51 protein-coding genes (1 of these 51 running past the window's edge) are annotated in these 57,671 nt (G+C 44.7%); 34 read left to right on the forward strand and 17 right to left on the reverse strand.

The features are described 5' to 3' along the window. Window positions 1-147 precede the first annotated feature (147 nt). The 3 genes from D4T97_RS02575 (at window position 148) to D4T97_RS02585 (ending at window position 4,102) form a co-directional block, all read left to right on the forward strand. A complete protein-coding gene (locus D4T97_RS02575; RefSeq protein ID WP_126047338.1) occupies window positions 148-1,545 on the forward strand; it encodes a sigma-54 interaction domain-containing protein in 1,398 nt (465 codons plus the stop codon). A 166-nt stretch (window positions 1,546-1,711) separates the two neighbouring features. Beyond that, window positions 1,712-2,677 (forward strand): agmatinase, encoded by a 966-nt coding sequence (gene speB, locus D4T97_RS02580; protein WP_126048036.1) that lies wholly within the window; start codon window positions 1,712-1,714, stop codon window positions 2,675-2,677. A 27-nt stretch (window positions 2,678-2,704) separates the two neighbouring features. Then, the gene (locus D4T97_RS02585; protein WP_126047340.1) at window positions 2,705-4,102 is read left to right on the forward strand and encodes a sodium:solute symporter; all 1,398 of its coding nucleotides are present in this window, start codon (window positions 2,705-2,707) and stop codon (window positions 4,100-4,102) included. 41 nt (window positions 4,103-4,143) lie between these two features. Here D4T97_RS02585 and D4T97_RS02590 read toward each other — a convergent pair whose 3' ends face one another. Then, on the reverse strand, window positions 4,144-5,424 hold the full coding sequence (locus D4T97_RS02590) for an N-acetylmuramoyl-L-alanine amidase (RefSeq protein ID WP_164525443.1): 1,281 nt from the start codon (window positions 5,422-5,424) through the stop codon (window positions 4,144-4,146). A 331-nt stretch (window positions 5,425-5,755) separates the two neighbouring features. Here D4T97_RS02590 and D4T97_RS02595 point away from each other — a divergent pair, with 331 nt between their 5' ends. After that, window positions 5,756-6,949 carry a hypothetical protein gene (locus tag D4T97_RS02595; RefSeq protein WP_126047344.1) on the forward strand — a complete coding sequence of 398 codons (1,194 nt, stop codon included), beginning with the start codon at window positions 5,756-5,758 and terminating at the stop codon, window positions 6,947-6,949. Window positions 6,950-7,094: 145 nt separating this feature from the next. Here the strand turns inward: D4T97_RS02595 and D4T97_RS02600 are convergent, their stop codons facing one another. The 10 genes from D4T97_RS02600 to D4T97_RS02645 all read right to left on the reverse strand — a co-directional run bounded on the left by D4T97_RS02600 (window position 7,095) and on the right by D4T97_RS02645 (window position 16,571). Next, entirely contained in the window at window positions 7,095-7,748 is a 654-nt protein-coding gene (locus D4T97_RS02600) for a 3-oxoacid CoA-transferase subunit B (protein WP_126047346.1), read from the reverse strand. Next, the gene (locus D4T97_RS02605) at window positions 7,745-8,437 is read right to left on the reverse strand and encodes a CoA transferase subunit A (RefSeq protein ID WP_126047347.1); all 693 of its coding nucleotides are present in this window, start codon (window positions 8,435-8,437) and stop codon (window positions 7,745-7,747) included. Before D4T97_RS02605 ends, D4T97_RS02600 begins: the two co-directional genes overlap by 4 nt. After that, window positions 8,434-9,279 carry an alpha/beta fold hydrolase gene (locus tag D4T97_RS02610; RefSeq protein ID WP_126047349.1) on the reverse strand — a complete coding sequence of 282 codons (846 nt, stop codon included), beginning with the start codon at window positions 9,277-9,279 and terminating at the stop codon, window positions 8,434-8,436. The genes D4T97_RS02605 and D4T97_RS02610 overlap by 4 nt, the downstream gene beginning before the upstream one ends. Window positions 9,280-9,304: 25 nt before the next feature. Further along, the gene (locus D4T97_RS02615) at window positions 9,305-9,772 is read right to left on the reverse strand and encodes a DUF3237 domain-containing protein (protein WP_126047350.1); all 468 of its coding nucleotides are present in this window, start codon (window positions 9,770-9,772) and stop codon (window positions 9,305-9,307) included. After that, on the reverse strand, window positions 9,769-10,911 hold the full coding sequence (locus D4T97_RS02620; RefSeq protein WP_126047352.1) for a muconate/chloromuconate family cycloisomerase: 1,143 nt from the start codon (window positions 10,909-10,911) through the stop codon (window positions 9,769-9,771). Before D4T97_RS02620 ends, D4T97_RS02615 begins: the two co-directional genes overlap by 4 nt. A 191-nt stretch (window positions 10,912-11,102) precedes the next feature. Next, window positions 11,103-11,885 carry a dioxygenase family protein gene (locus D4T97_RS02625; protein ID WP_126047354.1) on the reverse strand — a complete coding sequence of 261 codons (783 nt, stop codon included), beginning with the start codon at window positions 11,883-11,885 and terminating at the stop codon, window positions 11,103-11,105. A gap of 23 nt (window positions 11,886-11,908) precedes the next feature. Next, window positions 11,909-12,457: an FAD synthetase family protein gene (locus D4T97_RS02630; protein ID WP_126047356.1), complete on the reverse strand. Its 549-nt coding sequence runs from the start codon at window positions 12,455-12,457 to the stop codon at window positions 11,909-11,911. A 28-nt stretch (window positions 12,458-12,485) separates the two neighbouring features. Beyond that, complete coding sequence (locus tag D4T97_RS02635) at window positions 12,486-14,030, reverse strand: 4-hydroxyphenylacetate 3-hydroxylase N-terminal domain-containing protein (RefSeq protein WP_126047358.1); 1,545 nt, start codon at window positions 14,028-14,030, stop codon at window positions 12,486-12,488. Between the two features lie 218 nt (window positions 14,031-14,248). Further along, a complete protein-coding gene (locus tag D4T97_RS02640) occupies window positions 14,249-16,063 on the reverse strand; it encodes a XylR N-terminal domain-containing protein (RefSeq protein WP_126047360.1) in 1,815 nt (604 codons plus the stop codon). Window positions 16,064-16,106: 43 nt separating this feature from the next. Further along, window positions 16,107-16,571, reverse strand: coding sequence for a flavin reductase family protein (locus D4T97_RS02645; protein WP_126047362.1), 465 nt, complete (start codon window positions 16,569-16,571; stop codon window positions 16,107-16,109). Between the two features lie 280 nt (window positions 16,572-16,851). Here D4T97_RS02645 and D4T97_RS02650 point away from each other — a divergent pair, with 280 nt between their 5' ends. Continuing rightward, window positions 16,852-18,336, forward strand: coding sequence for a GGDEF domain-containing protein (locus tag D4T97_RS02650; RefSeq protein ID WP_126047364.1), 1,485 nt, complete (start codon window positions 16,852-16,854; stop codon window positions 18,334-18,336). A 581-nt stretch (window positions 18,337-18,917) separates the two neighbouring features. On the opposite strand, the gene lepB is transcribed toward D4T97_RS02650, so the two are convergent. Continuing rightward, window positions 18,918-19,484, reverse strand: a complete 567-nt coding sequence (lepB, locus tag D4T97_RS02655; RefSeq protein WP_126047366.1) for a signal peptidase I — start codon at window positions 19,482-19,484, stop codon at window positions 18,918-18,920. Window positions 19,485-19,625: 141 nt separating this feature from the next. Here lepB and mscL point away from each other — a divergent pair, with 141 nt between their 5' ends. Then, window positions 19,626-20,024 carry a large conductance mechanosensitive channel protein MscL gene (gene mscL, locus D4T97_RS02660; protein ID WP_126047368.1) on the forward strand — a complete coding sequence of 133 codons (399 nt, stop codon included), beginning with the start codon at window positions 19,626-19,628 and terminating at the stop codon, window positions 20,022-20,024. A gap of 67 nt (window positions 20,025-20,091) precedes the next feature. On the opposite strand, the gene D4T97_RS02665 is transcribed toward mscL, so the two are convergent. Then, window positions 20,092-20,625 (reverse strand): YceI family protein, encoded by a 534-nt coding sequence (locus tag D4T97_RS02665; protein WP_126047370.1) that lies wholly within the window; start codon window positions 20,623-20,625, stop codon window positions 20,092-20,094. A 150-nt stretch (window positions 20,626-20,775) separates the two neighbouring features. On the opposite strand from D4T97_RS02665, the gene D4T97_RS02670 reads away from it, so the two are divergent. From D4T97_RS02670 to D4T97_RS02680, 3 genes are all read left to right on the forward strand, one after another. After that, window positions 20,776-22,068: a pyrimidine-nucleoside phosphorylase gene (locus D4T97_RS02670; RefSeq protein ID WP_126047372.1), complete on the forward strand. Its 1,293-nt coding sequence runs from the start codon at window positions 20,776-20,778 to the stop codon at window positions 22,066-22,068. A 30-nt stretch (window positions 22,069-22,098) separates the two neighbouring features. Beyond that, window positions 22,099-22,701, forward strand: coding sequence for a nitroreductase family protein (locus D4T97_RS02675; RefSeq protein WP_126047374.1), 603 nt, complete (start codon window positions 22,099-22,101; stop codon window positions 22,699-22,701). Window positions 22,702-22,960: 259 nt separating this feature from the next. Beyond that, window positions 22,961-23,518, forward strand: coding sequence for a DUF7010 family protein (locus D4T97_RS02680; protein ID WP_126047376.1), 558 nt, complete (start codon window positions 22,961-22,963; stop codon window positions 23,516-23,518). Window positions 23,519-23,624: 106 nt separating this feature from the next. On the opposite strand, the gene D4T97_RS02685 is transcribed toward D4T97_RS02680, so the two are convergent. Continuing rightward, window positions 23,625-24,254: an SGNH/GDSL hydrolase family protein gene (locus tag D4T97_RS02685; protein ID WP_126047378.1), complete on the reverse strand. Its 630-nt coding sequence runs from the start codon at window positions 24,252-24,254 to the stop codon at window positions 23,625-23,627. A gap of 78 nt (window positions 24,255-24,332) precedes the next feature. Here D4T97_RS02685 and D4T97_RS02690 point away from each other — a divergent pair, with 78 nt between their 5' ends. Next, the gene (locus D4T97_RS02690; RefSeq protein ID WP_164525444.1) at window positions 24,333-24,881 is read left to right on the forward strand and encodes a histidine phosphatase family protein; all 549 of its coding nucleotides are present in this window, start codon (window positions 24,333-24,335) and stop codon (window positions 24,879-24,881) included. Window positions 24,882-25,258: 377 nt separating this feature from the next. Here the strand turns inward: D4T97_RS02690 and D4T97_RS02695 are convergent, their stop codons facing one another. From D4T97_RS02695 to sspO, 3 genes are all read right to left on the reverse strand, one after another. Further along, complete coding sequence (locus tag D4T97_RS02695; protein ID WP_126047382.1) at window positions 25,259-27,397, reverse strand: MMPL family transporter; 2,139 nt, start codon at window positions 27,395-27,397, stop codon at window positions 25,259-25,261. Between the two features lie 199 nt (window positions 27,398-27,596). Next, window positions 27,597-29,276 carry a SulP family inorganic anion transporter gene (locus D4T97_RS02700; protein WP_126047384.1) on the reverse strand — a complete coding sequence of 560 codons (1,680 nt, stop codon included), beginning with the start codon at window positions 29,274-29,276 and terminating at the stop codon, window positions 27,597-27,599. A 211-nt stretch (window positions 29,277-29,487) separates the two neighbouring features. After that, the gene (gene sspO / locus D4T97_RS02705) at window positions 29,488-29,625 is read right to left on the reverse strand and encodes a small acid-soluble spore protein O (protein ID WP_126047386.1); all 138 of its coding nucleotides are present in this window, start codon (window positions 29,623-29,625) and stop codon (window positions 29,488-29,490) included. A 272-nt stretch (window positions 29,626-29,897) separates the two neighbouring features. On the opposite strand from sspO, the gene D4T97_RS02710 reads away from it, so the two are divergent. The 24 genes from D4T97_RS02710 to D4T97_RS02825 all read left to right on the forward strand — a co-directional run. Beyond that, window positions 29,898-31,379 (forward strand): aldehyde dehydrogenase family protein, encoded by a 1,482-nt coding sequence (locus D4T97_RS02710; RefSeq protein ID WP_126047388.1) that lies wholly within the window; start codon window positions 29,898-29,900, stop codon window positions 31,377-31,379. An 815-nt stretch (window positions 31,380-32,194) separates the two neighbouring features. After that, the gene (locus D4T97_RS02715; protein ID WP_126047390.1) at window positions 32,195-33,385 is read left to right on the forward strand and encodes a branched-chain amino acid ABC transporter substrate-binding protein; all 1,191 of its coding nucleotides are present in this window, start codon (window positions 32,195-32,197) and stop codon (window positions 33,383-33,385) included. A gap of 79 nt (window positions 33,386-33,464) precedes the next feature. Next, window positions 33,465-34,367 carry a branched-chain amino acid ABC transporter permease gene (locus D4T97_RS02720; protein ID WP_126047392.1) on the forward strand — a complete coding sequence of 301 codons (903 nt, stop codon included), beginning with the start codon at window positions 33,465-33,467 and terminating at the stop codon, window positions 34,365-34,367. Between the two features lie 3 nt (window positions 34,368-34,370). Then, window positions 34,371-35,363 (forward strand): branched-chain amino acid ABC transporter permease, encoded by a 993-nt coding sequence (locus tag D4T97_RS02725; protein WP_126047394.1) that lies wholly within the window; start codon window positions 34,371-34,373, stop codon window positions 35,361-35,363. Window positions 35,364-35,382: 19 nt separating this feature from the next. Further along, a complete protein-coding gene (locus D4T97_RS02730) occupies window positions 35,383-36,156 on the forward strand; it encodes an ABC transporter ATP-binding protein (protein ID WP_126047396.1) in 774 nt (257 codons plus the stop codon). Further along, the gene (locus D4T97_RS02735; RefSeq protein ID WP_206435522.1) at window positions 36,153-36,869 is read left to right on the forward strand and encodes an ABC transporter ATP-binding protein; all 717 of its coding nucleotides are present in this window, start codon (window positions 36,153-36,155) and stop codon (window positions 36,867-36,869) included. Before D4T97_RS02730 ends, D4T97_RS02735 begins: the two co-directional genes overlap by 4 nt. 622 nt (window positions 36,870-37,491) lie before the next feature. Then, window positions 37,492-38,169 (forward strand): FadR/GntR family transcriptional regulator, encoded by a 678-nt coding sequence (locus D4T97_RS02740; RefSeq protein WP_126047398.1) that lies wholly within the window; start codon window positions 37,492-37,494, stop codon window positions 38,167-38,169. 12 nt (window positions 38,170-38,181) lie between these two features. Then, a complete protein-coding gene (locus D4T97_RS02745; protein ID WP_126047400.1) occupies window positions 38,182-39,159 on the forward strand; it encodes an ornithine cyclodeaminase family protein in 978 nt (325 codons plus the stop codon). A 320-nt stretch (window positions 39,160-39,479) separates the two neighbouring features. Further along, the gene (locus D4T97_RS02750; RefSeq protein ID WP_126047402.1) at window positions 39,480-40,202 is read left to right on the forward strand and encodes a cyclase family protein; all 723 of its coding nucleotides are present in this window, start codon (window positions 39,480-39,482) and stop codon (window positions 40,200-40,202) included. Between the two features lie 280 nt (window positions 40,203-40,482). Next, window positions 40,483-41,451, forward strand: coding sequence for a hydroxyacid dehydrogenase (locus tag D4T97_RS02755; protein ID WP_126047404.1), 969 nt, complete (start codon window positions 40,483-40,485; stop codon window positions 41,449-41,451). 140 nt (window positions 41,452-41,591) lie between these two features. Further along, window positions 41,592-42,293 (forward strand): FadR/GntR family transcriptional regulator, encoded by a 702-nt coding sequence (locus tag D4T97_RS02760; RefSeq protein ID WP_126047406.1) that lies wholly within the window; start codon window positions 41,592-41,594, stop codon window positions 42,291-42,293. Between the two features lie 6 nt (window positions 42,294-42,299). Next, complete coding sequence (locus tag D4T97_RS02765; RefSeq protein WP_126047408.1) at window positions 42,300-43,721, forward strand: NAD-dependent succinate-semialdehyde dehydrogenase; 1,422 nt, start codon at window positions 42,300-42,302, stop codon at window positions 43,719-43,721. Between the two features lie 6 nt (window positions 43,722-43,727). After that, window positions 43,728-45,380: a M20/M25/M40 family metallo-hydrolase gene (locus D4T97_RS02770; RefSeq protein WP_206435523.1), complete on the forward strand. Its 1,653-nt coding sequence runs from the start codon at window positions 43,728-43,730 to the stop codon at window positions 45,378-45,380. A gap of 30 nt (window positions 45,381-45,410) precedes the next feature. Then, on the forward strand, window positions 45,411-46,358 hold the full coding sequence (locus D4T97_RS02775) for a D-2-hydroxyacid dehydrogenase (RefSeq protein ID WP_126047410.1): 948 nt from the start codon (window positions 45,411-45,413) through the stop codon (window positions 46,356-46,358). A gap of 31 nt (window positions 46,359-46,389) precedes the next feature. After that, entirely contained in the window at window positions 46,390-47,427 is a 1,038-nt protein-coding gene (locus D4T97_RS02780; protein WP_126047412.1) for a TRAP transporter substrate-binding protein, read from the forward strand. A gap of 41 nt (window positions 47,428-47,468) precedes the next feature. Next, window positions 47,469-47,978 (forward strand): TRAP transporter small permease, encoded by a 510-nt coding sequence (locus D4T97_RS02785; RefSeq protein WP_126047414.1) that lies wholly within the window; start codon window positions 47,469-47,471, stop codon window positions 47,976-47,978. A gap of 25 nt (window positions 47,979-48,003) precedes the next feature. Further along, window positions 48,004-49,287 (forward strand): TRAP transporter large permease, encoded by a 1,284-nt coding sequence (locus D4T97_RS02790; protein WP_126047416.1) that lies wholly within the window; start codon window positions 48,004-48,006, stop codon window positions 49,285-49,287. Window positions 49,288-49,311: 24 nt separating this feature from the next. Next, a complete protein-coding gene (locus D4T97_RS02795) occupies window positions 49,312-50,910 on the forward strand; it encodes an amidohydrolase (protein WP_126047418.1) in 1,599 nt (532 codons plus the stop codon). Between the two features lie 253 nt (window positions 50,911-51,163). Continuing rightward, window positions 51,164-52,804, forward strand: a complete 1,641-nt coding sequence (locus D4T97_RS02800) for a thiamine pyrophosphate-dependent enzyme (RefSeq protein ID WP_126047420.1) — start codon at window positions 51,164-51,166, stop codon at window positions 52,802-52,804. 183 nt (window positions 52,805-52,987) lie between these two features. Further along, on the forward strand, window positions 52,988-54,142 hold the full coding sequence (locus D4T97_RS02805; RefSeq protein ID WP_126047422.1) for an aminotransferase A: 1,155 nt from the start codon (window positions 52,988-52,990) through the stop codon (window positions 54,140-54,142). A 93-nt stretch (window positions 54,143-54,235) separates the two neighbouring features. Then, entirely contained in the window at window positions 54,236-55,054 is an 819-nt protein-coding gene (locus tag D4T97_RS02810; protein ID WP_235872132.1) for a transporter substrate-binding domain-containing protein, read from the forward strand. 127 nt (window positions 55,055-55,181) lie between these two features. Next, the gene (locus tag D4T97_RS02815; protein WP_126048043.1) at window positions 55,182-55,802 is read left to right on the forward strand and encodes an amino acid ABC transporter permease; all 621 of its coding nucleotides are present in this window, start codon (window positions 55,182-55,184) and stop codon (window positions 55,800-55,802) included. Between the two features lie 17 nt (window positions 55,803-55,819). Beyond that, a complete protein-coding gene (locus D4T97_RS02820) occupies window positions 55,820-56,542 on the forward strand; it encodes an amino acid ABC transporter ATP-binding protein (RefSeq protein WP_126048045.1) in 723 nt (240 codons plus the stop codon). 436 nt (window positions 56,543-56,978) lie between these two features. Then, window positions 56,979-57,671 carry the 5' end (the start) of a sigma 54-interacting transcriptional regulator gene (locus D4T97_RS02825; RefSeq protein ID WP_164525445.1) on the forward strand. It continues 1,185 nt past the right edge of the window, so only the first 693 of its 1,878 coding nucleotides appear in the window; its start codon is at window positions 56,979-56,981; its stop codon lies beyond the right edge, outside the window.

Raw genomic sequence — 57,671 nt, forward strand, 5'->3', positions numbered from 1 at the left:
GGTTTTCCGGGCTCGTTATTTTTTGGGGTCTGCCCCCACTGTATTAACTTAACTTGTTAACGTACATGGGGTCAGATCCTCGGCTTTTGTGGTAAAATATCTTCACTATAATAGGGGCCTGCCCCCTGTTACGAGGAGTGACGGACAATGAAGGAAGAGGACATACGCGAATTGGAGTTAAGGGCCATTCTGGAAGCTTCGAATGATAACATCGTTATTGCGGACGGAAAAGGAAAAGTATTGAGGGTCAGTCCCAATTGCTATTCCATCTATGGAATGAAGACGGAAGAGTTGGTCGGAAAGACGGCGGATGAATTGGAGAAAATGGATGTATGGTCACCATCCGTCACAAAAAGGGTGCTTCAGGATAAAAAAGAAGTCCAAGTGATGCAGCACACGCTTACGGGCCGCTCCGTCATGGCGACCGCCTTGCCTGTTTTTGATGAACAAGGGGAAATGATTCGGGTCATAAGCTTTTCCCATGATTTGACCGAGCTCCGGCAGATCAAAGAAGATTACGAAGAGCTGCGGGCTAAAATGGAGTATTATCAATCGGAAATCCAAGAGCTGCGGGATAAGGACCAGCACATGGACGGCATTGTTTTAAAGAGCAAAGAGTTGAGCAATGTTTGGCAATTGATCCACCGCGTGGCGCCGTCAGATGCAACCGTGGTGTTCCTGGGTGAATCTGGTGTTGGAAAAAATGTATTTGCAAGGGCTATTCATGATAAGAGCAACCGCAGCAAGGAAGCTTTTATCGAAGTGAACTGCGGCGCCATTCCGGAAACTCTTTTTGAATCCGAGATGTTTGGATATGAGAAGGGGGCTTTTACAGGGGCAAATAAAGAAGGAAAGCCCGGACTGATAGAACTGGCCAATAAAGGCACCCTTTTCTTGGATGAGGTGGGGGAGCTTCCACTGAATCTACAAGCCAAGCTGCTGAAGGTCATTCAGGAAAAGAAAGTGACTAGAATCGGCGGAACGCAGACCAAGCAGATTGACTTTCGAATCATCGCTTCGACGAACCGGGATTTGCAGGAGATGGTAAGGGAAGGAAAGTTTCGGGAAGATCTTTTTTATCGGTTGAATGTCGTGCCAATCACCATTCTCCCCCTGAGGGAACGAAAAGACGATTTGCTGCAGTTATGCGAGTTTTTCCTGGATATGTTCAATGAAAAATACAAGACCGACAAAGTGCTTCATGCGGCTACAATCAATGAAATGCTTGATTACAGTTGGCCGGGGAATGTAAGGGAATTGGAGAACTTAATGGAGCGCTTGGTCATTACGACTGAAAATCGGGTCATTTATCCAAGTGCACTCCCTTTTCATACGAAAGAATCCCAGTCCGAGGTTTTTGAACTGGAAACGGAAGAGCTTCCAGAACAGGCGGATAACTTGCAGGAAGCACTGAGAGACGTGGAAATCCGTTGGTTGAAAAGAGCATACAGACAATATAAAACGACCTACGAAATGGCGGATTATTTGGGCATTAGCCAGTCCAGCGTTGTCAGGAAGCTACAAAAATATGGGATTAATTCATAAATGAATCATAATCCATATTTGCATTATTTAACTTTGTTTTGATGCAAATGTCGATTATTTTTTTATAGTAAAGTCTGTGAACAAAGCTTTAATAGTTGGCATGGTTTTTGCAAAGTAAGTAGATATAGCGAAAATTCACCCAAGATATTAGGAGGATATAATTATGATGTACAAACCTAAAGACTCATCACAGTCTCCTCGCTTTGTTGGCAACAGGACTTTTATGAGATTGGAGCAGGTAAGAACGACCGACAATATAGATTTCGCCGTACTTGGCGTTCCTTTTGATACAGCTGCATCCAACCGGACAGGCCAGCGGTTCGGCCCGCAGCATATCCGTGATTTTTCCGTGCTGCTTCGTCCTTACAATCCGGACATGGATATTGATATTTTTGAATATTGTTCAGGGGTTGACTACGGTGATATCAACGTTATTCCGGGGAATGCCCTTCGGACGTACGACAATATGGTCGAAGGTCTTACCCCGCTTCTCGAGAAAAATGTCATCCCTGTCATCATGGGCGGTGATCATTCCATTTCATTAGGGAACCTCCGCGCCTTCCACAAAAAATACGGTAAGATTGCGCTTGTCCATTTTGATTCCCATGGCGACACGTGGGACCATTACTATGGCGAGAAATACATGCATGGCACACCATTCAGACGAGCTGTTGAGGAAGGGCTTCTGGATACGGAACATTCCATCCAAGTCGGCATGAGAGGGCCGCTTTACGGACCGGGGGATATCCAAGACGCAAGAGATCTTGGTTTTGAAGTCATTCCGATGAAGGAAGTCCGCCAGATCGGTTTTGAAAACGTGATGAAAAGAATCCATGAACGTGTGAAAGACCGCCCGGTTTTTGTCACGTACGATATAGACTTTGTTGATCCGGCCTATGCGCCAGGAACTGGAACACCAGAAGTCGGGGGTCCGACAAGCTATGAAGCGCTGGAATATGTCCGGGGACTTGATGGTCTCGATGTTGTCGGTTTTGACCTTGTGGAAGTGCTGCCAACATATGATGCAAATGAAATTACAGCGGTACTGGCTTCGGCTGTCATGTATGAAATGATCACACTCATTGCTTTGAAAAAACGTCGCCAGTTGGAAAAAGGAGACTCTCAGAGTTAAGCTCTGAGAGTTTAAGGGGGAATAACCATGAATATTAATTCGTTTGACGTTGTGATCATGATCGCTTATTTGCTCTTGCTGGTCGTAGTCGGGGTGATTGGCTCAAGGCGGGCCAAAACGTCAGAAGACTACGTACTCGCCGGGAGGAACTTAGGATTTTTCATGTATTTCGGTTGTCTTGGCGCTGTAATTTTAGGCGGTGCCTCTACGATCGGATCTACAAAACTAGGATATGAATTCGGATTATCCGGCATGTGGCTTGTTGTCATGCTGGGGCTGGGTATTATGCTATTGGGGATTTTCCTTGCCAAACGAATTTCCGGACTTTCAGTAATGACAATCAGTGAATATCTCAGCAGACGCTTTGGTGTAGAAGTTGGGCTTGTCAGTGCATTGATCGCTGCCACATACGCCATGATGGTATCGGTTACGCAAGTGATCGGAATGGGAACGATTTTAAATGTTCTTCTGGGCTGGAATTTAAGCGTTTCAATGCTTGTTGGCGGAGGGATTGTGCTGTTTTATACGATTCTCGGCGGCATGTGGTCCGTTACCATGACGGACATCGTTCAATTTGTCATTATGACTGTCGGAATCTTTTTCATCATGCTCCCGCTTGGGCTGTCCAAAGCCGGCGGTTGGTCTTCCTTGCAAACCAATTTGCCAGAAACCTATTTTTCATTATCAGGAATTGGCGGCCAGCAAATTTTTCAGTATTTCTTGCTGTTTGCATTAGGGATGGTCGTTGCCCAGGATATTTGGCAGCGGATTCTTACGGCAAAAACGATTAAAATCGCCCGTGCTGGAACGGTTGCTGCCGGAGTGTATAGTCTGTTATACGGAATAGCCGTCGCAATCATTGGAATGTGTGCATTCGTCATACTTCCTGGTTTGGAAGACACTCAAAACACATTTGCAAGCATGGCGGTTGCAGTTTTGCCGTCAGGGCTGCTCGGCCTGGTTGTTGCAGCCGTTGTTTCGGCATTGATGTCCACCGCTTCCGGAACATTGCTTGCTTCATCGACATTAATTTCAAACGATATAATCAAGCGCTTTTATAAAAAAAATCTGACAGACAAGCAATATTTAAAGCTTTCAAGAACAGTGACAACTGTTATCGGAATTTTGACGATCGTTTGTGCTCTATGGATTCAAGATGTTCTCATTGCTCTTGATGTTGCCTATGCAGTATTGTCAGGGGGCATTTTTGCACCGGTCATCTTGGGATTGTTTTGGAAAAGAGCCACTGCGAAAGCAGCGTTCTATGCGATTATCGCCAGTACGGTTGTAATACTCGCAGGCCTTGTCATCCAAGGCATTACGGCCACCACGCCAATTGTCTATGGAATCGCTGTCAGCTTTGTCGTCATGATTGTTGTTTCGCTAGTAACGAAACAAGGTGAAGAGTTAAAAGTTGCTTCTTAATAGATATAAAAAATCGAGGCGGAAAATCCGTCTCGATTTTTTTATTTAAAATATGATTCCAGTCCATTATAAATGCTGTTTGAAACAAGCTCCTGATATGAATCTGTGGTTACATACTGTCCTTCATGGGGATTGCTCAAGTAGCCGAGTTCAAGCAAAGCCGCCGGCCTGCTGTTTTCCCGGATCACATGATAGTCGCCGAAGCGGGTACCCCGGTTATTTAAGGAGAGTGAACTGTCCAGTACCTGATTGACATTGCTGGCAAGGTCGTACTGGTACCCGTGGTGATAGTATGTGGTGACTCCGTTTGCATCAGGCTTAGTGGAACTGTCGTAATGTATGCTGATGAATGCATCGGCGTTATTGCTGTTAGCGGCTGAAGCACGCGAATCGAGGTTGACGTATTGATCTTCCGAACGCGTTAAAATGACATTTGCCCCTGCAGCACTTAGTTTTTGCTGAAGACGTTTTGTTGTTTGCATAGTCAGCTGTTTTTCAGGTATTCCAGCACCATTTGCTGTTCCAGGATCATAGCCTCCATGTCCTGCATCAAGTACGATTGTTTTTCCGGAAAGTCCAGCTGCTGCATTTTCCGCAGGCATTGCTTTGGATGCTGTGTTTTTATTAGATGATACAACCCAGCTTGCCACATACGCTTCTCTGCCGCTCGCCAGCGTAATTTTATACCAGTCTCCTTCTTGTCCGATAATCGGATACCTTTCTCCCGGAGACCCTTTTGTTATGACAGGAGCCGATGTGCCTGCGCTTGCCCGCAGATTGGTCTGGTCAGTTGAAATGTAGGCAAAGCCGCCGGCCCTTGAAGACTCTCCCTTATCTGCTTTTGCTTCTCCGGAATATCGGATGTATTGCTGGCTGATCCAGGCGTTTTGATTGCGGTATGTAATGTTCGCAAAACCATTGCTTTCATTGATCACTGTCACCTGATCGCCTGTATGTAATTTACCGATAATATTGGCGGAAAGGGAAGGGTTATTTCGGACATGGACATGATTGGCTGAAATTGTGCCCAATTTGGCATCTCCAATGTTTTGGCCGCCATTTCCGACAATATATCCGGCAATCCAACCTGTGCCGCCGCCCGGTAATTGAACCTCATACCAACCGAATTTTTCCTGGAGCACTTGGAATTTTTCGTTCCTGTCTGCTTGCGCTATGACACTGGCCGTGTTTATCGGCTCGCTTCGGATATTCGCCTTATGGACTGCGATTTGAATGGTGCTTGCTGCTGCAGTTGTAATATGATTTGTAAGTAAAAAAACAATGAGCAGCGAGACCAGACAGAATATGGATTTTTTTATCATAACCACCGCCTTTTTCCAATTTAGTGACCATTTTAGCATTTTTTGTCATATTGTAGTGATGCTTAGTCCTATATTTCAATAATTGAGAAAAAGGTCTCGCAGTTTGTAATAAAACTGTTTTTTAAATTTAATATTTACGTTTTGCTGAGAAGCGATTTTAAGATTCAAGGAATTCATCTACTCAATTAACACTTCGTACAACAAAGCTGTGGAAAATACAGAAAAATCTTACATTGTGTCTATTGGAATTTATGGGAAATGATTTAGTATTTTAGTCATGCATTCTTTTAGTGCATGAAAAAATGTATATAAATAAAAAGGGGGATGCAGGATGGCTTTTCTTTTGCCACGTGAAAAGTCGGTAAAGGGCTTTGCAGTTTTATTGTTTATTGCAGTTCTATTGTTAAATTTGGTAACGCTTCCAATTGTTTCGGAAGCGAACGATGATGAGACCAACCGGCTAATCGGAGAGAAGGTCATGGGAATGGCTGCAACAGGAGCATTGTTGCTTAACGGAGAACTGGGCGACGCTCACGAGAAAATTGTTGCAGATGGGCACCGCGACAGCGAGGAATATAAAGAATTTCAGGAGGTGCTGAAGCAAATCCTTGATGCTTCAAAAGCTACCTATGTCTACACGCTAATTAAGGTGGATGATGACATGACAAATCTGATTGCAGAAGCGGCAGATGAGGAGGACGCCGATCCATTCGGCAACGAATACGAGATGGAGCCCCAATTTGAGACTGCTTTTGCAGGTGAGCCGGACCATGCTGTCCACACATGGGATGACGAGGATTACGGAACCCAAAAATCCGCTTTCGCGCCAATCTATAACAGCAAGCAGGAAATTGTAGCAATTCTCGGTATCGATTACCCGATCGAAGAGCTTCAAAAGAAAGATACAAATGAGCTTGTAGGGGAAAAAGTGATGGGGATGGCCTCGGTTGGAGCTTTGCTCCTCAATGGAAAATTGGGGGACACCCATGAAAAAATTGTTGCCAACGGCAACAGGGACGGATCAGAGTACAAAGAATTTCAGGATGCTCTTAAAGAAATCCATGAAGCGGTCAAGCCTACGTACGTATACACCCTGATCAAAGTGAGTGATGAAATGACCCATATTATTGCAGAATCTGCAGATGAAGATGATGCGGATGAGTACGGGACAGAATATGAAATGGAGCCTCAATTTGAAACAGCTTTTGCTGGAGATTCTGATTATGCAATTCACACATGGGATGATGAAGATTACGGTACACAAAAATCGGCATTCGCTCCGGTGTTTAACAGCAAAAATGAAATGGTGGCGATTCTCGGCATTGATTTCCCGGCACCCGAATTAGAAGAAGCGGCGGAGGAAGAAGTTGAGGAAGAAAAGGCTGAAGATGCTGCTGTGAGTTCGGAACAACCCGAGGAAGAGAATAAAGGCGGCTCTTCAACAATGCCCCTGATCATTGGCGCAGTTTTGATTGCAAGTATTGTAGCTGTAATGGTTACAAGGAAAAATAAAAAGCAAAGCTAATGAAAAACCTCCCTGAAAAATAGGGAGGTTTTTGGTTGGAGTCACAGGGTGATCAGTGTCAAAATTTAGATTTTCAGTTATAGTATTTTCCTCTTGATATGACCCCAGTGCTGTATCCTAACAATACTGGAAATGATCTGTTCAGTTAACGGCTGCTCTCCTTTTCCAGTAAGTTTTCACTTACCCGGAATTTCGCAGTCGTCTTCTCTTTTACTTCTTCTAAGGTGGCGTCTCCCATCAACTCGATCAGCTCATATCCTCCATCTCTCCAGTGAAAGACGGCCATGTCCGTGATGATGACATCTGCAATGCGCTCGGCCGTAATCGGAAACGTGCAGCGCTCCACGAATTTTGGGGAGCCGTCTTTGGAGACATGGCCCATCGTAATAATGATTTTCTGGGCACCGGACAACAGATCCATCGCCCCGCCCACACCGATGATGTCTTTTCTCGGAATGGCCCAGTTGGCAACCATCCCGCTGCCGTCCACCTGCAAGGCGCCGAGGATAGCGACATCGACATGGCCGCCGCGAATCATCGCAAACGAATCGGCGCTGTGGAAATAAGAAGCTCCGACAGCTTCTCCGACTGGGAGCTTGCCCGCGTTAACGAGAAGCGGATCAATGTCGTCCTCATCAACGGAGGTCACGCCGAGCAGTCCGTTTTCCGTGTGCAGGTAATATTTGCTCTGGTCCAGATAATTGGGAACTAAGGTAGGTATGCCGATTCCCAGGTTGATGATCGAGTAGGGAGTCAGTTCTTCGGCTGCCCGCTTGGCAATCATTTCTTTCATATTCATGCTTCGACCACCCCTTCATTCGTCAAGATGAGCTGACTAGTGACAATCGCGTCCACATACAGATGGGGAGTGACAATCTCTTCCGGAGACAGCTCTCCTTCTTCAACGATTTCATCCACTTCCGCGATGACGTAATCCGCGGCGGTAGCCATGATCGGGTTGAAATTTCGGGCCGTCTTATAGTAGACGAGATTGCCTAATGTGTCGGCCTTTTTTGCGCGCACCAGGGCCACATTGGCTTTCAATGCTTTTTCAAACAGGTAGGTCTCCCCGTCGATTTCCTTTGTTTCCTTGCCTTTGGCCAGCTCCGTTCCGACGGCTGTCTTCGTGTAAAATCCTCCGATACCTGCGCCCCCTGCGCGGATAGCCTCTGAAAAAGTCCCTTGCGGGAGCAGGCCAATCTCAAGTTTCCCTTCGTTATACCACTGGGCGACTTCCCGGTTACTCGTGAAATAGGAGCCGATGGCCTTCTTGATTTTTCCCTGCCTGAGCAGCAGTCCCAGGCCTCGTCCGGCCTCCCCGACATTGTTACTGATAATCGTCAGTTTGTCCCCGGTATGCCGGGTCAGCTCGTCGATCAATGTCAGGGGACTACCAATCAGGCCGAACCCGCCGACCATGATGGTGTCTCCGGACTTTACAATTCTTCGGATGATTTGCTGTGCATCCGTCTGTTTGGTGGCACTCATGACTTCACTTCCTTTTGAGATAAAAATGATTCCAACTCTCCAATAATCTCCGGCTGCCGGTTGAAAACGAGCTCATAATGGTTAGCCGAAGTCATGGCCGTGCGGATATTTCGGGCCGACTCTTTTGTTCGGGCATAGCCCTCTTCTTTAAAAAGCGGACCCTTGTCCCCGAGGCTGCCGGTCGCCGTCAGCAGGAAAACGGGACAGTTGACCCGCGCCAGCACGTCTTCCGCTTGGAATGTATAAAAGCTTTCGAAGTCCCGGGCTATGGTGTCCGGGTCGGACTTGTTCCTCCATGCGCCGCCGTCTTCCTTGATTTCATAGCGGACCACTTCTTTCATATGCGAACCCCAGTCGATGCCAAGGCTGGTATACAGTTTTTTCGCCTCCTGCGCATAATGGTCCGGGCTGGCAAAGGTCTTTTTCAAACGATCCAGGGAAGGGAGGACAAGCTGTCTGGTCGCCTCGTCGGCTTCACCGGCCCCATCCAGAAGGACCAGCGCTTCTGTCCTCTCCAGCCGGCTGGCGGCGATTGCGCTGATATACGCTCCCATGGAATAGCCCAAAAGGATGGGGGGGTGCTCGATCTCAAGCGTATCGATCAAATCCAGCAGGTCATCGGCATGGGTATCAATCGATCTGTCCGCCGGTGCCGAATCGCTGTTTCCGCGGCCCAGAATATCGTAGCTGATGAAGCGGTAATCAGAGAGGGCCTCCTGGTAATAATAAAGCTGTTTATGGTTTCCGGTGAGGCCGTGGGAGCCAATGATCGTTCCAAGTTCACCGGGCGTTTCATAGATATAACAGGTGCGTCCTTTTTTGGTTGTCACGTACTGTCCCATTGTTCATATCCCCGCTTTCTGAGAATTAATCGACGGTGTAGATGGAATAGTTCACTTTTCCGGGCAGCCGGATGCCTCTGCAGACGAACAGCCGGCGGTTTAGCCAGTCGTATTTGTCGGAGGCGGTCTCAAAGATGGGAGCGGTGCGGAAATAGTACTCGTCCGGGTCGACCTCCTCGTTGTTGTCCAGACGCTGCAGCACTTCCGGCTCGCCGGTGCGGATGCCCCTGTAGGACATCATGATCAGCTCACCGTCGTTTGTTTTTAGCAAGATTCGCACATCCTGGATGATTGTGCCGTCTTCCCGGACGGTGATCCAGTCGTCTCCGCCAGGGACCACTTCCGCCATCAGCCGGTCACCGCGCAAGGCGCCGCCGGTAACACGGATGATCCGCCGGCTGCCGATCGGGGTCTTTCCAGGCAGATGGGCACTCTCAACAGTCAATTCCATGTCACATAAAAATGAAAGAGAGGGGGCAGGCAGGTGTCTCATCGGGTCAGTACTCCTTTCTCTTCTTTTCTCCGATATTTATCCACTTTTATATCATCCAGCTCCACGCCAAGACCTGGGCCATCAGGAACAATGATGGAGCCATCCTTAATGGTCAGCGGGTTTTTCACCGGGTCATCGGCCAGCCAGTCGGGTCCGAAGAGCTCACTCCCATAATCCAGATTCGGGATAGAAGCATAGGCATGTACGCATGCGGCAGTTCCGATGGAGCTTTCCAGCGATGTACCCCCGAAACAGGAGATGCCGGCCGCTTGGGCGATTCCGGCAATTCTCACCGTATTCATCATGCCGCCGGATTTATGTATTTTCAGGGAAAAAATATCCGCCGCTTGTTCTTCCGCTAGGCGAAGGGCATCCTGGACGGTTTCCAGGCTTTCGTCGGCCATGATGGGCACTTTTTTCATGGCAGCCAGCTGGGCAAGCCCTCGGATGTCTTCGGGTGGCAGCGGCTGCTCAAGGAAGTCGATGCCCGCTTCGAAGAAGGCGTCCATCCATTTCATCACAGTGATTTTATCCCAAGAGCCGTTCGGGTCGATGCCGATGAAGGATCTGCCGCGGATGCCCTCGGCGATCCGGATGTTGCGCAAGGCATCGTCATCAGGACTCTCCTTCCCGGACTTCGTTTTGAAGTTGGCATAGCGGCCAGCATCCACATGGCTGATGGCTTCTTCAATATCACCTTCAGGAGTGCCGGATGCCAGGGCCCAGCGGACGGGGATCTTTTCTAGGTGCAGGCCGCCCAGCAACTGGTGGACAGGTACGTCATACGTTTTTCCAAGCGCGTCAAACAGCGCCATTTCCACGGTGGCTTTTGCAAAATGGTTCGCACGGATTTGCCGGTTCAGCTTTTGCATCAGCTTTTCGATATAAACAGCATTTTCCTCCAAGAGCAGGGGGGCGGCGTACCGGTCGATGACGAGCCTCATCGTTTCTACGCTCTCGCCGTTCCACCAGATTCCCGGCGTCGTCCCTTCCCCGATGCCGACAACACCGTTGCTGAGTTCGACTTGGATCAGCACGAAGCTTTTGGTCGAAACTTTCTCGGTGGAAAATTGATGGGGGCGCTTGATGGGAATATCAAGCAGGTCGGTGGTGATGCGTTTGATGCGTATGTCAGACATGAAAATCTCCTCCAATTTTATAAAAAAGAATAGGGATGTGCTTGTCGCCTAAAGCTGAACACATGCGCTTTTCTATATAGATTATTGAATTAAATATGGTGCAATCATATAGCGATGGCTCAAGTCAACACATTTAAACCTATATAGTAAATAGCGAAAGGGACATTATCCAATGCCCCTTTGTTGACAGCCTATTCCCTGCGCATGACGAAATCCAAAGAAGCTTCCTTGTGATCGCCCTTATCCTCCAGCTTGGTGATGAGCTCTGTGCGCACCCCGTCTGCCACGTCCGATTCCAGCCACTGATCGCCCTCGAAGAACACCTGAGTGATCAGTGTTTCATGGCCGTCAGCTTCAAACATAAGGTGAAGGTGGGCTGGGCGCATCGGATGCAGATCGACATATTCCAGAAATTCCCCGGTAGGCCCCTGATCCGGAATCGAATAAGGGAGCGGAACGATGGATTGTACTTCAAAGGTTCCGTTTTCATCCGTGAAGAAATGTCCCCTCAAATTGTATCTTGGTGCATCGGAGTCAAAGGCCGAATATTTCCCGGAATTGTCGTTTTGCCACATCTCCACCCTTGTGTTCGCCAACGGCATGCCATCGGTGCTGCTCACTTTGCCTCTGAAAATCAGCACTTCTCCATCTTCATCCGGTCGCTGTGTCAGCACGATGGGCTGGCCCGGTTCGCTTTCCACGAGCGGAGACCCTTCGATGAAATAGGGGCCGAGAAGGGACGGCTGGGTACCTGGCTTATCCGTATACATGGCTCGTAGCACATGGGTTTCCAAGAACACGTCCGCATATAACGGAAGTTCTCCAGCCCGTCCAAGGCGGTCTGCCCAGTTGACAAAATTGGTGTATTCCTCATGGTTCAACTTTGCTTCTTTCAAAAACTCCTGCATATGCGTGATGAATAGATTAAATACTTCCTCGACACGTGCATTCTTTTTGGCAACTTGTTTTTGCATGGAAAATTCCTCCTTAATATGATTTAAGCGTCAATTGTTTCCAGGCTTTGTCTTCCCAGTAATTGATGGACTTTCAGCCAATCATTGTTTTTCAGAAGCTTCCGGATTCTCGTGGAAGAAATTCTTTCTCCCTGGTCACAGGTGACAAAAGGGTGGATGTTCACATGGAAGTGGCGGGAAAGAAAATCAACGCAGCCTTCTTTTCCTTTTCCAAAGCGGAAATCGCTGCCCACCCATATTTCACGCGCACCTAACAACCTAAGTTCTGTGATGAAATCGGCAGGTGGCCGGGATGCGTAGTGCTCATTGAAGTTTGCAATGACGGTATAGTCTACATTCAATCTTTCAATTAAAGTGAGTTTCTCTTGGACAGTGGTCAGCACCCGTTGATTTTGAAAATAAGCTCGAGGAGGCGGGTCGAAAGTATAGACGACGGATGGAACGCCCAGTTCGCGGGCTCGCTTTGCCATCTGCCTGATCAGTGTTTGATGCCCTTTATGCAGGCCGTCAAAGGCTCCGATGGAAACAACTGAAGATGACAGGGCCAGCTCATTATCTTTCGAGATATTCATGGTGGTTCCTCCTCTTGCAAATGAATGATCAGTTTTTAAAGTAGTTGACATCGTCCGGGTTGATCCATGTATCGTTCACCCAGCCGTCAAGGTCGTAATCTGCCATGCACTGTTCCGCAAAGGCGATGTACTCGTCAGCTGCTCCTGATTCATTGGCAACGACCAGGTTCTCCAGGCGGATGTTCTCATGGTTTCCGGAATAGTTCCGCTCGTATAATTCATGCCGTCCTCCGTATTCCGTCCCGACAACTTCCCACAACAATTTGATCAGCTTTATTTTTTCCAGCGACGTGATGCCATTGGATCCCCGGTACAGTTTGTCAATCAATGGTCTGAGTTCCGGATTTTTGAAATCTTCCGCGCTAGATGGCTGTACAATCAGGTTTCCGGCAACGACATTTTCAATGATTCCTTTGATTTTCGGCCAGCCTTCTGACATGAATACGCGGTAGGCAAGTCCATATTTCAGGTTTGGAAGCAAGGTTCCATTGCGTCCTTGATCTGGATTCATGGCCATCGAATCACTCAGTGACCAGAACATGTTTTTCCAGGCTAACACTTCACCAACATTTGCTTGTACTCCGCGGAATTGATCGGTTCCGTTTGTTTTGATGGCTTTTAGCAATAATCCGGCGATGAAGTCGAGTTTGACAGCCAGTCTCGTCACACCGTGGAAAGTGAAGCGGTGAAGGAAGCCGCTCTCGGGGAAGAAGCTATTCGCTTTTTCCACGTCTTTGTAAATCAGGACGTTCTTCCAAGGAATGAGTGCCCGGTCAAAGATGAGTACAGCGTCATTCTCGTCGAACCGGCTGCTTAACGGGTAGTCAAACGGGCTTCCCATGACGGCAGCCTGCATTTCATAAGACTGGCGGCAGATGAGCTTGACCCCTGGTGTATCCATCGGTGCTATGAATACTAGGGCCATTTCTTCGGAACCGACTGGAACTGCGCCGTAATGCGCGACAAAGTTATAGTTCGTCAAGGCAGATCCTGTGGCAACCATTTTGGCTCCGCTTACAATAATTCCTTCATCTGTTTCCTCTTCCGCTCGGACAAATACGTCTCTGACAGCCTCCATCGGCTTGTTGCGGTCGACAGGAGGGTTGATGATCGCATGGTTGAAGAACCAATTTCTTTCCTGTGCTTCCTTATACCAAAATCTTGCGTTATCTTCGTAAGGGGCGTAGTATTCAGGATCTGCTCCAAGCGTAGCTAAGAAGGCAGCTTTGTAATCTGGTGATCTCCCCATTTGCCCGTAAGTGATTTTGGCCCATTCGGCGATGGCATTCCGTGAATGGATAAGCTCTTCTGTAGTTGTATCGAATCTGAAATACTTCTGTGTAAAACCGTTATTTCCGGTGTCTGTTTCAGTAGTGAGGATGGATTTTGTCTTCTCATCGTGCAAGGCGTCGTATTGCCGTGCAATTGATCTTGCGGAGTTTCTGAAGGCTGGGTGTGTCGTCACATCCTTCACTCTTTCTCCGTTAATCCATACTTCGCGGTTATCTTTCAAGCTTTCCAAAAACTCTTTCCCTGTTAAAGGCAGTTTTGTTTTCTGTGTTTGAGTAACCATTTAAAGCCTCCTCAGATAATTTTTCATCATAATTTAAAGCGCTTACAAGTGATGATTTAATTATGCTGTGAATTCTGAATAAATTTAAGTGTAAAATAATATTGATATACAGGTTTTTACCAGCATATTTTACGGTGAGGGTGATATAAGGAGTGAAAACAGCGTTCTATTAGTGTGAAATGGATAAAAAACCCTGCCGGCAATCCGGCAGGAGAGTTTCAAATATTGGTAGTAAAAGGTTTGTTTTCACGCTTGTTGAGTGAAATCGCAAAATAGATTTGCAGAGCCAAGTGACAATTGAAGCGGCCTTCTCCGGTTTTCAGGTCTACATCAATTAAACTTTCAATTCTATCCAGCCGATAGCGGAGACCTGCAATGGAAAGATGCAGCTCGTCTGCTGTCTGCTGCAGGTTTCCATTATAGTCAAGATAGGTTTTTAAAGTGATGAGAAAGTTTGACTGGTTGGCTTGATCATACTCAATAAGTCCGCCAATAGTCTTCTTATAAAATTCGATGAGTTCGTGCTGGTCAGTCCCTTTAAGGAACATCATCACAGTTTCCATATCCTCGAACATGGAGATCACGCTGCCAGATGGGGTGGTAAGGTGGATGAAATGGCTGATTGACCGTGCATCTTCATAGCTCTTCTTCAAATTGAGCACATCATTGGATTCTCTTCCGATCCCGATATAAAATTTGAGATTGCTAAACTCTTTGTTCAGCTCGGAAAGGATATTGGAGGCAATTTCCTGTGCCTGCTTCGCCGAGTCATTTGTCAAAACGATATTGATATAATCGTCATTGGAAAAGATATCTTTCTTGGAAAAAATGGGACAAAGTTTCAAGTACTGCATGACATCTTGACGATGTTCAGGAGGTTCAGCTTTGATTGATAGGATTCTATTTATATCATTCGGCAAAAACTGAAAGAGGTGCGAAAATTTTTCGAAATCCTCGCTGTCAAAGTTATTTAGGATCTCTTCAAAGAAGTTCTCTTTTTTCTTCCAGAGCGACCTGGCGATTTTCCAATCGTGGTACATTTGCACAGTAAAGACGCCCACCGCTCTTTTGATGATCAGCTGGTCTCTCTGTGTCATTTTTTCATGACCTATGACGACTAGCCTTCCGAGGTTGACATTGTTGGCCCGGATTGGAAAAGTGGTGATGTCATTGTGCTTTTCCTCCGAATAAATGGATTTATCAGCCCAGTTTTTATAGATGTCTTCATCTTTCGAACGATAGAAAGCGCTTTCTATTTTCCTGTTGTAATAGTCTATGATCAAGCTTCTGTTCAGGATGTCGGAAACGAAGCGTATTGTTTCAGACAGCGGCTTGTCTTCCAATAGGTATTCTCTTAATTCCTCGTGGATTCTATCAGTCTCTATGATATTCTGGTTGATCTCGTTCAGCTCTTTGTATGCCCTGTCCAGCTCAGAAACCAGAGATTCCGCCTTATAAAAGCTTAGGTGCGCCTTTTGATCTCCTTCCAGATCATCTGCCGTTTTAGCGTCGAAACGGCAGTACGAATCGCCCTTTCCAACACATTTTTCTTCGTAAGCAATCACATCTTTACCGAAAGTGCTTGTCAAATAGCCACTTGCATAGCCGACAAGGATCCAGCAGACCGCGTCGCTGTTAATGCCATAATACTCCACATGCTCTTGGGCTTCAAAGGAATTCCTCCAGAATCCTGTAAAGTGAATGGAGTCTTCTGAAAGCAGTAATGTGTCAGGTTCCACTGTTACCACACCCTCTAAAGTGTGGAGAACCGGTCCAGCCAACATTAACTCTTTCTGATTTTTCCAATTGTACATAGAGGCGACAGATTCGCCGTCCTTTTTTCCCCATTCCCAGCCGTATCTCATCAGGAATCCCTTGGCCCTGTCCATGCCAAGGGTGTTGATCAAATCTCGTCTTAATAAACCAAGCGCCTCTGCGGAAACCAATACCATTCTTTTGTGATTGAATGTAATCATGCCTGTGCGAGGATTCGTTTCCAGCAGGTCATCAAACAATAATTGGCTAGCCCTCAACTATCCTACCCCCCTGTACAAATTAGAGAGAATGAGAACTGCATCATTTGGCGGATGCAACCTCAGAAAACTGTCCGCAATAATAGAGAAGCGGCTGCCCGGGATGATATTCAAAGCTTTTTACTTCACCAAGAAAAAGAACATGGTCTCCGCCATCATAGGCTGCCCAGGGCTCGCATTCTATGTAAGCCAGGGAATTCTTGATTCGTTTACCAAGCAGCCCGTCTTCCCACTCAAAAGGCGTGATTTCTTTGGGCCGGCCCGCAAAGTGCATGGCAGTGTCCTGTTGCTCTCTATTTAATACATTTACAATAAAGCGGTTATTTTCAAGTACACTAAGGGCTTTCGTTTTCCGATCCACTGAGACAAGTACGAGCATTGGATCCAGGGAAACCGATGTAAATGAATTGGCAGTGAATCCATGAGTCCCATCCTCAGTTCCACTTGTGATAACCGTGACCCCTGTAGCAAAGTGTCCCACACAGTTTCGAAACTCTCTTGCATCCATTATAACCTCTCCTTACGAAAGTCATAGTACTTTATTTTAAATTGTAGCAATATTTAATTTAATGAGGAACAGCAAAAAACGTCGGATAATTTCCCTTTAGCTTATAAAAAAGTGAAGAAACTCCATTCAAGTAGATTTAATTTTAATAGAGATGCGTAGGGCTTCAGCCTCTTTTTTTTCAAAATGAAAAAAATCTCCTGACAAATCTTTGGATTTCCTTATCCAAATGATAGTATAATAGTCCTAACTAACTTTGTACCTAAAAAGGAGTGCAGCCTTATTGAATAAAAACTTCAGACTGCAGCTAACATTGATTATGATAGCGTTCTCCATTTTCATATCCCTGGTCGTTGCTTTGATCAACCAGGAAAAGATCAGAAACAAACTGTTTGATGAACACGAATTGAAGCTACATATGATTGCAGACAATATCTTAAGTTCTTTGAATTCAATAGATAAGGCGTATATGCTTTTTGATAAAGACATGGCCAAAGCGATGAGGGCCAATTCAAATGAATTGATTTCTTTATATGAAAAAAATCCAGACTTTGAAAAATGGAATTTTAACAAGCTGAAAGAAAAGTATGGAATGGATGTGTATGTCCTTAATGACAGGAATGTTGTGATCCACAGCAATGTGGAGGAGGATATCGGCCTGGATTTTCGTGCCTGCTGTGTCAACCTTTCCAATTTGCTGAATCAGCGCCGTCTCGAAGGAAAGTTTACACACGATGGAATGGACAATTCCATGGGGAGCGGGGAAATAAAGAAGTTCAGCTATATTCCCACCCCAGACAAAAAATATATCATCGAGTTAGGTGTTTCGCTGGAAGAGGGCGAGATTTTTAAACATTTCAATTTCCTGGATGTTGAAAAAGAGTTGGAAGAGCGGTTTTCCATGATTGAATCTATCGAGGTTTATAGCAGCGGCGGATTCATTCTGGGCAGTTCCAAAAAGGAAGAAGAGGACCTGCGGAATTCAACGAAAAAGTGGGGGGCTTTCCAGAAAGCTCTAAAGAGCGGGGAAGTAAAAGAAACTGTGGAAGAGATAGATGGTAAAATGGTCACATATCATTATGTCCCTTATAAAGCTGAGGAACAAAGAGGGTACTCCACCAACAGGGTTGTTGAAATTGCATATAACAAAGATGATTTGAATGATTCGTTGAATCAAAGCCTTAGAGAGTTCTTTATTCAGCTTGTCGTCATTTTCCTTACGGCCATCCTCATATCACTGATTATCGCGCGGCAGGTGGCCAGGCCAATGTATCTCGCATTCCATGACAGCTTGACAGGATTAAAGAATAGGGCGGCATTTGAGGAGCTGGTCAAGGAATACCAGGGTAAAAAGAAAGGCAATCTAGCTCTGATGATGATTGATCTGGACAACTTTAAATTGGTGAACGACAGTCTGGGCCATACAGAAGGCGATAAAATACTTAAAGCTGCGGCCCAGGAAATCCTGGCGAATGCCGGAAAAGAAAACCATGCTGCGCGACTGGGCGGGGATGAATTTGTCGTGATTTATCCTGACATCGGGGAAGAGGAATTGAAAAATTCGGCTTTAAAGCTGATCAACCGAATGCACCACCGCTTCCGGGATATCCGCGAAAAAAATCATATTGATGTATCAATCAGCGTGGGGATTGCCATGGCAAGTGACGAAGATAACGTTGACAGCCTTTATGATAAAGCGGATCGTGCACTTTATGAGTCAAAGGAAAACGGGAAAAATCAATTCAATATATATAAAATGAGCAGTTAGAAAGAAAAGCGGAAGTCGGCCTCTTAGGGGCGCCAAGCGCTGGAAGAAAAACCAGTGAAGGCGCCCTTTCCTTCATTGGTTTTTCTGAAGCGACCTCGAGCCCCTGCCGACTGCAGCTAGACAGCCGAAAAGCGCAAGCGCCTTGCTCAGCGCGGGCAAACAAGACGATTCCCGAGGAGGCAGTTTTTCAGCCAAGCAGCTTACTTGAAAGCATCTTGAGAAGCTTCTTTGAGATACTACATGCGGCTTTGCGACGAGCTGAACGAGACTTCTTCGAGTAGACTATGGCGCAGGAGCACTTTTGCTTCCTTGCAGGCTTGTGACCCTGAGGGGATAGGCGCTGGAGCTGGACAGGAAGAAAAGCGGAGGGCGACGGTTAGCGACACCCTCGAAAAAGCTGACGCTTATCCTTCGTGCGATGTAACGCTGCCGAAGTTTTTCTTGTCCTGTCGCTTCACCTGCACTCGCTGGACAAAGAAAAGCTTCTTTTAATTATAATTTTCTACAGCAAGTTTACTTTCTTTAAGCTTAAAAAAGTGAGAGGCAGATTCCTCTCACTTTTTGTTATGAAAAAATAAATTCTACTTCGTAACCCTGATATTCTTAAATGGGAATAGGACAAGCTTACTCTTTCCGATGATCCGTTCCCTTTCAATTAATCCGAGGGAGAATCCCAGCCTGCTCCGGCTGTCTATGCTGTTGAAGCGGTTATCACCCATGACAAAGAAATGGTCTTCCGGAATAATGATCGGACCAAAGTCTTCCGTCAGGTTGCTGCCTCTATCTTCCGCTGCTTTCATATTTTCTTCCAGATAAGGTTCCTCTGTTGGCTGCTCATTTATATATAACTGATCATCTTTCATTTCAATCATATCACCTGGCAGTCCGATGACTCGTTTTACATAGTTGGTTTTTGCGTCATCTCCTTTAATGATGATAATTTCTCCCCTGTCCACTTCTCCAGTCCAGGAAATCGTCTTACTGACAATGATCCGCTCATGATCATGAAGCGTCGGTTCCATTGAGGCACCGTCAACAATCATCGGTGAAAACAGGAATGTTCTAATAACGATCACAAGACCAATTGCAAGCAGGATGGGCGGAATCCAACTGGCTATACTTTTCGAAGTCCCTTGATTATTTTTCATAAAAAATCCCTCTCAAAATATCTCTTCATAGGATTATTGTCTCTAAAAGCTGATATACTTGCAACTTATAAAAGTTTTATCTTGCGAAAATTGCTGTTTCTTGTAAAAATATCAATAAGTCTCCGGGAGAGGAAGGTTTGAATGTGGGAAGATTTTAAGAAATTTGCTATACAAGGAAATGTTTTGGATTTGGCTGTCGCAGTAGTGATTGGAGCTGCCTTTGGAAAAATCGTTTCTTCATTGGTGGACAATATCATTATGCCGTTTGTCGGTGTTTTGCTTGGCGGCTACAGCTTTGAAAAATTGTCTGTAAAATTTGGTGACGCAGTAATTGGATATGGCATGTTCATTCAAAGTATTGTGGATTTTTTCATCATATCAATGGCCATATTTATGTTCATTAGATTGCTTGTCAAGTTGAAGATCCAGAAGGAAGAGGAGAAGACTGAGGAAGAACCTGAAGTAGATCCGCAAATAGAACTGTTGGCGGAGATCAGGGATTTGCTGAAGGATGAAAGAAGAATGCGAGAGACAGAATAATAAAAACAACCATGCGGGAGTTCCGTATGGTTGTTTTTAATTTAACAGGCGTCTCCGCTTTTCTTACTTATTCAGCTTTTGACGCCTGAATTTCCATGGTGATTTTCACTTCGTCGCTGACGAGGACTCCGCCAGTTTCCAAAGGAGCGTTCCATGTCAAGCCGTAGTCGCTGCGTTTAACTTTGCCTTCTACGCTGAAGCCGGCTTTTTGCGCACCGCTCATTGGATCTTTTACAACTCCACCCGATGTAACGATGAATGTTTCAGTTTTTGTGACGCCGTGCATAGAAACTTCTCCGGTTACTGCATAATCGTCGCCTTGTTTTTCAATGTTAGTTGAAGCGAAAGTGAGCGTTGGATATTTTTCCACTTCGAAAAAGTCGGCGGAACGCAGGTGGTTATCGCGGTCTTCGTTGCCGGTGTCAATGCTTGCGATGTCAATTGTAAATTGAATGTTTGCAGTCGAAAGGTCGGCAGGGTCTGCTTCGATTTTAGCATCAAAATCCCTGAATGCTCCTTTCACTCTGGAAATCATCATGTGACGGATTGAAAATTCAATCTCGCTGTGCGCTTTATCAAGTGTCCATGTAGAAATAGTCATTTAATAATTCCTCCCAAGTTACTTTTAGTAAGTTTATAATTTTATTATAGTTAGTATTCGTTTGTTTGTAAAGTGTCTTTTTGACAATAAGAGATAATCATTCGATAATCTCTTTAATGGATACTTTACCCAAAGGAGTGAATAAATAAAATGCGAATGGTGGATATCATTGAAAAAAAGCGGGATGGCCTGATTTTGACACAAGAAGAAATTCGTTTTGTGATTGACGGTTATATAAAGGATGAAATCCCTGATTATCAAATGTCTGCTTGGCTGATGGCTGTATTTTTCCAAGGTATGGCGCCGGAAGAGACGGCAGAATTAACATTGGCAATGGCGGAGTCGGGAGATCAAATCGATTTATCGAAGATTGATGGAGTTAAAGTGGATAAACATTCCACAGGAGGAGTGGGAGACACAACTACGCTGATTTTAGCACCACTTGTTGCCGCAGTTGGTGTGCCGGTGGCAAAAATGTCCGGCAGAGGACTTGGGCATACGGGAGGTACAATAGATAAGTTGGAAGCCGTGTCAGGATTTCACGTGGAAGTGTCGGAGCAGCAATTTAATGATCTGGTCAATGAAAATAAAGTGGCTGTCGTCGGACAATCTGGAAATCTGGCCCCGGCTGATAAAAAGATTTACGGTTTGCGAGATGTAACGGCAACGGTCAATTCGATTCCTCTTATCGCAAGCTCCATCATGAGTAAAAAAATTGCGGCAGGTGCAGATGCGATCGTCTTGGATGTAAAAGTGGGGTCGGGGGCTTTTATGAAGGAGATGGAAGATGCCCAAGCTCTTGCATCAACGATGGTTGAAATCGGAGAACAGGTAGGACGGAAAACGGCCGCCGTCATTTCCGATATGAATCAGCCGCTTGGTTATGCAGTCGGAAATGCATTGGAAGTGAAGGAAGCGATTGATACATTGAAAGGGAAAGGTCCAGCTGATTTGCACGAACTATGCCTGGTGCTCGGAAGCAAAATGGTAGTACTTGCAGGAAAGGCGGAATCAGAGCATGAAGCCCGCGCGATGCTGGAAGAAGTTATTGAAAATGGAAAAGCACTGGAAGTTTTCAAAACCTTTTTATCCGCACAAGGCGGGGATGCTTCCGTTGTTGACCATCCGGAGAAGCTTCCCGTTGCTGAGTATAAGATTCCGGTAGTATCCGAAGCGGCCGGTTTCGTGGAAGGAATCACTGCAGATAAAATTGGTACAGCTGCGATGCTGCTTGGGGCTGGGCGTGCCACAAAGGATTCGGTGATCGACTTGAGTGTCGGCATTGTCTTACATAAAAAGATCGGGGACGAAGTGAAAAAGGATGAACCGCTCGCAACCATCCACAGTAATAATGAGTCAGTCTCAGAGTCTGCGAAGAAAATCTTACAAGCTTACAAAATTTCAAATACCCGCCCGAATGCGTCACCTTTGATTAAAGGATGAAATCCCTTTCTAATAGTTGAGGTCTATGATATGATAAATGAAAGAGATTCTCAATTACGACTTGGGGGTTATGTAAAGGTGCTTGCAACGAACTCGATTGCTGATGTTATTCGTAATAGAACGACAGTAAAGACAGGTTTTATTGATAAAGAAGTGAGCCAGGACCTCGTATTATCACTATTGGAAGATGCGGTTTGGGCTCCAAACCATAAAAATAGGGAACCTTGGAGATTCATCTTCGTTTCCGGCGAGCGAAAAGATGCTTTTATTGACGCGGTCCTTGAATGCCAGGAACCAGCCAAACATGCTTCAACTAGACGGAAATTTGAAGAGGTTCCTGCATTTTTAGTAACGGTGATGAATGCCGACCCGCGTCAAAAAGTGTGGGAAGAGGATTTTGCTGCAACTAGCTGTTTGCTGCAGAACTTCCAACTACTGGCTTGGGAAAAAGAACTGGGCGTCTGCTGGAAAACGCCTGTCCATATTCATGATCCGAAGTTCCGTTCGGCTATAGGGGTTGAGCCGGGAGAAAAAATTGTTGGTGTTTTACACATCGGATATTTTGACAAAGAAATCACAGCGCGGAGAAAGCGTGAAAGGACAAATCCCGCTGAAAAAATGACCTCTTTTTAATGATGCGAACGATGCCTGCCCGTTTGTCCGGGCGGGTATTTTTGTTTTTTAGTGGTAAGTTTCAGACTGTCTCAAAGGGTAACATGGACCAGAAAAGAAGAATTAAGTATTACTTGACCCGAGATTTATAGGAAGATGTCCGGGAATCGAAAACAACAATAAATCCGTTGGAATTATTGAAATATTTATTTTCAAAGATCAAGCCTAATGATAAACTAATGTTAAATGAAGCATGGACAAAGTTAATAGGGGGGAAGATATGAATTTATCGGACTTAAGAAATGAACTTGCTATAAAAAATAAAAATGGCATATCATTTTTATCCTCGGCTGTCGTCGTTTGGACCATCATTACAATTATTTTTTTACTTCCGCTTGAAATGAGCCAGAAAAATATTTTTATGCTCTTTTCTTCAGGGATCATGTTTCCATTGGCAATTGCTTTATCCAAATTGTATAAAGTTGATTGGAAAAGCAAAGGCCTTCCCCTAAGTGATTTGGGTTTGGGCCTGAATTTAGCGCAGTTGATGTACTTTCCAATCTTGTTTCTAGTTTTTGCTCATTCCCCCTCTGATATGATTGCTGTATTCGCCATTATAACGGCGGCGCACCTGTACCCTTACGGTTGGCTGTATCAGGCGAATGCTTATTATGTTTATGCACCGATGATCTCTGTCCTTATCATGATTTTAGGTTTTTCCTCTAGTGATCAACTTTGGGTCATTCCCCTAGTGATGGCGGGGTCTCTTGTGTTGCTGAACTTAACCTTATTTACGGATTATAAGAAAAAACTTTCTTATCGCCGATTGAGCGCCTGAACCTCCGAAAGGAGGTTTTAGTGTTCAAAGTGGTGGAAACTGGAATAAACATAATAACATTTTCAGTATGAGTCGTTTTTCGTGCAAATGTCTAAAGGTACCCTTCCTACAGGCTTTCCATAAAGGTTAGAATTTTATTATGAAAGTAGCGATGCCCTTCACTGTTTGGGTGCAGGCCGTCAGGCATATAGGCGGAAAGGAATACCGGATTTTTTGCATAAATGCCGCCTTCGGAGTACATGTCCTTGCAGGGAATTCCATAAAAACTGGTCACTTCCTTGACCGCTTCAGCATATTGCTTTAATGTTTCGCCTCTGCTGTTCCAAAGACCCTCGCTCTCCCTCCACCGGGGCAAAGGCGTGATGACACTCAGCTGCTTAGTAGGATACTTTTTAATCAACGCTTGAAAAAATGAATGAAGGCAGCCGTAAAATGATTCGCTGTTCCTGTCCTGAAAGACGCCCAATGTTTTGCTGCCAAGACGAAAATCATTTGTTCCTCCGAAGACGGTGATGTAGTCCACATCAAGCGGCGTTCTTTGAAGCCTTTCCAAAAAGCTTTCCTTCACGGTGAATCCTGATCCTGAAACACCGTATTCCAACACTTCACAGCCGGTCTTCTCGCTTATATATTCGTGGTATTTTTTCGTTTTGGGATGATGCCGTTTATCAGTGATACTGTCTCCAATGATGAGCCATTTTTTACCGGACAGATTGTATCTATTCTTTTTAAACATGATTTCAGCCCTTTCCCTATCCACTTTATATACCCGTTATATACAACTTTAATATACAATACGGGAAGAGGTGAATCTATGCGTATCGGTTTGGTCAGGCATTTCAGAGTGAATCATGAAAAGCCCTCATTTTATATGACATCAAAGCAGTTTAAAGATTGGGTCCGGCATTATGATGAATCGGAAATTTTTCATATGGATAAAAAAGTGGCAGAAATAGATTGGGATATATGTTTTTCAAGCGATTTGCCGCGTGCAGTCCATACTGCGGAAAAGATCGCATCGTGTTCAATCGTGGAAAACCCGCTGCTCCGTGAAATTCCGCTTGCTCCTTTTATAAAAACAAAGAGGAAGCTGCCCTTGGCAATCTGGAATTTGGCAGGACGGCTGGCCTGGCTTTTTTCCCATCCTTCCCAGCCGGAATCAAGAAAAGATACAATTAAGCGGGCGAACGAGTTTATCGCCTCCTTGGCAAAAGAAGAACAGAAAAATATATTGGTAGTTTCGCACGGCTTTTTCCTCTATGTCCTGGCGAAAGAGCTGGAAAAGCATGGGTATGCCGGTCCCCGAAAAAGAAGGTTCGAAAATGGAGAGTTGTACATATACGAAAAGGAGCATTCGCCTTGAATCGCGATGCTCCTTTTTTCAAAGTTTAAAGAAAGTATAAAACTAGACAGAACTTTCTTCGAACGACGACTCGTTATGTCTAGCTTCGACGGACAGGAGGTCCTAGTGCCACCGAAGCCACAGGATGTGGCGCTTTGAGGCGGCCAGGCGCCATCGGCTCGAGGTCACAAGGAAGCTTACTCAGGGTGAATGTGCTCCTGCGGCAAAGCATATTCGAGGAAGCGCATGTTTCCCTCGTCGCAAAGCTGCATGAAGCAAATTCGGAGATGTTTCTCACGATTGAATGAAATCAGCTGCTTTGCTGTGGTGGCTGAAAAGCTGCCTCCTAGCAATTTGTCTTGTGCTTGTCGCCGATAGGCGGGCGCCTTGCGCTTTTCTTATGCATTTCTCTTTTTAAACGGCGCCCACCAGTTCAAGTCGCCAAGCAGTTTCATTAGTGAAGGCACTAGCACCATACGTACGATTGTCGCATCAATAAAAATTGCTAAAGCGACTGTTACGCCCATTTGCTGTACGGGGACAACGCCGGTGAAAGCAAAGGCACCTGTGATAACAATCATAATGGCTGCGGCGGATGTAATAATTTTACTGGTGGATACCAAACCTTCCAAAGTTGCCCGGTCGTTATCGCCTGTTTTTAAATAAACTTCATGGATGCGCGAAATGAGGAACACTTCGTAGTCCATGCTTAAACCGAATACGATGCTGAAGGCAAAAACGGGTATCATCAATGCGATGTCCGACGGATGGAAACCGAGATGCCCGGCTTGGAACAGCCAGACGACTATCCCGAAGGTACAGCTTAAACTGATGACGTTCATCAAAATGGCTTTTAACGGAATCAGAACAGATTTGAACGCCCAAAATAGGACGATATATGTGGAAATCAAAATAAATGCAAGACTGTAAATGATCTTTTCGAAAATTTCATCGAAAATCTCCTGTTGAAATTTTGGATGCCCACCTACAAGTAGAGGAACCGCAAGATCTTTTTCATTCCATTCACGCACCCATGTTTTAGCCTTGTCCGAAGACGCATCTGCATCCAATGTTACCTGGATGAGAGCCTGGTTTTTACTAGTCAATTGATCAATGGCAGGCTGGATGGCAGCGGCCATATCCGGAATCCCTAATGATGCGTACATTTCGTCCGAATTCAATTTTGTTGCAGAAAAGATGGATTCCGTCTTCGTAACGAGGGGATCCTTTTCAATTTCATTAATAACTTTTTCCAATTCTTCGAGCGAGCTTTTTTCAGTGATATCGTCTTTGGTACGAGCTATGACAGGCACTGTGACTGTGTCGTTCGAGCTGAATGTTTCTTCGAATTTTTCATAGGCAGCCCTTGAATCAAATGATTTTGGCAACGCGTCTGCTTCAGGGATGGCGAGGTTCATCTCGCCGACCGGAAGGGCGCCGGTAATAAGTATTGCCGTTGCTAGGACAGCCATGATGACAGGCCGTTTCATGACAAAAGCGGCGAACCTGTGCCATCCGCTAATTTCTTTCTCCTTCGATTTGAGAATCATCCATTTGTTGATACGATGACCCAGCACTCCAAGAACAGCCGGCAGGAATGTGTTGGCGGCCAAAACGGAAGTGAGGACGACGGCAATCCCGGCAAGCGCCACCGCCTGGAACACACCGACATCGATGAACAGCATGCCGATCATGCCAAGCAGGACACAAAGCCCCGAAAAAATGATCGTTCTCCCTGACGTTGCGACTGTTTTGATCACGGCCTGCTCCACCGTCTTGTTTTGCAGTTCTTCCCGGAAGCGGTTGACGAACAGGAGGGCGAAATCGATGCCGAGTGCAAGCCCGATCATCGGAGCTGTGTTCAGAACAAATATGGAAAGGTCCATTTCCTGTCCAGTAAAAAATAAAAGCCCCAGAGCAAAAATCACACTGATGAACCCGGTTAGAAACGGAATGACTGCTGCAACCACTCCTCTGAATGCGAGGAGCAAAACAATGATGGCAATTGGAATTCCAATCAGCTCAGCCCTTACCAGGTCATCTTGAGCGGCTTTGCTCATATCTTCCTCAATCACCGGCCCGCCGGTTAATCCTGCGGAAAAATTGCCGTCTTTTTTCAATTCCTTCTTGATGCTGTCAATCTTGGAGCCGATTTTGTCCTTGTCCCCATTGAGTTTGAGCAAAGCATAGGCTCTGTCCTTCTTGATCATATCCGGAGAATCCAAAGGAGAACGGTAAATATCCGTCCCTTCCAGGCGGTCCACACGCTCAATGGTTTTTTCTATGTATTGTTTAAAAGAATCCTCGTCTGCATCTTTGGTCCCTTCAAATAAAAGAATAATCGACGATTCGGGGATTCCAAAATCCTTATCAAGAATTTTCTCCACTTCATCATAGGTTCCGTCATACTCAAAGCCGCTGCCTCCCAATACTGACGGAAGCTTGAGGGCAAAGAAACCTAAAGCAATCATGATTACAGCCCAAGCAGCCAGCGCAAGCTTTCTATTTTTGTATATAAATCGTCCGAATTTTTCCATGATGATCTCCTTAAAATAATTCTATGATTACTCTAACATATGGAAAGCGTGCGAATCGAGAATTATATCATCGTGGAAACGTGTCTGCGTTACAAACAAAGAAAAGCGCAAGGCGCCAGTCTTAGGCGACAAGCGCAAGGCGAATTGCGAGGAGGCAGTATGATTGATACATTCTTGTCTTTTATAAAAAAAGCGGGAATCACTCCGCGGATTTTTTTCTCCGTTGGAATGATTCCCCTGCGGCTGATTCAACCGTTTCTTCTTTATGAAAAAGCGAATCCCTTGCGCTTGCTTCATCAGGAAAAAAGGATGAAGCGCCGATTTTTTCATATAAGCCGCTTTTTTTGAACAAATCGATTCCCCAATCCGGTAAACCTGAAACAAGGACTGTACTGCCAGCTTTTTTGATGTTGTCTATAATCAGCGCCAGTTTATCTTCCCCGGTTGCGTCGATGACCGTTACATACTGCATATCGAGAAGAATTACTCTAGGCATTCTTCTGATGGAAGCCATCAGGGAATGTTCAAAGCTCTGGGCAGTCCCGAAAAACAAAGGCCCTCTGATGGTAAACTTTTTAATTTGAAAATGTGCTGTCAAATCTAAAGATTCCTGCCGTTGTCTTTGAGTGTTATCAGGATCATCAATCTGAAGCTGTTCGCTCTTCTTTTTTACAAAGGAAAGAACTGCGAGCAGAAGTCCGACTTGTACGGCAACCGTCAAGTTGATGAACACTGTTAGTAAAAATGTAACGGCAAGAACAAGTGAGTCACCTGTCCTCAACTGAAGGATTTGTTTGAACGCCTTGTACCCGCTCATATTCCAGGCAACAAGCATAAGAAGCGGCGCCATGGCTGCGAGTGGAATATATGATGCATAGGGTGCAAATAAAAGCAGAGTCAATAGGACGAAAACACTGTGAATGACTCCGGACATCGGGCTCACGGCACCGGATTTGATGTTTGTTGCCGTACGTGCAATTGCTCCAGTAGCAGGGATCCCGCCGAATAATGGAGCAACGATGTTGGCAATTCCTTGTCCAAACAATTCACGATTGGATTTATGGCGATCGCCGGTCATTCCATCGGCAACAACGGCCGATAAAAGTGATTCAATTGCCCCAAGGGCAGCGATGACCAGCGCAGGGGTGAGCAATGTTCCGATTTTGGCCAAAGTGATGTCTGGAAATTGGAGCTTCGGCAAAGATTGCGGAATACCTCCATACGCTGAGCCAACTGTTTCCACATGCCCTGGAAAAAGTAGAGCCGCAAATATGGTTGGAATGATCAATCCCACAAGCAGTACCGGAACACGCGGAAAAAATTTTGGCACGAGAATGATGACAAGGAGTCCGACAGCGGCGGTCAGGATGCTGTAGATGTTCATTGCTCCCAGATGGCTGAAAAACTCCGCCATATTTTGATGGAAGTATTCATGGCTTTCCAGATCCAACCCGAAGAAGTTGCCCAGCTGCCCTGAAAAAATGATGACAGCAATCCCTGTCGTAAACCCGATCGTAACCGACCTCGGAATAAAATGAACAAGACTACCGAGTTTGAAAAAGCTCATTGCCACAAGCATGACCCCGGCCATCAAGCCGGCGATCAATAGATCCTCGTAACCATATTGAAGTACTACGGCAAGCAGAATCGGAATAAACGCTCCCGTAGGACCCGCGATTTGATAGCGGGAGCCACCGAGCAAAGATACAATCAATCCAGCGATAATCGTCGTGTAAATACCGTATTCAGGCTTAACGCCGGAAGCCATGGCAAAAGCCATCCCAAGAGGAATGGCTACGATACCGACAGTGATCCCAGAAATGAAATCTTTGCGGAGGCTTGCAGGCTGGTAATCGCGAAATCGATCATCAGCAAACAAACAGCAACACCTCTATATATTTATTTCCGAAAAACTAAAGAAAAAGTGAATGGTATTTGTATATCTATATTTATTATACTCCTGTATTATGCGGAAATCAATGCGTTGTTTTCAATAAACATACAGTTTGTTGAATAAACTGTATGTTTTAAATAGATTGTATAAGTGTAAAAGACTTGGAAGCGAATTTTGGTCTCGCTTCCAAGCCTTTTTATTGATTCTTTTTCCTTTTCTTGTTGTTCATCCTTTGTGCAGCTGTCAACGGTTCTGTCGGATCAATCTTTGCACCAAAGTCCTGCTTTTTCTCCGGGTTCATGCCTTCAATATTGCTTGTTGTTCTTTTAACCATCCAATCACCTCCAAACCATATTTTGTCTTTTTTTTGTTTGAAATATTCAATAGGCAGGAAAATTAAGGTAAAGGAATTTCGCTTTTCTCTTGTATATATTTGATAAATTGGGAGCTCTCAAACCTCCCTTTTTTGTACATGTTGACCATAGAATGATGAAAATCAAATTGTTAAAGTAATAGTATGAAAGCGCTTGGATTAATATAATTGAGTGAATGAGCAGGAAGACACCTTTGATTTCATACATGAAAAATGGAGGAGGAGTCAGACGAATGGAACGATATGTAAACTATATTAATGGGGAATGGGTTCCTTCCGAGTCAGGTGAATTCGCGAAAAATACGAATCCGGTAAACGGTGAGGTGCTTGGCGAAGTTACGGTTTCCACCGCCGAAGATGTAGATCGGGCTGTCCAAGCTGCGAAAGAAGCGCAAAAGAAATGGGCGCTTGTGCCGGCTCCTGAGCGGGCAGATGTTTTATACGAGGTGGCCTACTTGCTCAAAGAACGCAAAGAGCATTTGGCCCAAATATTAACGAAAGAGATGGGGAAAGTCATTGCGGAAGCACGCGGTGAGGTGCAGGAAGCGATTGATATGGCTTTTTATATGGCTGGAGAAGGCCGCCGTCTGTTCGGGGAAACGGTCCCATCGGAATTAAGGGATAAATTTGCCATGAGTGTGCGCGTACCTGTGGGAATTGCAGGATTGATCACGCCTTGGAACTTCCCGATTGCCATCGCTTCATGGAAGTCACTTCCTGCATTGGTTGCGGGTAACGCTGTCGTTTGGAAGCCTGCGTCCGAAACACCTTTCCTTGCTGCGGAATTCGTGAAAATTTATGAGGAAGCCGGGCTGCCTAAAGGTCTGGTCAACCTTGTCTTTGGTTCCGGAAGTGTTGTCGGGAACGCCATCGTGGAACATCCGGAGATCGACCTCGTTTCATTTACCGGATCCAACGAGGTTGGGGCAAAAATCAATGGCCGCGCAGGTGAGCTGTTGAAACGCACATCACTTGAAATGGGCGGGAAAAATGCAGTGACTGTGCTTGAAGACGCTGATCTGGATTTGGCGGCAGACGGAATCGTGTGGAGCGCCTTTGGTACGTCCGGACAAAGATGTACTGCGTGCAGCCGTGTCATTGTCCAGGAATCTGTCAAAGAGGCCCTCGAACAAAAGGTTCTTGAAAAAATGAAGGGATTGAAACTGGGCGACGGCTTAGATGAGTCAGTCGATGTCGGGCCTGTCATTAACCGTTCTGCTCTGGAAAAAATCCATGAATATGTAAAAATCGGGAAGGAAGAGGGAGCCAAGCTACTTGCAGGCGGAGAAATTGTCACTGAAAACGGCTTGGACAAAGGAAACTTCTATCAGCCGACTCTGTTTACAGATGTAAAATCCGATATGCGGATCGGCCAGGAAGAAATATTCGGACCGGTTGTATCTTTCATTCCGGTTAAAGATCTGGATAAAGCGATCGAAGTGAATAACAGCGTGAAATATGGGCTTTCCAGCTCCATTTTTACAGCAGATGTAAATAAAGTTTTCCGCGCTATGCGTGATTTCGATACAGGAATCGTTTACGTGAACGCCGGTACGACAGGCGCAGAAATCCACCTGCCATTCGGCGGAACAAAAGGAACAGGCAACGGCCACCGTGATTCCGGTGTTGCTTCACTTGATGTGTTCACTGAGTGGAGGTCTGTCTACGTGGACTACAGCGGAAAAATCCAGCGTGCGCAGATTGATAATTATTAATAGAAAAGCGGAAGACGGCTGCCCAGGGGCGACAAGCGCTGGAAGAAAAACCAATGAAGGCGTTCTTTGCCTTCAATGGTTTTTCTGAAGCGACCTCGAGCCCCTGCCGCCCGTAGCTGGACAGATAGAAAAGCGTAAGCACCTGTCCATCGACGTACAGACTGGAGTGGCTCCGACGAGATAAAGGAAACACGGCGAAGCCGCAGGCGAGCCGATGTTGACTTATCGTAGGAGGAGTCGCGAAGTCTGCTAGTCGATAGGCGCTGTAGCTGGACAGATAGAAAAGCGTAAGCGCCTCGGTCAGCCCCGACAAGCATAAGACGATTCCCGAGGAGGCAGTTCCGCAGCCACCACAGGGAATTGGCTTATGACCTCGAGGGGCTAGGCGCTGTATCTGGACAAAAGAAAAGCGTAAGCACCTGTCCATCGACGTATGCGCTGGACTGATACAGCAGAAGGCCATAGTGCGAAATTTGAAGGCCTTCTGCCTTTTTTGTAAGTTTATATGTCGAACTTTATATAATTTTGGGAATCTTTAAATAAAATGTTGACATGCTGTATAAATTGCAGTAAGTTTGTCCTAATCATACCACCGGGCCATCCGGTCTCCAGTCCACCTCTATGAATCCACTTAATTTTATCTGAAGATTTAAAATGAATAAATTATTAAACTTAGATTTGCCTCGGACAAGATCTCGCATACCCACAATATTGTAAGCGTATACATTTGAGCTTTAGGGAGGTGGTTACTCTTTTATCCAAAACTTGCCGTTTGTCACAAAAGTTTTTCATAAAAGCAAAGGGGGAGTTCATTGATGTTTAAGGGAAAAAGATTTTCGCTTATTATGGCAGCCCTGTTGATGGTCGGGTTAATCTTGAGCGGATGCGGTTCTGACGGCGGTGGAAAGAGTACAAGCAGTGATGGAGGCGACTCTTCAGGGGGTGGGAAAGGAGGAGACACGATAAAAATCGGCGTCTCTGTTCCAACTACCGGTCCAAGTGCTGCTGAAGGAAAGGATATGGCAAATGGTGCGGAACTCGCTGCCAAGCATATCAATGAAGCGGGCGGAGTGCTCGGAAAGGATATCGAGCTGGTCATGGTTGACGATGCCTGTGATCCTCAGCAGGCGGTTACCGGGGCTAACAAGCTGGTCCAAGATGAGGTCCATATCGTTGTAGGCCACTATTGCTCAGCGGCTGCTTTGCCTGCAAGCGGTGTGCTTCATAAAGCTGGAGTACCGACCATTATGGTGGCGGCGAATTCACCTCAGCTCCCTGAGCAGGGATACGACAACCTTTTCTTTATTAACAGTATGGTTTTTGACCAAGGGAAAAGGGTTGCAGATTATGTAAATGAACACGACATGAAAAATCTTGTCCTTATTCACGATAACTCGGACTATGCGAGAGATCTAGCTGACATCACAAAAGAGCTGCATGAGAAGAATGGCGGAAAAGTGGTTGCTTTTGAAGCGATCAACCCGGAAGAGAAAGATTTTGGTGCAATTGCCACAAAGATTAAGTCGTTGAATCCTGACGCAACTTACTTCACAGGTTTTTATAATGCCGGAGGATTGATCATGAAGCAGTTCAAGCAAAAGGGTGTGACCGGTCCGTTTATTGCCGGAGATGGAAATCCTACGGAGCCGTTCGTTGAAGTGGCAGGAGAAAAAGACGCTGAAGGTGTCATCCTTTCACAGGCGGTTACAATCAACTATGTCGATACACCGGAAGCCAAGGCGTTTGTAGAGGAGTATAAAGAAACTTACGGAAACAATCCTTTGACATTCGGCCATAGGCATTATGATGGCATCCGCCTTGCCGCCGATGCAATTGAACGTGTCGGTGATGAAACTGACAAAGAAGCGCTGATCAAGGCGCTGAGCGAAACGAAAGACTTTCCTGCTTTTGGAGAAACATACACATTCAAAGAGGATGGAACAAGGGAAAATGCCGATTTCTTGCTGATTCAATTGAACAACGGTGTTTTTGAAATCGTAGAATAGCCGAATGTAAGAACAGGGGAAGGGTCCCTTGGTATAAGGGATCCTTCTGAAATAAAAAGGGGAAAGTGGTGATTATCAAATGGAAATTATCGTTCAGGCACTGGGGGACGGTCTTGTGCTGGGGGCTTTTTACAGCCTGATTGCCTTGGGCTATACAATGGTGTACGGCATCATCAGACTTTTGAACTTTGCACATGGCGACTTTTATATGTTTGGAGCATTTATCGGTTATACCGGACTGTCATTACTAATGGGAGGCTCCGCCGGTCCTGGCTTGTTGGCAATTGGAATCGTCTTTATCGTTTCGATTATTTTGGTCGGCATGGTCGGCATGGGTGTTGAACGGGTGGCTTACCGTCCTTTATTGAACGCTCCGCGAATTTCTCTCCTGATTACGGCTCTTGGAGTTGGCCTCTCTCTGGAATATGGCTCCATGCTTATTTGGAGCCCGAACTACTTGACTTTTCCTATCACTTTGCCGACTACGGGCATTAATATTCTTGGAGCTAATATCACCTATTCGCAAATCATTTTAGTCGTGGTTGCGGGGGGATTGATGTATGGGCTGCAAAAGTTTGTCCACGGAACGATTTACGGCAAGGCAATGCGGGCGATTTCCATGGATCAAACGGCAACCAGCTTAATGGGTGTCAATATCAACCATGTGATTACCATGACATTTTTTATCGGAACGACGTTGGCTGCATCAGCGGGGATAATGACTGCCGTATATTACGGAACAATCAATTTTCTCATGGGGTTCATCATGGGTTTAAAAGCTTTCACTGCTGCCGTTTTGGGCGGAATCGGAAACATCCAGGGAGCCATGCTCGGAGGGTTCATGCTCGGCATATTGGAAACGGCCGGCACGATGGTGATTGGCGGGGCCTGGAAAGATGTAATTGCATTTGCCATTTTAATTTTATTCCTTGTGTTTAAGCCTACGGGCATTTTGGGTGAGCAAGTGACGGAGAGGATGTAGCCGATGAGTGTGCTAAAGAAACGGACAACCGTATTGACCGTTCTATTTATCGCAGCGCTGGCGTTCCCGTTCATAACAAATAACTATTGGATTGATGTTGCTACACTAGCCCTGTTGTACATCATCATGGCACAGGGATTGAATGTCGTTGCAGGGTTTGCCGGATTGCTGGATCTTGGATATGCTGCCTTTTTTGCGATTGGCGCCTATACGACTGGAATTTTGATGACAGCCTATGATTGGCCGTTTTTAATGACATTGCCTGTTGCTGCCGTATTTTCGGCAATCAGCGGTGTTATCATCGGAGCCCCGTCGCTAAGGCTGAGAAGTGACTACTTGGCGGTTGTCACACTCGGTTTTGGCGAAATCATCAGGATTACGGCAACAAACTTGGAAATTACGGGGACGGCTACAGGGATTTTCGGAATACCAAGCCCAAACATAGGAGGCTATGAATTAACAAGCCAATTTGATTTTTACTTTGTCATATTAATTGTTGCTATCATCACCATTTTTGTTACATCCCGGCTGGGTCGCTCAAGAATTGGAAGGGCATGGACGTATATCCGTGAAGATGAAGATGCAGCAGAAGCCATGGGGGTTGACCGGATTCGGATGAAACTGCTGGCATTCGTGATCGGGGCCATCATCGGCGGCTTTGCGGGTTCATTATTTGCGGTGAAAATGGGAGCCGTGGCTCCGCACAGCTTTAAGGTGCTTCAATCGATCATGATTCTGCTTGCGGTTGTCCTTGGCGGAATCGGAAGTGTGACCGGGGTGACAATTGGTGCCATTTTAGTTATCGTGCTTCCGGAATTTTTACGGAATGTTTCTGATTGGAGATTTTTGATATTTGGCTTAATCATGATTGTCATGATGCTTTTCCGTCCTCAAGGATTGTGGCCGGCGAGGTATGAAACGGAACCTGAAACGGAGGACCCGCCTGTGCCGCCCATTGTGGAAGAGAGTCCAGATTTGAAGGTGAAAAGCCAGTGATTAGAAAAGAGGTGTCGGCATGGCCGTTTTACAAGTGGAAAATTTAACCCTTCGCTTTGGCGGACTGGTCGCGGTGAATGACCTGTCTTTTACAATTGATACGAATTCCATCGTCAGTGTGATCGGCCCGAACGGTGCAGGAAAAACTTCTGTCTTTAACATGATCACGGGATTTTACAAGCCGACGGATGGGACGATGTTTTTGGATGGCGATAGTCTAAATAAAAAGAAGCCGAGTAAAATCACGAAAATGGGACTCGCGCGCACCTTTCAAAATTTACGCCTTTTTCCTGACCTGTCCGCCTTGGATAATGTAAAGTCAGGCATGCATTGCCGGACAAAACAATTGGTCTTTGGCGCCATTTTTAAAACAAGGGCGCAGCGGACTGAGGAAAAACAGATTGAGGAAGTGGCGATGGAGTGTATAGAATTCGTCGGAATCCGCGAATATGCTCATCGGGCTGCGAAGAATCTGCCATACGGGGTTCAGCGGTCCTTGGAGATCGCACGAGCCCTCGCAACAAAACCAAAGTTTTTGTTATTGGATGAACCGGCTGCCGGCCTGAACTATGAAGAGAAAGAGCGGTTGGTCGAACTTATTTTAAAAATAAGGGACAAATACAAATTATCCATTCTGATAATTGACCATGATATGGGGCTGATTAAAAAGATTTCCGAAAAAGTGATTGTGATAGATTACGGTCAAAAAATTGCTGAAGGAACACCGGATGAGGTGTTAAGGAATCCCAAGGTGATTGAAGCTTATTTGGGGAAGGGTGAGGATGCGGTTTGAGCCCATTGTTAAAGCTTGATCAGGTTCATTCATATTATGGAAAAATACATGCCTTGAAGGGCATTTCCCTGGAAGTTAATGAAGGGGAGATTGTTGCGTTGCTGGGAAGCAATGGAGCAGGAAAAAGCACGACGCTAAAGACGATCAGCGGCCTGGTAGCGCCAAAAAGTGGAACACTGGAATTTGGCGGAAAGAATATCGCTAGTCGACCGCCCCATCAAATTGTTGAAGCAGGAATTATTCACGTTCCAGAAGGGCGGAGGATATTCGGAGGGCTGACCGTCATGGAAAACCTTGAGCTTGGCGGTTTTATCAAACGAAAAGACAAGGCCTTTTTAAAGGAAGGGATCACACGGTCTTTTGATCTTTTTCCACGGTTAAAAGAAAGGAAAGATCAATTGGCGGGAACCCTTAGCGGCGGTGAACAGCAAATGCTCGCCATGAGCAGAGGATTAATGGCCGAGCCAAAGCTTCTGATGCTTGATGAACCTTCCATGGGCCTGGCTCCAATAATCGTGGAAGGAATCATGAAGATTATCCGGGAAATCAATAAACAGGGAACGACAGTTTTATTGATTGAGCAAAATGCGAGAGCTGCTCTCGGCCTGGCCGATCGCGGCTATATCATTGAAACAGGAGAAATCGTTTTGCAGGATTCGGCAGATGTCTTAAGAGATGATGACAGGATTATCAAGGCATATTTGGGAGCGTGAGTCTTTTATAGGAGTGTGGCGGCTGAGACTCACACCGCTGCGGCCTAGGCGATCAATTTAGGTACCGTTTTTTGCGGGATGCTCTAAGTGTCCGAATGAGAGTAAAAATCGAGGCAACGGTCACAAAGGAAATCTAAGTGCCTGAACCAGCGTAAAAACTTAGATGACGGGTTACTTAGAAAGGGTCTAAGCAGCGTTCATGATGCCCGCTACGTCAGAAAATCCGTTCACTCGGTCACTATGAAGTGTTCGTGACGCCCGCAATGTCTGAGAATTTGATCACTCGGTCACTATGAAGCGTTCATGATGCCCGTAATATTAGAAAATTTGATAGCTCGGTCACTATGAAGCGTTCATGATGCCCGTAACGTTAGAAAATCCGATAGCTCGGTCACTATGAAGTGTTCATGACGCCCACAACGTTAGAAAACCCGTTCGAACGGTCACTGTGAATCTTTCATGAAGGCGTTAAAAAAGAAAGCACAGTCTCTTAGCGCCCAATTCCATTTCCGTTCGTCAAGTTTGATCCCAAGCAGTTACCTCTTAACCTCACAATCTTTGCATTGCGAATTGTTTGTGTATTTCAACATGGCCGGACGCCCTGAAAGGGAGTGATGGACAAATGAATTTGAAGCCCATTCAAAAAAAGAGAGTCTATCAAGAGATTATTGAACAAATACAGATTTTGATCAAAAAGGGCGATTTAAAGCCAGGTGATAAACTGCCTTCTGAACGGGAACTGGCCCATAGCCTGTCCGTTTCACGGAACGCAGTCAGGGAAGCTGTCAGTGTACTTGAGTCGGCAGGTATCATTGAGATTTTTCCGGGAATAGGGATATTTCTGATTGAGGATAGCAATGCATTGATATTGAATCGCTTGGCTGAAATCTTGAATAATGATGTGTTGCGGCTTTCCGAGCTATTGGACATAAGGCAGGGTATCGAAGGACATGGTGCATATTTGGCCGCGATCTGCCGGACAGATTCGGAGTTGGAGGAAATTCGAAAGGCTTATGAAGGGATGAAAAAACCATCTTACTCAAAGGTGGAAGCGATACGTGACTTCCATCTGGCCATTGCCGCAGCTACAAAAAATACGACGTTGCTCAGGATTGTGGATATGCTTTTGGAAAGTTTTTCAAGAGACTATAAAGCTCCATACGACAAAAACGAAAGGCAAATTTTACAAACGGAATATTATGAAATTGTTCAAGCGATTGAAGGCAGGGATGCGGAAAAAGCAGAAAGCTTGATGAAACGGCATTTCGTAAATATGAAAGGGAGAATAGCATGTCTATAGAGGGGGATGCAAATGTTAATTTTGAGTGCTAACGACCAGCAAAAGCTGATTGAAATGCCAGAGGTGATCGATGCGGTTTCTATTGCATTGGAAGAGTACTCGGCGATGAGAACAGAGACACCGGTAAGGACTGTGTTGAATGTTGAAAAAGCGGGCGGACATGCCATATTCATGCCTTCGGTCGCTGAAAATGCCGGAAGCCTTGGTATGAAGTATGTTGGGAGCTTCCCTAATAATAAACAGATTGGAAAGGCTGCTATCAATGGTGTGGTCTTATTGGCGGATGTTCAAACAGGTGAGCCGCAAGCCCTTTTGGAAGGTTCTTATTTGACGGTAATGAGAACGGGGGCTTTGTCAGGGGCAGCTACAAAATATTTGGCGAGGGAAAATTCAAAGGTGCTTGCTGTCATCGGGACGGGGGCACAGGCAATCGGGCAATGCGAAGCGATTATGGCGGTTAGGAATATTGAGAAAATCAATTTATATAACCGTAGTGAAAAGAAGGCTTATGACCTTGCAAAACAACTCAGGGCTCGGTTTGACGTGGAAGTTATCGTCTGCCAGGATGCGGATCGGGCAATCGACGGTGCAGACATTTTGGTGACTGCCACAAGTTCAACGACCCCTGTTTTTTCAAGCAGGCTCGCGCCGGGTGTTCATGTGAACGCGATCGGATCATATCAGCCGACGATGCAAGAGCTCCCGACACATGTTGTATCAAGCGCAGATAAGGTGGTTGTGGAATCGGCGGAAGCTGCATTGGAAGAAGCAGGTTGTCTGTATATTCCAATTCAGGAAGGGGAATTCACCCCGAGCCGAATTCATTCGGAGCTGGGATTCATCGTCAGCGATGAAGCTGCCGGAAGAGAGAGCGACGAAGAGTTGACTGTTTTCAAATCTGTCGGATTTGCAGCTGCGGATATTGTTGTGGCCAAATACTTCTATGAAAAAGCTCTGAGGGAAAATATTGGGCAGCGAATAATGATGTAAATGGGCTGGTCCGTGTATTTGGGAACTCGTGCAATAGTTCCAGGTTCGTGCAATTACCGTGGAATTTGTGCAATAGTGCTTCAGGTTCGTGCAAATAATGTGGAATTCGTGCAATAGTGTTCCAAGTTCGTGCACTTAACGGGCAATTCGTGCAATAAGGTTCAGGTTCGAACTTAACGTAGCACTTGCGCAATATTGATCCGTATTCGTACAACAAACGAAAAACCGGTGAGCAATCGACAGCAGGGGATGTATAGATAACCTGGAACCTAAATCTTGGAATTAAATTTTTAGAAGAAAATATGGAAGGGGAATCGTGAATGAGCAAACGAAAGGAAAAATTAATAGATTTATCCCATACTCTAACTAGCTACGGAGATAATCCATATCAGCAACTGGGCGAAAATGCCAGAACGATGATAGGGACCTTTGCTACATATGAGGCTAACGGCTTTTATGAATGCGCCTTGTATATCGGCGATCATGCCGGCACACATATGGACGCGACGAAACACTTTAATCCAGACGGCCTTTATACGGATGAAGTTCCATTGGACGCTTTCTATGGCGAGGCCTGCATCCTCGATCTTTCGCATATGGAGGCTCATGCCGACGTCACAATTGAAGATATTGAAAAAGCGGCGGAAAGGGCGCAGGTAAATTTGGAAGATTACCATATTGTTCTACTCAAAACGGAGAGGGATAAATTGTATGGAACTCCAGAATATTTCCGCGATCTGCTCAATATTTTACCAGAGACGATTGAGTGGATGATCAACAAGGGAATGGTGACTCTTGGGGTGGATATGGTCACCATTGAACTGGACCGTTACATTCACGATCCCGATTCGGGGCTTGCTCCGAATGCCCCAGAACGATATCCTGCTCACTGTCTGATGAAAAAGTATGAATGGTACATGATTGAAAACATGACGGGATTGTCAGAAATCCCCGGGACAACTTGCAAGTTTGCGGGCTTCCCGATAAAAATCGGCAAAGGGAGCGGTGCGCCGATGAGGGCGGTAGCTATTATTGAAGAATAAAATTATTTTTAAAAAGCTTTTTTCTGGAGGATTCACAGAAAGAAGCTTTTTATTATGAATGTAAAGTTTTATCTTAATAATTTTCTACGAATCTATCATACAACCTGTCTAAATCTATATTTCTCTCTTTTTAAAAAAATTTGAATGTAAGCGTTGACAGCGGAGGGGGAAGTGTTTATTATTACATGTAATACCGGTCCTACCAGTTAAAGAGACTGAAAACACCAAAGGTTTAAATGAGTACTAATTTATTAGACATTATGACAGAGAGGAGAATCCTATGGGATTTCTTGTATACATACCTCAGGATATTGAAGAAGAAGGAAAAAGATTCTTAGCTGAAAAAGGCTATGAATATAAAATTGGGTCGGATCTTTCTCAGGAGTCTTTAATAAGAGATGTGGAAGATTGCGATGCCATTTTAACAAGATCCAACGCTATGATAACTGAGGAAGTAATTAAGGCAGGAAAGAAACTCAAAGTCATTGCAAAATACGGAGTGGGTTTGGACAACATTGATATCGAAGCTGCAACTAAAAGGGGCATCTATGTTACGAATACACCTGAAGCGAATGCCAATGTGGTCGCGGAACATGTCATGGCTTTTATGCTGGCGCTTTCTAAAAATTTACTCCCAATGGACCAAGAGCTTCGAAAAGGGAATTTTGCCTTTCGGCGTGAAATGTTCAGCGTGGATTTAGACCAAAAGACACTTGGAATTATTGGACTGGGAAGGATTGGGCGCCTCGTTGCAAAAAAAGCACGGCATGGATTTGATATGAGGGTAATAGGTTATGATCCTTATCTTTCATCCTCTGTTCCGGATATCGAACTTGTGGATAATCTTGATCAACTTTTCAGAGAATCCGACTTTGTAAGTTTGCATCTTCCGCTGACTGATACAACGAAGGGGATCATCGGTACGAGGGAGTTTGCGTTAATGAAAACTTCAGCATATTTTATCAACGCTGCAAGAGGCGGTGTTGTAAATGAAAGCGATTTAGCGGATGCATTAAAGCGAGGAGAGATTGCCGGGGCGGGAATAGATGTTTTTGAACAGGAACCTCCTAATAAGGACAACCCTCTTTTTAAATTGGAAAATGTCATTGTTACGCCGCACAGCGCTGCTTTGTCAAAAGAAGGCGCAGGAAGAATGTCGCTTCATGCCGCAATGCAAGTGGATCAGGTTTTAAACGGCCAAAATCCGAAATGGGCGGTAAATGAAATTAAGACAGAAAAGCAAGTTTAGGGTAAACAAAATGTGCCACTTCTTAAAAGTAAAATAAACATCCCGGTTTGTTCTTATTTTACTTTTTAAAACTGCAATTATAGTGGTCTGACCAGTTGGACCAATAGGTAGGAGTGGTTGTGAGCTTAGGAGAAAATAGAATGGAGAACTTATTATATAGCGATATTGTAAAGGAAATAGAAAAGAAGATCATGACGAATGAATTGCAAGAAGACAGCAAGCTTCCTTCCGAAAGGGAAATGGCTGCACAATTTGATGTCAGCCGAAATGTAGTAAGGGAAGCGCTGACCGAATTGCGCGTCAAGGGTTTGGTGACAATCAAGCCAGGCAAAGGCGTATACGTGACAAAGCCAAGTGAAGACATCGTTACAGAGTCGCTTCAAAGGGTCTTGCGTACAAATGATGTCACTCTTGAAAATATCTTAGATGTTCGTGAAAAGCTTGAAATCATGATTACAGAAAAGGCAGTTGAACAAGCTAGTCCAGATTGTATAAGTGAATTGAAGCAAATCTATGAACAAATGGAAGTAAATAAACATTTGGTTCAAAGATATATTGAAAAAGATGCCGAATTTCATTTGAAAATTGCCAAAGCGACGCAAAATAAAGCTCTGTATGTGCTTGTACATTCTTTTTTCAACCTGACCGAAAGAGAGCTTTTCCGGATAACCACTTATACTCCGGAAAGTGTATATGACGCGCAGAGACACCATGCTTTATTGATCGAGGCAATTGAAACTAAAAATAAAGAAAAGGCTGTTTCAGTCATTAAGGAACATATGGGCTTGTTGAGAGAAGAAATCAAAATGTTAAAAGAACAAGGAATTTTTAAGGAGGAATGATCAAAGATGTTTATTAATGGAGAATGGAAAACAACGGATAATACGATTGATATTATCAACCCGGCTACAGGTAAAAAGGAATATGAGGTTTATTCTGGGGACCAAAGTGATGTAACTGCGGCTATTCAGGCAGCTAAGGATGCATTTCCAGCCTGGGCGGACCGGGCAGCTATCGAGCGTGCAGATCTCCTGCTTGAAATTTACCATGCAATGGTTGAGAAAAAAGAATTTTTCGCTGAAGTGATTACTAAGGAAATGGGGAAACCGATCAAGGACGCCCGCGGCGAAGTTCAATCAGCCATCGATTACTTCAGATGGTACGCAGAGGAAGCACGGAGAGTATATGGTGAGACGATCCCGGCAAGCACTCCGGATAAAAGGATTTTAGTAATCAAGCAGCCCATCGGTGTTGTCGGAGCAATCACTCCGTGGAATTTCCCGCTCTCGATGATTGCAAGAAAGGTAGCGCCAGCGTTTGCGGCCGGCTGTACAATTGTTTTAAAGCCGTCCAGCAAAGCACCTCAATCAGCGATTGAAATGGCCAAAATCTTTGAACAGGTCCAGATTCCAAAAGGTGTCTTCAATCTTGTAATGGCTCCATCTTCTGTGGTTACGGATGAATTAATGGACAGCAGGGACGTCAAGAAAATCACCTTCACCGGTTCCACAAGAGTCGGCAAGATGCTGATGGAAAAAGCGGCCAAAACAGTTAAGCGGATTTCCATGGAGCTTGGCGGCCATGCACCATTCATCGTGTTTGAAGATGCTGATTTAGATCAGGCGGCAGAAGACATTCTGGCAACAAAATTCAGATGTTCCGGACAAATGTGTACATCAACAAACCGTATTTTTGTAGCCGAGAGTGTCGCTGAGAAGTTCACTGAAAAAGTGGCTGAGAAAGTAAGAGGGCTTAAAGTTGGAAATGGCCTAGACCCAGAGACTTCCGTGGGACCTGTGATCGACGGCAACGCGGTCGACAAAATTAAATCACAGATTGATGATGCTGTTACAAAAGGGGCCAACTTGATTACAGGTGGAACAGATCTGGCGGATGACTTGGAAAAAGGCAACTTCATCAACCCGACGATATTGACAAACGTCACCCAGGAAATGGACATTTTTACAGAGGAAACGTTCGGGCCGGTTGCGCCGATCATTGCATTCTCTTCTGAGGAAGAGTTATTAAAAGTAGTCAATCACGAAGAGTACGGGCTTGCTGCCTACTTATATTCAAACGATATGTCACGGGTCATCCGTCTATCGGAAAAACTAGAGTACGGCATGGTTGGAGTCAACGATCCGCTTCCGTTTGTTGTCCAGAGCCCGTTTGGGGGAGTCAAAGAAAGCGGTATGGGGAAAGAAGGCGGCCACCATGGCATCGAGGGATATTTGGAAGAGAAATTAGTGTCGATTAAGTATAAGAGGTGAGTCGTTTTGACTTGGGATACAAATGAAATTGCAAAAGAGATGGAAGAGCTGACTGTTGAACTGGTCAATGTTCAAAGTGTAAACGGTACGGAAGGAGAAGTAAGGATTGCGGAAAAAATAGAGAGCATTTTAAGAGGCATTCCTTATTTTACATCCAACCCGGATCAAGTATGGACGAAAACAGTTGATAATGATGCGTTGGAAAGAAAAAGCGTATTTGCATTATTGAAGAGTGAAAGGCCATCCAATAAAACGATCTTGCTTCATGCCCACTCTGATACTGTCACAATTGATGATTTTGGAGCCTTGAAAGAATTGGCTACACAGCCGTATAAATTGATGGAAAAGTTAAAGGATGTCAAGTTGCTGCCTGATGTAAAAGCTGACCTGGAGTCAGGGGACTGGCTGTTCGGACGCGGTGCTGTCGACATGAAAAGCGGGATGGCTGCCCATCTGGTAGTCCTGAAATATTTATCTGAAAACAGGGATGTTTTTTCAGGAAATATCTTATTCATGGCGAACCCGATTGAGGAAACGACCCACGGCGGAATTATCGATGCCCTTCCTGAATTGGAGCGTCTCCAGTCAGAGAAAGAATTGGAGTTTGAATGTGCCATCAATACGGATTTTGTCGGTCCGTTATACGGTGGAGATCAAACAAAATATATATATTTAGGCTCTGTCGGCAAACTTCTACCGGCTTTTTACATACGGGGGAAAGAAACGCATGTGGGGCAGGCCTACGAAGGCCTAGATCCGAACTTAATAGCTTCGGAGTTGACAAGTCGAATAGATTTGAACGCGGAACTGGCGGATGAGGCGGAAGGCGAAGTGACGCAGCCGCCGGTAACGCTGAAACAAAAAGACTTGAAACCTACTTATAACGTACAAACCCCGATTTCAAGTTTTGTTTATTTTAATTATTACGTCCATCAGATTACGCCTGATCGGATACTGGATCAATTGAGGGGAATCGCAGAAGCTTCTTTCGACCATGTTGTTGAAAAACTGAACAGAGAATTTGAAAAGCATTGTGCCAGAGCTGGAATGAAATATGAAAGACTTCCTTGGGAATCAAGGGTGACAACCTATTCCGAGCTCTACAATAAAGTGTACAGTTTACATGGCGAAGAAGTAAATGTCCGCTTGAATGAAATCTTAGACCAACATGCAAAAGACATAGATCCGAGAGAAGTGGGACGCCTGATGGTGGAGGAGCTCCTGCTCATGGATGACGACCAGGCTCCAGTTATCGTCCTGTTCTTTGCAACGCCGTATGTTCCAAGGAATTTTGTAAAGGGGCAGACCGAAAAAGAACAGATCTTACTTGAAAAACTGGATTCCATCTTACAAGAAACAGGGTCAGAGACAGGCGATACATTTGCTGTCCACAAATTCTTCCCATCCTTAACGGACAGCAGCTACTTATGCCTGGATGATACGGATGAGGAGATTGAAGTTTTAAAGAATAACTACCCTGGAATGGACACACTGTACCCTGTTCCAATTGAAAAAATCAGAAAGCTGAATATACCGGCCCTGAATTTCGGTGCATGGGGAAAGGATGCCCATAAAATGACAGAGCGTGTTTATAAACCGTATACGTTCGGTACATTACCTTCCTTGATAAAGAAATATTGTCTAAATATGCTCGATTAATCAATCGTTGGTGAAAGGGTTGAATTACCTATGTTGCTGATCACAGTCTTTGATTTGCCTGATGAACATGTTTCAAGAATAAAAGAGATTACAAATATGCCCGTACATGTAGATCCCAATTTGGAAAACGATAACGTTCCATTGGATGAAGTGGAGATCTTAATCACTTACGGATTGGAGAATATCAATAGCGATTTGCTCGATCGCATGCCAGCTTTGAAATGGATTCAGGTATTTCAGACAGGCGTGGAGCATATTCCCCTGGATGAGATTAGCAAAAGGGGGATTTTGCTCACTAATGTGAGGGGGATATACAACTCTCCTATGTCAGAATATGTCATGAGCCTTGTTCTTTATGTGACGCGTGATATCGAAAGGTTCATCCGGAATCAAAAACAGCGCAAGTACGACAGAACAGAATTAGTTGAAGAAGTAAATGGCAAGACGATCGGTATTTTTGGAACCGGAACGATTGGACAGGAAGTCGCAAAAAAAGCAAAAGCATTTGATATGAAGGTATTAGGGTTCAATTCAAATGGCAGGTCTATCCCTTCATTTGATGAAGTGTATACGTGGGACAGTAAGAATCAGATGCTTGAGCAATGCGATTTTGTCGTGTTATTGCTTCCGGAAACGGAGCAAACCCGCAATTTCATCGGTGAAGAAGAGCTTAAACTGATGAAGAATGATGCTTACTTGATTAATATAGGCCGCGGTCCTCTTGTCAATGATGAGGCATTGATTCACAGCGTTGAAAGCGGCGAAATTCGCGGAGCCGCACTCGATGTCTTTGACGTAGAACCACTTCCGGAAGACAGCCCTTTATGGGATGTGGAAAACATACTGATCACTCCGCATCTCTCAGGAAAATCTGTCCGCTTTTTTGAACGAAGCATAAATATTTTCGAAGAAAATTTCAAAGCTCATAGAGAGGGCAGAGATTTAACATTCGTGGTAGATGCTGCTCGTGGATACTAAAACTAAAAACCATTTATATGGAGGAAAGAAAATGAAAAACACAAAAAAGCTTTTTATTATGATGCTCACATTGATTCTATCTCTATCTTTGGCAGCCTGCTCTTCAGGTTCCAAAGAAACGAGTGGCAGCGGTGAAGGTGATTCCGATAAAACATATACACTGAGAGTTGCATATTCTGTTCCTGAAGATCATGCATCTCATATCGCTGGATTGGCGTTTAAGGAAGATATCGAAGCGAAGTCCGACGGAAAAATTAAAGTAGAGCTGTATCCAAGCGGCCAACTGTATGCATCTGACAGGGAAGCAGTGGAAGCGGTTCAATTAAATAACATAGAAATGACAGTTGTTGCGACTCCAACCATGGCTACATTTGCACCTGAGTTTTCTATTTTTGACTTGCCTTTCTTGTTTGATTCCAGAGAAGCGGCTTATAAAGCGATGGATGGGGATTTGGGTAATGCTCTAAACGAAAAAGTAGACGAAATTGGCTTAGTCAACCTTGGATATGGTGAGAATGGTTTCAGGCATCTTTTGAATAGCAAGCATCCGATTGAAAAGCCTGAGGATATGAAAGGCCTTAAAATGAGGGTTATGGAAAATAAAGTATATGAAGATATGTTTAATACTCTAGGAGCTAATTCATCTCCGCTTGCTTTTGGCGAACTTTATTCAGCTCTTCAGCAAGGTGTCTATGATGGAATGGATAATCCGATCTCACTCGTTTCTTCCATGAAGTTCTATGAAGTTCAAAAATATATGACATTGAGTGGCCATACATTTGCCCCGCTTGTTTCGGTAATTAATAAAGAATATTTTGAAGGTATGCCTGAAGACCTGCAAGAGATCCTGCAAGAATCCATGACGAATGTGTATAACAAAACACAGCGTGAAACAACTCAAACACAAGATGAAGAGAAACTGGCAGAGTTGAAAAAAGAATTGGAAGTCAACGAATTAACTCCAGATCAGAAAGAGGCATTTGTTGATGCATTACAACCAATTTATGATAAGTACTCCGGTGACATTGGTGAGGACCTCATCGATATGGCCAGAGCAGCGAACGAATAAGGCATTGCTTTGTTTTCTTAAATGAAGAGGGAGTTTGATCAATGAAACTCAAAAAGATTTTAAATGAGAAGCTTGAAGAGTGGATATTAGTGGCAGCTATGACTGTGTTGGTCATTTTAGTGGTAGGACAAGTGTTTGTTAGGTATGTAATGAATTTTTCAATTGGCTGGAGCGAGGAGCTGGCACGCTATCTATTAATTTGGATAGCGTGGATCGCTGCCAGTTATGCCGTGACCAAAAATGCCCATATACGGGTTGAAATTATCAAAGACCGCTTCACCAAGCGTATCAAGCAAGTTATAGAGCTGATAGTTCTACTTATATGGTTTGGGTTTGCCGCGTTTTTAGCAATTGAGGGAACGAACTTTGTTTTACAGGTTCAGGCCACAAACCAGGTAAGTCCCTCTCTAGGGGCTGATATGTGGATCGTATATTTGGCAGTTCCTGTCGGCGGAATATTAATGGGCATTCGCTTAATTCAGCAGGCGATCCTGATTTTTAAAGACCCAGAGCAATTAGAAAGTACATCACCACACGATTTAAACCATTAGGTTATGACAAGCGAGGAGGATCCCCTTGACGATAGCGGTTTTATTTGGAACTTTGTTTCTTTTACTCTTTTTAAGTGTACCGATTGGTATATCCATTGGTGTGGCAACTTTGATTACCATTATATTTTCCGCGGATAATATTAATCTTGGTACGATTGCACAGAAATCATTTACATCATTGGATTCATTTCCGCTGATGGCGATCCCTTTCTTTACTCTGGCAGGGATTCTGATGGGAAAAGGTGGTATATCCAAAAGGCTTTTGGATTTTGCCGGTTCCCTTGTCGGATTTATGACGGGCGGTTTGGCCATGGTGACGGTCCTTGCTTGTATGTTTTTCGCAGCAATCTCAGGATCGGGTCCGGCAACAGTTGCGGCCATCGGTTCTTTCATGATTCCCGCCATGCAGGCAAAACAATATGGCGACGGTTTTTCCCCGGCCTTAACAGCGTCAGCTGGTTCCATAGGTGTGGTCATTCCGCCTAGTATTCCGTTTGTATTGTTGGGTGTTACTGGAGGTCTTTCAATCAGCGATCTGTTTATGGCTGGTGTGTTCCCAGGTATTTTAATAGGTGTTCTCCTTATGATTGCTTCTTTTATCATTATTTCGTTGAAAAAAATAGATAATGAAAAAGAAAGAATGCAATTGAAAAGAGTATGGGAAACTTTTTATAAGGCCATTTGGGCATTGCTAACACCGATTATTGTACTTGGCGGAATTTATGCGGGAATTTTTACTCCGACCGAGGCAGCCGCTGTAGCCATTGTCTACGGACTTATTGTAGGGGTATTCATTTACCGTGAACTGAAATTGAAAGATATTTATGACAGTATAGTAGAAACTGTTAAAATTACCGGTGCCACTTTATACATGGTCGGCTTGTCCATCGCTTTTGCCTATTTGCTGACGATTGAGCGGATTCCTTCCAAAATTGCGGAAGGTATCATGGGGGCATCTGACAACCCGATTATTGTATTACTATTGATCAACCTTTTCTTGTTGGTAGTTGGAGCATTTATCGATACGATTGCTGCTATCGTGATCCTTACACCTATTTTATTGCCTGTCGCGGTGCAGATAGGTGTAGACCCGATTCATTTTGGCGTTATCATGGTGGTGAACTTGGCCATCGGATTTATCACTCCGCCAGTGGGAGTTAACCTGTTTGTAGCATCTGCGGTGGGGAAAGTGCCGTTTGATACTGTGGCAAAAGGGATTGTCCCATTGTTTTTCACGATGCTTGTTGCTTTGGCAATCATTACATACGTACCACAATTATCAATGTGGCTCCCTAACCTGATGAAATAGATATTGAAGGAGTGAACCAAAACATTGAATCCGGATCTGATTATGCATCATGGAACAGTAGTTACAATGGATAATGATTTTCATATATTCGAAGCTGTTGCGGTGAAAGACGGAAAAATTGCAGCAATTGGTTCGGATGAAGAAATAAAGGCACTCAAAAGCGACCATACAGATGTGATTGACTTGGAAGGAAGAACAGTCCTTCCAGGTTTTATTGATGCCCATCAGCATATGGTCAATTTCGGCTTTAATTTATTGAATGTGAATTGTAGGCTGTCTTCCATTGCTGAGGTTGTAGAGGCAATCAAAGAACGGGCAAACAACAGCAATCCCGATGACTGGATTATTGGCTGGGGGTTTGATGAGGCAAATTTCACGGAACAAAGAAAGATGGATAAAAGGGACTTTGAAGGGATTATCAACCCGGTATACATCATGAGATATTGCCACCATGCAGCTGTGGTCAACGAAGCTGCTCTCAAGCTCGCAGGCATCACGAATGAAACGTCAGTGAACAACGGTATTATAGAGAAAAATGAATCCGGTGAGGTTACGGGAGTGCTGGTAGAAGCAGCTAAAGGTCTCGTTGAAGATGTCATGCCTCCTTATACGAAGGAGCAGATGAAAGAGGCTGTCAAGCTAGCAAACGATCAATATATCAAAGAAGGCATTACAAGTGTACATGAAGCCGGGCTGGGCTTTTTCAGCGACGCATTCAAAGAGTTTGGGGTTCTAAAGGAAATGAAAGAGGAAGGAACTCTTGATGTACGAATGTATCTGATGGTTTTGGAAGAGTATTTCGAAGAGTTTCTGGAGGAAACCGCATCCTACAAGTGGGATAACCGCCTGGAACTGGGGCCGATGAAATTATTTGCCGACGGCACTCTCAGCGGAAAAACAGCGGCCGTTTTATCCGACTTCAAGAATTCACCAGGTGAAAAAGGAATGCTCCTTCACACCTTTGAAAAATTGAAAGCCATGGTTGAAATCGCCCATAAAAAGGGCAGTCAAGTCTCGATTCATGCGATCGGAGACCGAACCATTACACAAGTTCTTGATGTGTATGAGGAGCTTTATTCAGAATATCCGCAGGAAAACTTGCGGCATCGAGTAGAGCATGCTACTGTAACGAACCCGGAAATATTGGCACGAATGAAAAAGTTGGGTGTCATTCCGGTTCCCCAGCCGTCTCTCGTTTACTTTTCGGGCGATGTTTATCAAGAAACTTTGGATGAACCAGCTGTGCATAACGTTTTCGCCAACAAAAATTTCATTGACTTTGATCTGAAGCCGGCAGGAAGTTCGGATTGCCCGATCATTCCTCCTTCTCCTCTGTTGGGCATTGCGGCTGCAATGGATAGGACTACAGTCAATAATAATGTTTTTATACCTGAACAAAGGGTTAAACTTCAAGAAGCATTAAGGATGTATACAATATATGCTGCCTATTCTGCATTTGAAGAAGACAGCAAAGGAACTTTGGAAAAAGGTAAATTAGCCGATATGACGGTCTTGCCTCCAAATTTTATGAATTATACACCCAAAGAGATCAAAAAAGCAGAAGTGGAAATGACTTTAATTGGGGGAAAGGTTGTCTATAGTAAAAATCTTGTGGAGATATAACGGGCAAACAGACGAAAGGCTTGAAACGCCTAAATCTTCGCAAGTAGTTGCGGAGGGGGGGCCAAACTGGCTCTTTTCTGCCGTTCGGTCACATACGATGGCACCGATGCAGTTATGCCAGCACCCCTCTCATTTTTAATAAACAGCAAGTTGGGAGAAATTACTGATATTTTATGAAAAAGTATTGAGCGGGTTATGAGCAAGAATTTGTGTGGATCACAATCATTTTAGTAACCGGAGGAAGATAGAAAAAATGAGAACTCTATCAGGCGGACATATCGTAGTGGAAGTTTTAGAGAAGGAAGGGGTAGAAAAGGCCTTTTGCGTACCCGGTGAAAGTTATTTGGGAGTGATTGACGGATTATATGAGCACCCGACGATTGATTTGATTTCCACCCGTCATGAAGGCGGTGCTTCCTTTATGGCTGAGGCCTACGCCAAAGCGTCCGGAAAGGTGGGCGTGTGTATGGCAACGCGGGGACCGGGTGCTACGAATCTATCGATTGGTCTTCATACAGCCATGCAGGACTCTACGCCACTGGTTGCATTGATTGGCCAGGTGGAAAGGCCTTTTAAAGGAAAAGAAGCATTCCAGGAAGTGGACTTTGCCGCTTATTTCAGCCACCTGTGCAAATGGGCGGTTGAAATCGATTCGGCGGAGCGGATTCCGGAAATTCTCCACCGGGCATTCTATATTGCGCGGTCAGGAAGGCCTGGGCCTGTCGTCGTTTCATTGCCGCACGATATGCTCGAGGATGTCGTCGAATATAAGGAAGGCGTTGTTTTAGATTACAGCATTCCAGAAGTTAGTGACGAAACTGTTGAAAAGGTGCTTGAAAAATTAGCTCGGGCAAAACAGCCGATCATCATTGCGGGCGGCGGTGTAATTGCAGCCAATGCAGAGGGAGAGCTTGCTGGGTTTGCTGAAAAAATGAAAGTCCCGGTAGCTTCTGCGTTCAGGCGCTTCAATGTCATACCTAATGACCATCCTAATTATGCAGGCTGGCTCGGATTTGGCTTGGATAAAAGTTTGGTCGACTTCATACAGGGAGCAGATCTTGTTCTTGCGGTCGGTACACGCTTCTCACAGATAACGACTCAGGATTACACCTTATTAAACGATAAAACTGAATTGATCCAAGTGGATATTTCATCGGATTCAATTGGAAAAGCTTATTCTGCGGCACTTGGCGTTGTATCGGATGCAAAGAAGTTTTTACAGAAGTGTCTGAAGCTGACAGGACCTGTCCAAGACGAAAATCGTGAACAAGCAGTCCAATCCTGCCATGAAGCCTATTTAGCTTCTTCTACCCCGCCTGCTCCATCAGAAACAACGGAGTTTGCGGAAATGAACGCAGTTATGGCTGATATTGTGGCCGAAGTTCCTGAAAACAGCATACTTACGAGTGATGCAGGCAACTTCTACGGCTGGCTTGCCAAGTACTTCCGTTTTACAAATGAAAAGAGATACGTCGGTCCAACTTCAGGCGCGATGGGCTACGGACTGCCTGCAGCAATTGGAGCTAAGGCTGCACAGCCTGATCATACAGTCATCTCATTTTCAGGGGACGGCGGGTTCATGATGACGATGGTCGAGTTGGAAACAGCTGTAAGGGCCAATCTTCCGGTGATTGCTATTGTCGTCAATAATAATATGTATGGGACAATTCGTGCTCATCAGGAGAAGCACTTTCCTAGCCGCGTGATGGCAACGCCCCTGACAAATCCGGATTTTGCAGCGGTTGCCAAGCAGTTTGGCTGTGAAGGGGAAACAGTGACGAAAAATGAAGAGTTCCTTCCGGCATTCAAACGTGCGCTGCAAAGCGACAGGCCGTTCGTCATTGAGATAAGGACAAATCCTGAAATATTATCAGCTGCGCAGGCGGCAAAATAATTTTTTGCAATAAAAAACAGCAAATCATCATGATAATAGTCATGATGATTTGCTTACCAATAGTTCGTATTAACTAGAGAGTTATTGACATTTTGAAAGTGAGAGAATATACTCTTTAAAAATATTAAAATATTTTAAACTATAGATCTTCATATTATTTCCATGGGGGATGGAGAGAAGCTTATGACAGGGGTTATGAATCCGCGATTGCGTTCAATACACATTTCAGGAATTAGAACAATTGCTGCTATGGCAGAAAAAGATCCGGATGTAATCAATTTGACAATTGGGCAGCCGGATTTTCCAACACCTGACTATATAAAAGAGGCAGGGAAAAGGGCGATAGACAATAATAAAACTGCCTATACGCATACTGCCGGCATGCTTGAGTTAAGGGAAGCAGTCAATCAATATATGCAAAAAAAGTATCAGTTTAATTACCGGCCTGACGATGAAATTTTAATCACCGCCGGGGCCAGCCAGGCGATTGATACGGCCTTGCGTACCATTTTGGAAGAAGGCTCCGAAGTCATTATTCCTATGCCTGTTTTTCCGGGATATGAGCCTGTCGTTCAGATGTGCGGAGCGGTGCCGATATATATAGACACAAGCAAGAATGGTTTTAAAGTAAGTGCCGATATGATTAAAGAAAAAATAACTGATAATACACGCTGCCTGATCCTTTCTTATCCATCAAATCCAACCGGGCGCACATTGAATAAACAGGAAATTCAGGAAATTGCAGATCTTCTAAAAGAAAGGGATATATTTGTAATATCGGATGAAATTTACAGTGAATTACTCTATGAAAACAAACACTCTTCCATTGCTTCCATACCAGAAATGAGAGACAAAACTATTGTTATTAATGGATTGTCCAAATCCCATGCGATGACTGGCTGGAGATTGGGAATAGCCATGGGGCCATCTGAAATTATTGCCGAAATGTCCAAAGTGCAGTTATACAATGTAACTTGCGCAAGCTCCATCAGCCAATATGCAGCTTTAGAAGCCTTAACTAAAGAAACCGGTGATGTTCCTCGAATGGTAAAGGAGTATAGGAAAAGAAGAGATTATATGTACGAGAGGTTAATAGGCATGGGATTGGAAGTATACAAGCCTGAAGGTGCATTTTATTTATTCCCATCTATAAGCAGTACAGGGATTTCTTCCATGGATTTCGCCATAAAGCTTTTACAAGAGGAAAAAACGGCAGTCGTACCAGGCGATGCTTTTTCCGAATTCGGAGAAGGGTATATTAGAATCTCATATGCAAGCTCCATGGAACACTTGGAAGTAGGGGCAAATCGGCTGGAGCGTTTTATCAAGAAACTTTAAATTGAAAGCGCTTTATGAATTTAGGGAGGTGATTATCGGTAGCTATCAGATGTTCTGTTCTTTCATCTTATAAAAATCGAAAGGGGAATAACCATGACAAAGAGATTGATGATCATGTTAGCGATGGGTCTAGTGCTTTTATTGGGGGCTTGCGGATCCAAAGAAGAGGCAAAGGAAACCGGCGGAGAAGCAAGTGACAAAGAGCCGACTGTGGAAACGATCGAGGAAGGAAAGTTTACATTCGGCTTCAGTGGTCTGTATAAGCCGTTTAATTTCGAGGACATCGATGGAAATCTGACTGGTTTTGAGGTAGAGCTTGGCGAAGCTTTGGCGAAAGAAATGGGCTTGGAGCCTAATCCTGTAGCGACGCAAGACTTTGGTGCGTTGATAGAGGAAGTGAACAGCGGTCGCTTGGACGCAATCATGGGGAGTATGACAATTACGGAAGAGCGCTCCGAGGCTATTGACTTCTCAGATCCATATTACCGATCCGGGGGAGTTGTATATGTTCACGAAAGTAATAATGATATTAAATCTACAGATGATTTGAAAGGTAAAACGGTTGGAGTTATTGCTTCAAGCACACATGAAGAATCTGCCTTGAAATTCATTACCGAAGATACCCTTGCTACATATAACAGCGATATCATTGCTTTGCAGGATTTGGCGGCAGGAAAGGGTCGTTTAGATGCTGCCATTGTAGACAAGTTTGTCGGACATTTGCAAATTGAGGATGGGATGAAGATTAAACCTGTTGGAGACAGGCTTAATAATGAAGAAATAGGTGCAGGAGTTAAAAAAGGAAATCAACAGCTGGTGGATGAGATCAACCGTGCATTGGCAGCGGTAGTTGAAAATGGCACTTACGACAAGATCAGCGAAAAGTGGTTTGGTGAAAATATCCTGGAATAATCTTTTTCAATGAAATTCTGCTGTGCGGGTGTGTGTTCATTGTCACACGCTCGCATAATCAAATGCAGCTGGGGAGGGACAGCTATTGAGCTTTTGGGACTTATTAATACAAACTATTCCCGGTTATATGGATGCCGTTCTCGCAACGGTTAAAATAACGTTGCTTGGATTGGTCATTGGTCTTGTCATTGGTTTGTTTTTCGCTTTTTTAAAAGTATCCAACATAAAAATATTAACCATTATTGCGGATATTTACATATACATTATTCGCGGCACCCCGTTAATCGTACAGATCTTTATTTTGTACTTCGGCTTGGTGGAGTTCGTAGATCTTGGTCGTCTTTGGGCGGGCGGCATAGCACTTGGTGTACATAATGGGGCTTATATAGCCGAAGTCTTCCGCGGATCGATTCAATCGGTCGATAAGGGGCAAGCGGAAGCGGCAAGAAGCCTAGGAATGACATCCGGTTTGGCGATGAGGCGGATTATTTTGCCTCAGGCCTTCAGACGTGCACTTCCTCCACTTGGCAACCAGTTTATCATTGCATTGAAAGACTCTTCTTTGGTGGCATTCATCGGGTTTCAGGACTTGTTTAACCGTGCTCAAAGGCTAACTTCTTCAACAGGCCTTGCCATGGAAAACTATATAATAGTCGGAATCTACTATTTGATATTAGTTTTAATATTAACCTTCCTTGTCAACAGGTTGGAACACAGGATGTCGAAAAGTGAACGGGGGTTAATTTAATGAGTGAAACTGATGCTATTATCCGCGTAAATCAACTTCATAAAAGCTTTGGTTCCCTGCATGTCCTGCAAGGAGTAGATCTCGAAGTGAAAAAGCGCGAGGTTGTTGTATTGATTGGAGCGAGTGGATCAGGAAAAAGTACTTTTTTACGCTGTCTCAACTTTTTGGAAATGAAAGACAGCGGTGAAATCTATTTGGAAGATAATCTGATTGATACGAAAAAGGATAATTTAAATAAGGTCCGTGAACAGGTTGGTATGGTATTTCAGCACTTTAACCTTTTTCCCCATATGACCGTCTTGGAAAATACAATAGAAGCCCCCGTTCATGTAAAAGGAATGAGTAAACAGGACGCAACCGAAATTGCGGAGGAATATTTGAAAAAAGTCGGACTGCTGGATAAAGCGAATAATTATCCCGGGACATTATCCGGAGGTCAAAAACAAAGAGTGGCTATAGCCCGTGCACTATCAATGAAGCCTAAAGTCATGCTGTTTGACGAACCTACATCGGCTTTGGATCCCGAACTGGTGGGTGAGGTGCTGAGCGTCATGAAAGGTTTAGCAGAAGAAGGAATGACAATGGTCGTCGTAACACACGAAATGGGATTTGCCCGGGAAGTTGCAGATAAAGTTGTATACCTTGATGGAGGACGGATCGTGGAACAGGGACCCCCTGAACAAATATTCGGAAATGCCAAAGAGGAGCGTACCCGCGAATTTTTAAGCAAAGTATTTTGATGGATAACGTTTGTTCCGCCATGATGGTGGTTCAAACGTTTTTTATTGAGATTTTGATTGATGTTTGCTTTTTTTGGTCTGGTTGTGAGCTCAGGTGCTGGTACTTAGTAAAGCGGCTAGTATTCTTGGAAAATGGATAGTATTTCTGAGAAGTGGATAGTATTTCCTGAAAGTGGACAGTATTTCTCCAAAGTGGATAGTATTTTTAAAAAGTGAATAGTATTTCCAAAAATTGGACAGTGCTTACCGAAACATGAAAAGTGTTTAAATGTCTACAGAGTTTCCTGGATTTAATATTCTCACCAGGACAAAAAGAAAAAGTTATCTCCCTAGAGTTGCCCCGCTCAAACACAAACACATTCCCAATTATTGGACTGGAAGCATTCGTGCCAACGGTTTACACTTATATGTAGAAGAGTTATTGGAGGAGAGTCCATTGATCAAGATAAAACTCGTTGTACCACGTAAGGATTATATAAAACATGCCCAGGAAAGGTTCGAAGAGTTTAACCTCCAGGAAAAAATAGATTCTCCGGAGGAAAATGTTGCGTTTGAATTAGAGGAGGTCGTAATCCCGACTGATAAGATCCGCACTACTAAACTTGATGCGGACGTCATTATTTCAAGAGGCCTGGTGACTAAACTATTAAAAGAGAATAATGAATCCATTCCAATAGTAGATATACCTGTTCAGGGCATCGACCTGATTCGCAGCTTGGATGAATGCAAAAAGCGTTTTGGCAGAAAAAAGGTGGCCGTTATTGGTGCGGCAAATATGATATACGGTGTGGAAAATTTGGAATCGATCATTGATTTGCCGATACAAAAATATATTCTGGATGATATCACGGCTTCGGACAGGACTGTGGATCAAGCGGCAGAAGATGGCTGTGAAATTGTCATGAGCGGGCTGAATACAAATAAATATGCCGAACAGATCGGTTTGCAGACAATGCTCATTGAAACTGGGAAAGAGTCCTTCCGCCAGGCATTAGTTGAGGCGAAACGTTTAGCGATCGTCAGCAGGAAAGAACAGGAGAAGGCGAAACGTTATCAAACGATTCTCGATAATGCCTATGAAGGCGTGATTGCTGTTGATTTACAAAAGCGGATTTCTGTTTTTAATACC

Source organism: Siminovitchia acidinfaciens, assembly GCF_003605385.1.
In the GTDB taxonomy this organism is placed as follows: Bacteria; Bacillota; Bacilli; order Bacillales; family Bacillaceae_C; genus Siminovitchia; species Siminovitchia acidinfaciens.

Excerpts from the sequence above, each read along its gene's own strand:
- D4T97_RS02645 (WP_126047362.1), bottom strand. The coding sequence starts at position 16,571 with ATGGATGCAAGAGAGTTTCGAAACTGTGTGGGACACTTTGCTACAGGG.
- D4T97_RS02725 (WP_126047394.1), top strand. The coding sequence starts at position 34,371 with ATGAGTGTGCTAAAGAAACGGACAACCGTATTGACCGTTCTATTTATC.
- D4T97_RS02745 (WP_126047400.1), top strand. The coding sequence starts at position 38,182 with ATGTTAATTTTGAGTGCTAACGACCAGCAAAAGCTGATTGAAATGCCA.
- D4T97_RS02805 (WP_126047422.1), top strand. The coding sequence starts at position 52,988 with ATGACAGGGGTTATGAATCCGCGATTGCGTTCAATACACATTTCAGGA.
- D4T97_RS02755 (WP_126047404.1), top strand. The coding sequence starts at position 40,483 with ATGGGATTTCTTGTATACATACCTCAGGATATTGAAGAAGAAGGAAAA.
- D4T97_RS02720 (WP_126047392.1), top strand. The coding sequence starts at position 33,465 with ATGGAAATTATCGTTCAGGCACTGGGGGACGGTCTTGTGCTGGGGGCT.
- D4T97_RS02685 (WP_126047378.1), bottom strand. The coding sequence starts at position 24,254 with ATGTTTAAAAAGAATAGATACAATCTGTCCGGTAAAAAATGGCTCATC.
- D4T97_RS02615 (WP_126047350.1), bottom strand. The coding sequence starts at position 9,772 with ATGAGACACCTGCCTGCCCCCTCTCTTTCATTTTTATGTGACATGGAA.
- D4T97_RS02635 (WP_126047358.1), bottom strand. The coding sequence starts at position 14,030 with ATGGTTACTCAAACACAGAAAACAAAACTGCCTTTAACAGGGAAAGAG.
- D4T97_RS02775 (WP_126047410.1), top strand. The coding sequence starts at position 45,411 with ATGTTGCTGATCACAGTCTTTGATTTGCCTGATGAACATGTTTCAAGA.
- D4T97_RS02750 (WP_126047402.1), top strand. The coding sequence starts at position 39,480 with ATGAGCAAACGAAAGGAAAAATTAATAGATTTATCCCATACTCTAACT.
- sspO (WP_126047386.1), bottom strand. The coding sequence starts at position 29,625 with ATGGTTAAAAGAACAACAAGCAATATTGAAGGCATGAACCCGGAGAAA.
- D4T97_RS02675 (WP_126047374.1), top strand. The coding sequence starts at position 22,099 with ATGATAAATGAAAGAGATTCTCAATTACGACTTGGGGGTTATGTAAAG.
- D4T97_RS02785 (WP_126047414.1), top strand. The coding sequence starts at position 47,469 with ATGAAACTCAAAAAGATTTTAAATGAGAAGCTTGAAGAGTGGATATTA.
- D4T97_RS02585 (WP_126047340.1), top strand. The coding sequence starts at position 2,705 with ATGAATATTAATTCGTTTGACGTTGTGATCATGATCGCTTATTTGCTC.
- D4T97_RS02710 (WP_126047388.1), top strand. The coding sequence starts at position 29,898 with ATGGAACGATATGTAAACTATATTAATGGGGAATGGGTTCCTTCCGAG.
- mscL (WP_126047368.1), top strand. The coding sequence starts at position 19,626 with ATGTGGGAAGATTTTAAGAAATTTGCTATACAAGGAAATGTTTTGGAT.
- D4T97_RS02815 (WP_126048043.1), top strand. The coding sequence starts at position 55,182 with ATGGATGCCGTTCTCGCAACGGTTAAAATAACGTTGCTTGGATTGGTC.
- D4T97_RS02595 (WP_126047344.1), top strand. The coding sequence starts at position 5,756 with ATGGCTTTTCTTTTGCCACGTGAAAAGTCGGTAAAGGGCTTTGCAGTT.
- D4T97_RS02605 (WP_126047347.1), bottom strand. The coding sequence starts at position 8,437 with ATGAGTGCCACCAAACAGACGGATGCACAGCAAATCATCCGAAGAATT.
- D4T97_RS02730 (WP_126047396.1), top strand. The coding sequence starts at position 35,383 with ATGGCCGTTTTACAAGTGGAAAATTTAACCCTTCGCTTTGGCGGACTG.
- D4T97_RS02760 (WP_126047406.1), top strand. The coding sequence starts at position 41,592 with ATGGAGAACTTATTATATAGCGATATTGTAAAGGAAATAGAAAAGAAG.
- speB (WP_126048036.1), top strand. The coding sequence starts at position 1,712 with ATGTACAAACCTAAAGACTCATCACAGTCTCCTCGCTTTGTTGGCAAC.
- D4T97_RS02670 (WP_126047372.1), top strand. The coding sequence starts at position 20,776 with ATGCGAATGGTGGATATCATTGAAAAAAAGCGGGATGGCCTGATTTTG.
- lepB (WP_126047366.1), bottom strand. The coding sequence starts at position 19,484 with ATGAAAAATAATCAAGGGACTTCGAAAAGTATAGCCAGTTGGATTCCG.
- D4T97_RS02620 (WP_126047352.1), bottom strand. The coding sequence starts at position 10,911 with ATGTCTGACATACGCATCAAACGCATCACCACCGACCTGCTTGATATT.
- D4T97_RS02680 (WP_126047376.1), top strand. The coding sequence starts at position 22,961 with ATGAATTTATCGGACTTAAGAAATGAACTTGCTATAAAAAATAAAAAT.
- D4T97_RS02630 (WP_126047356.1), bottom strand. The coding sequence starts at position 12,457 with ATGAATATCTCGAAAGATAATGAGCTGGCCCTGTCATCTTCAGTTGTT.
- D4T97_RS02610 (WP_126047349.1), bottom strand. The coding sequence starts at position 9,279 with ATGGGACAGTACGTGACAACCAAAAAAGGACGCACCTGTTATATCTAT.
- D4T97_RS02780 (WP_126047412.1), top strand. The coding sequence starts at position 46,390 with ATGAAAAACACAAAAAAGCTTTTTATTATGATGCTCACATTGATTCTA.
- D4T97_RS02765 (WP_126047408.1), top strand. The coding sequence starts at position 42,300 with ATGTTTATTAATGGAGAATGGAAAACAACGGATAATACGATTGATATT.
- D4T97_RS02715 (WP_126047390.1), top strand. The coding sequence starts at position 32,195 with ATGTTTAAGGGAAAAAGATTTTCGCTTATTATGGCAGCCCTGTTGATG.
- D4T97_RS02800 (WP_126047420.1), top strand. The coding sequence starts at position 51,164 with ATGAGAACTCTATCAGGCGGACATATCGTAGTGGAAGTTTTAGAGAAG.
- D4T97_RS02695 (WP_126047382.1), bottom strand. The coding sequence starts at position 27,397 with ATGGAAAAATTCGGACGATTTATATACAAAAATAGAAAGCTTGCGCTG.
- D4T97_RS02575 (WP_126047338.1), top strand. The coding sequence starts at position 148 with ATGAAGGAAGAGGACATACGCGAATTGGAGTTAAGGGCCATTCTGGAA.
- D4T97_RS02665 (WP_126047370.1), bottom strand. The coding sequence starts at position 20,625 with ATGACTATTTCTACATGGACACTTGATAAAGCGCACAGCGAGATTGAA.
- D4T97_RS02600 (WP_126047346.1), bottom strand. The coding sequence starts at position 7,748 with ATGAATATGAAAGAAATGATTGCCAAGCGGGCAGCCGAAGAACTGACT.
- D4T97_RS02590 (WP_164525443.1), bottom strand. The coding sequence starts at position 5,424 with ATGATAAAAAAATCCATATTCTGTCTGGTCTCGCTGCTCATTGTTTTT.
- D4T97_RS02625 (WP_126047354.1), bottom strand. The coding sequence starts at position 11,885 with ATGCAAAAACAAGTTGCCAAAAAGAATGCACGTGTCGAGGAAGTATTT.
- D4T97_RS02740 (WP_126047398.1), top strand. The coding sequence starts at position 37,492 with ATGAATTTGAAGCCCATTCAAAAAAAGAGAGTCTATCAAGAGATTATT.
- D4T97_RS02690 (WP_164525444.1), top strand. The coding sequence starts at position 24,333 with ATGCGTATCGGTTTGGTCAGGCATTTCAGAGTGAATCATGAAAAGCCC.
- D4T97_RS02810 (WP_235872132.1), top strand. The coding sequence starts at position 54,236 with ATGACAAAGAGATTGATGATCATGTTAGCGATGGGTCTAGTGCTTTTA.